Origin of the sequence: Marinobacter litoralis, assembly GCF_003336705.1 — a bacterium.
In the GTDB taxonomy this organism is placed as follows: domain Bacteria; phylum Pseudomonadota; class Gammaproteobacteria; order Pseudomonadales; family Oleiphilaceae; genus Marinobacter; species Marinobacter litoralis.
The window spans coordinates 57,672-115,342 of sequence record NZ_QMDL01000002.1 but is presented as its reverse complement, the minus strand read 5'-3'; the positions used below and the strand labels follow the sequence as shown (position 1 = coordinate 115,342).

The following is a 57,671-nucleotide window of genomic DNA, read 5'->3' as shown; positions in this document are numbered from 1 at the left end:
CATGTTGCGAATGACGCGCATGGTGTGCGCATCAACGGTGTAAATGTGGAACAGGTCGTGCTGCATCTGGCCAATGATCTCGCCAAATTCGGGCAAGTATCGGCCCAGCACGTTGTACTTCTTCATTGCAGAGAGCGTTTTATGCAAGGGGTGAGGCGTGCGCAGAAGCTCCATGAACAGGCTGGTCACCGCCAGATCAGACCGGAACACATCATCGATCAGGTGCCGGTGTGCCCGAAGAGACCGGATGGTGGTTGCACGAATGCCCTTGATTTCCGGGTGCTGCGCCATCAACACGAAGATCTCCATGATCGCATAAGGCGCGTAGGCAAAGACCTGATTGTTGATGGCTTCGATGTAGAAATTGCGCATTTGGAAGCGCTTGTTCAGTGGCCGAATTTCGTCTTCGCTGCCACTGCCGAGGATCGCTTCGTCGTAATATTGGAGAATAACGTCGGTGAGCTCCGCCAATGCCAGTACAGTGCGGTAGTAAGACTGCATCATCAGTTCGACGCCGAGGCGTTTGCCTTCATCCTTATAACCCAGCATCGAAGCGAGGGCGCGCTGGTGATCAAATAGCAATCGGTTCTCATTTCGGCCCGCGATGAGCTGAAGGCCGAAGCGTAAGCGCCAAAGGAAGGTTTCGCCCTCCAGCAGCACCCGGTGTTCTTCTTCGGTAATAATGCTGAACCGGGCGAGATCCGCTGTGCTTTCCAGCAAAAAGTGGCGTTTGGTGATCCATCCGATCGTTTGTATATCTCGCAGCGCACCGGGGGAACCTTTGACGTTGGGTTCCAGGTTGTACTCGGTATCGCCGTATTTTTTGTGGCGTTTTTGCTGCTCTTCCCATTTGGCGACAAAGTAGTCTTTGTCTGACATCACGTCGTCAAGGTAAACCTGTTCCGTGAGCTCTTCCCTCAAGCTGTCCGGGCCAGCGATGGTTCGGGTTTCCAGTAGGTTAGTGAGGATGGTTATGTCTTGTTTTGCGGCCGCAATGCATTCGTTAACATTGCGAACGCTGTGACCGATATCCAGTTTCAGGTCCCAGAGCAGGGTGATGAATGCGCTGAGGTCGTCTTGCCACGCGCTTTCCGTGTCGGCTCGGGTGAGAATGAGTAGGTCAATGTCCGAGTGGGGGTGAAGCTCGCCCCGGCCGTAACCGCCAACGGCGACCAGAGCGATGTCGGGCGAGCTGGACAGGGGGTAACGATTCCAGATTAATCGAAGCACCGTATCAACGGTCGCGGCTCTGGCGTGAACCAGAGCCCTGACGTCGGCTCCTTGCCGGAAAGCTTCGGCATCGGCGTTGTAGTGGTGTTGTAAAAACTCCCTTGCCGCAACAACCGGTGACGGGTCGTTACTGATACGGTGTTCCAGCTCGCTTTGGTCCACTTAGAAAGACTCTTCTGATCGCTTGGTCAGCACTTCGTAACCATCCGCGGTAACCAGAATGGTGTGTTCCCACTGTGCGGACAATTTGTGGTCTTTGGTGACCGCCGTCCAGCCATCGGCCAACAGTTTGGTGTGGTATTTGCCTTGGTTTAGCATCGGCTCGATGGTGAAGGTCATGCCTTCTTTGAGCTCAAGGCCGGTGCCCGGAGTGCCGTAATGCATAACCTGAGGCTCTTCATGGAACACGGCTCCGATGCCGTGGCCGCAATAATCCCGAACCACGGAGTAGCGGTGCTTCTCGGCGTGCTTTTGGATTACGTGGCCAATGTCGCCAAGGCGTGCGCCGGGCTTGACCAGTTCAATGCCTTTATACAGGCATTCCTGAGTAATCTGGATCAGGCGTTCCGAGCCGGGCTTGGGCTTGCCGACGATCCACATTTTGCTGGTGTCGCCATGGTAGCCATCTTTGATCACGGTGACGTCGATGTTGATGACATCACCATCCTTCAGGACTTTTTTGTCTGTCGGGATGCCGTGGCATACCACGTGGTTTACCGAGGTGCAGATGGACTTCGGGAATCCTTTGTAGTTCAGCGGGGCTGGAATGGCCTGCTGTTTATTAACAATGTGGTCGTGGCAGATGCGGTCAAGCTCTTCGGTAGTAACACCGGGCTTGACGTACTCGCCAATCATTTCGAGAACTTCGGCTGCCAGGCGGCCGGCTACCCGCATCTTTTCGATTTCTTCGGGGGTCTTAATAGATACTTGCATCGGACTTCCTGTTTATATGCATCAAGCCCGCATTTTAAGGGGCCGGAGCAATAGGTACAAGGAAGGTATTTGCCAAAAGTAATGGCGTTGCGGAAGCGGAATATGGTATAAACGCGCCCGCCGAAACAAAACTCGGCAAATTCACACACGTGTCAGCACGTTGTCCCAGGGTGCCGGCTCCTGCTTTAAGGAGACAGGTTGGGGCAATTGGACGCGTGGAGGCCTAACCCGAAGCTAAAAGGTAAATATCATGGCTCAGGTAAATATGCGTGACCTGCTGAAAGCAGGTGCTCACTTTGGACACCAAACCCGTTACTGGAACCCGAAGATGGGTAAATACATCTTTGGTGCTCGTAACAAGATTCACATCATCAACCTTGAGCAGACTGTTCCTGCGATGAACCAGGCGCTGGATTTCATTCAGCAGCTGACTGAAAGCAAGAACAAGATCCTGTTTGTTGGTACCAAGCGTGCCGCAGCCAAGATTATCAAGGAAGAAGCACTGCGTTCCGGCCAGCCTTACGTTAACCACCGCTGGTTGGGTGGCATGCTCACCAACTACAAGACCATTCGTCAGTCTATCCGTCGCTACCGTGATCTGGAAGCCCAGAGCAAAGACGGTACTTTCGACAAGCTGACCAAGAAAGAAGCTCTTGAGCGTACCCGCGAGATGGATAAGCTTGAGCGTTCTATCGGTGGTATCAAAGACATGGGCGGCCTGCCAGACGCGCTGTTCGTTGTTGACGTAGACCACGAGCGTATCGCTATTAAAGAAGCGAACAAGCTGGGCATCCCTGTTATTGGTGTTGTTGATACCAACAGCGATCCTGACGGCGTTGACTACGTAATCCCGGGTAACGACGACGCTATCCGCGCTATCCAGATCTACGTGAAAGCGGTTGCTGATACTTGCCTGGAGTCTTCCCAGACTGCCGGCGGCGCTGACGAGTTCGTAGAAGTTAGCGAAGATGCCCAAGGCGCTGCTCCAGCTGCCGAGTAATACTTAACCGTCTGGTTTAAGTTATAAGGCATGCCCCTTTTTATCGGGCATGCCTTCCCACCGAATTTGTAACTGATTGAGAGGACTGAACATGGCTGCAATTACCGCTGCAATGGTCAAAGAGCTGCGTGAGCGCACTGGTCTTGGCATGATGGAGTGCAAAAAAGCACTGGTTGAAGCTGGCGGCAGTGTTGACGCTGCAATTGAAGAGCTTCGTAAGTCGTCTGGCCTGAAGGCTGCCAAGAAAGCCGGTCGTACCGCTGCTGAAGGTGTGTCTCTGGTTAAGGTTTCTGACGACAAGACTGTTGCTTTCATCCTGGAAGTTAACTCTGAAACTGACTTCGTTGCCCGTGACGACAACTTCATGAACTTCGCTAACGACGTTCTGAACGTTGCGTTTGAAAAAGGCGAAACTGACGTTGCGAAGCTGATGGAAGGCGATCTGGAAGGCAAGCGTGAAGCGCTGGTTCAGAAGATCGGCGAAAACATCACTGTTCGTCGTCTGGTTAAGGTTGAAGGTCCGGTTGTTGGTGGATACGTTCACAGCAACAGCAAAATTGCTGCCGTTGTTGCGCTGACTGCTGGCACTGAAGAGCTGGCCCGCGACATCGCTATGCACGTAGCTGCGGTTAACCCGCGCGTTGGCAAGCCGGAAGAAATGCCTGCTGAAGAGCTCGAGAAAGAGAAAGAAATCATCAAGTCTCAGCCGGATATGGAAGGCAAGCCTGCCGAAATCGTTGAAAAGATGATGGGCGGCCGTATCAAGAAGTTCCTGGCTGAAAACAGCCTGGTTGAGCAGCCTTTCGTTAAGAACCCAGAGCAGAAAGTGGGTGAGTTGATCAAAGCCGCCGGTGGCGAGCTGGTTGGCTTTACTCGTCTGGAAGTGGGTGAAGGCATCGAAAAAGAAGAAGTGGATTTTGCTGCTGAAGTGGCTGCTGCCGCTGGCACAGGCAAGGCCTGATCCATTTTTTGAGCGCTTTTGTCAAAGACAGAAGCGCTACCTAAGTCTGCCACGTCAGCCGGGTTTGCCCGGCTTTCGTGGCGGGCTTGTATCTGAGATACCCCTTTTTTGCGCTAGGATGAGAGGGATATGTCAGATACAAGCCTGCCAAGGGTTTGAAGCCGCACAGCCAAAAGACGAAAAGGGGATCACCATGCCGACACCGACAACTTCAACCAATCAGCCCAGATACAAGCGTGTTCTGCTGAAGCTTAGTGGCGAAGCCCTGATGGGGGAGCACGAGTTCGGTATTGATCCTAAAGTACTTGACCGCATGGCATTAGAGATCGGAGCGCTTGTTGGTATTGGCGTTCAGGTCGCGCTGGTTATTGGTGGTGGCAACCTATTCCGCGGCGCGGCATTGAGCGAGGCTGGGCTGGATCGGGTAACAGGCGATCACATGGGTATGCTGGCAACCGTTATGAACGGCTTGGGCATGCGCGATGCCTTAGAGCGCTCGAACATACGTACCCGCGTTATGTCTGCGATCCCCATGAGCGGTATTGTTGAACATTATGATCGCCGCCGCGCTGTTCGCGATCTGAAAGAAGGCGACGTGGTGATTTTTAGTGCGGGTACCGGCAATCCTTTCTTTACGACCGACTCAGCCGCATGTCTTCGCGGTATCGAGATTGAGGCGGATGCTGTTCTCAAGGCGACAAAAGTGGATGGTGTGTATAACGCGGATCCCAATCTGGACCCCACCGCAGTAAAATACGATCGCCTGACCTACGATGAAGTTTTGGATCGCAAGCTTGGCGTGATGGACCTTACCGCTATTTGTCTGGCTCGTGATCATGGCATGCCGTTGCGGGTGTTTGATATGAACCAGCCAGGCGTTCTCACCCGCATTGTGACCGGTGAGAAAGAAGGCACATTGATTGAGTAACGAATTGAGGGTTTCGACGTGATTGACGATATTAAGACTGAAGCTGAATCAAAAATGCAGAAGAGCCTTGAGGCGCTTACCTCGGCTTTCAACAAAATCCGTACCGGTCGCGCTCACCCTGCGATTCTTGATAGCGTAATGGTGAACTACTACGGGCAGGACACCCCGCTGAAGCAGGTGGCCAGCGTGAACGTGGAAGACAACCGTACGTTGCTGGTTGCCCCTTGGGAAAAGAGCATCATTTCAGCGATTGAGAAAGCCATCATGATGTCGGACCTCGGCTTGAACCCGTCCAGCAACGGTGATGCCATCCGTGTTCCAATGCCGATGTTGACCGAGCAGACCCGTAAGGAAATGGTCAAGCAGGCTCGTGGCGATGCGGAGCAAGGCCGTGTGTCTGTGCGTAATGCGCGCCGTGACGCGAACGGCATGCTGAAAGACCTGCTGAAAGAGAAGGAAATCAGTGAGGACGATCTGCGCCGTGGCGAAGACGAAATTCAGAAGCTGACCGACAAGTACATCGCCGAAATCGAAAAGATGCTCAAGGCGAAGGAAGAGGATCTGATGGCGGTTTAACCGTCAGATTGTTCAGAAACAGAGTCAGCAGTGGTTGAAAGTGCCACTGCGCAGAGGGTTTCATGACGGATCAAATAACCGCAGAAATTCCGGTGACGGCAAGCAGCCGTCCCCGGCATGTGGCCATTATCATGGATGGCAATAATCGGTGGGCGAAAGCGCGGCGATTGAAAGGAGTCGCGGGCCATAAGGCAGGAGTGGATGCGGTTAAAGCCGTTGTAGAAACCTGTGCGCGGCAAGGCGTTGAGGTGCTTACTCTGTTTGCATTCTCCAGTGAAAACTGGCGCCGCCCAAAAGACGAAGTATCGGCTTTGATGCGGCTGTTTGTGATCGCGCTTGAGCGGGAAGTTCGAAAGCTTCATCGCAATAATATCCGGTTGAGGATTATTGGCGATCGCACCGCATTTAACCCGTTGCTCCAGGAACACATGGAAAAAGCCGAGGCGCTGACTCGCGATAATACAGCGATGACGCTGGTGATCGCCGCCAACTATGGTGGGCACTGGGACATCACCCAAGCCACTCAGGCGGTTGCGGAAAAAGTTCGCGCCGGAGAGTTGGCTCCTTCCGATATTACCGACGATTTGATTCAGCAGAACATGAGTATCGGGGATTTGCCGATGCCTGACTTGATGATTCGTACTGCCGGTGAACAGCGCATCAGCAACTTTTTGTTGTGGCACTTGGCCTATACGGAGTTTTACTTCTCCGACGTTTTCTGGCCCGATTTCAAAGCTGAAGAAATGCTGAAAGCGTTGGAGGCATACGGCCAACGCAAGCGTCGCTTTGGTCAAACCGACGATCAGCTTGAATCCCAAGCCTCAAAACAATAACGACATAGCGATTATTACCGTGCTTAAAACTCGAATTATTACCGCTCTCATTCTGGCCCCGATTGCGATCGTTGGCATTTTCTTCTTACCCGCGTTTGGCTTCTCGCTCTTCACCGGTGCAATTATTGCGCTCGGAGCTTGGGAGTGGGCGAATATGTCGGGTATTGAAGGGCAGGGCGGTCGCGTTGCCTATGCAGTCGGCGTTGCCGTTTTGATGGCACTGATATCACAACTGAATGTGTCCGCGGTGGTCGTTTTATCGTTGGCGTTTGCTTGGTGGTTGGTGTGCTTTGGTCTGGTTAGTCGTTACCCGAGAGGGTCTGATGCCTGGGGTTCCACGGCGGTCAGGGCGTTAATGGGGTTACTGGTACTCCTGCCTGCGTGGGTTGGTTTGAATCACCTGCGTACCGGCGCTTTTGAGTTTGGCGCTTTGACGAACAGCTTGTTGGTGATTCTCTATGTCTTCCTGATGGTTTGGGTAGCCGACATAGGCGCGTATTTCGCAGGCCGAGCGTTTGGTAAGGCTAAGTTGGCCCCTCGGGTGAGCCCTGGAAAGTCTTGGGCAGGTGTCTGGGGCGGTTTGGTCGCGGTTGGTGTGTTGGCCTTGGTGGCCAGTTACATCGCCAGTGCCAGTCTTCAAGAAACACTGTTGTTGCTGGTTGCCAGCTTGTTTACCGGCTTCGTGTCAGTTTTGGGCGACCTGCTCGAGAGCATGCTCAAGCGTTTCCGCGGCATCAAAGACAGCAGTCAGTTGTTGCCGGGGCACGGCGGCATTATGGACCGGATTGACAGCCTCACCGCTGCGATCCCGGTTTTTGCTTTGATCATTACGTTGCTCGGTTGGCTGAGCGCAACCAGCGTGTCTTTATGACCCAGCGCAGCGTTACCGTTTTAGGGGCGACCGGCTCCATAGGGCTTAGTACACTCGACGTTGTTCGCCGGCATCCGGAACGCTTTTCGGTGTGGGCGCTGACGGCAGGCACGAAAGCGCAGGAATTAGCGGCCTTGTGTCGGGAATTCAAACCGGCTTATGCAGTCATGGCCGATATCGATGCTGCCCGTGAGCTTGAAAGCCTGCTTGAAGATTTGCCGGAAACGACCGTGCTCAGTGGCGAGCCGGGGTTGTGTCAGGTAGCCGCGGCCGAAGAAGCTGATACCGTGATGGCCGCGATCGTTGGTGCGGCCGGTCTTGCGCCAACACTGGCGGCGGTTCGTGCTGGTAAGCGGGTACTGTTAGCGAATAAAGAAGCGCTGGTGATGTCCGGTAAGCTGTTTATGGACGCAGTGGCCGCATCGGGCGCGGAACTTTTGCCGATTGACTCAGAGCACAACGCCATTTTCCAGTGCATGCCCGCCGACAAAATACGTAACCCCGTTGCTGCCGGCATCACTCGCATCTTGCTGACTGCCTCTGGGGGACCCTTCCGTACCTTTTCAAAAGAGTCCTTGGATTCGGTAACGCCGGCTCAGGCCTGTGCGCACCCGAACTGGTCCATGGGCCAAAAAATCTCGGTTGATTCTGCCACCCTGATGAACAAAGGTTTGGAGCTTATTGAAGCCTGCTGGCTGTTCAATACCACACCAGACCATGTTGAAGTGCATGTGCATCCGGAGAGCATTATTCACTCGATGGTGGAGTATGCAGACGGCTCGGTACTGGCCCAGATGGGAAGCCCTGATATGCGCACGCCCATTGCGAATGGTATGGCATGGCCGGAGCGCATAGCGGCGGGTGTGGCGCCGCTCGATTTGTTTGCTATCGGTAAGTTCCATTTCGAACGCCCGGATGTCCAGCGCTTCCCGTGTTTGCGTTTGGCGGCCGATGCGTTTGCGACTGGCGGCACGGCGCCCGCCGTTCTCAATGCTGCAAATGAAATTGCGGTTGCTGCATTTCTTGAAGGTAAGCTGTCCTTTACCGATATCCCCGTTATCATAGAGCGAACGCTGGCAGCCACTGAAGTGGTGGATGCCGATAGCTTTGAAACCATTTTTGCTAAAGATGCTGAAGCACGGGTGCAAGCCAGTGAGCAGATTGGTTTATTGTCGGCCTGATATCGGTCGGCGTTTCGTTAAGCTGTAGCCCAGACCAACACCGGAAGACCTATGCAGATTATTCAAAGCGTACTGGCATTAGCGCTGACTCTGGGAATCCTGGTTACCCTGCACGAGTACGGGCACTTCTGGGTAGCTCGGCGTTTCGGCGTGAAAGTCCTTAGATTCTCGGTTGGTTTCGGTAAACCGCTGTTCTCCTGGTATGACCGGCAGGGCACTGAGTACGCCATCGCGGCCATCCCGCTGGGTGGCTACGTAAAAATGCTGGACGAGCGTGAAGGTCCGGTTCCCGACGAGTTGCGGGACCAAGCCTTCACGTCGAAACCACCGTCTCAGCGCATCGCCATCGCCGCAGCCGGCCCTATAGCCAACTTTATTTTTGCAATTCTGGCTTATTGGTTGATCAGCGTCGTCGGTGTCACGACGGTCGCTCCGATTGTTGGTGACGTGGCAGAAGGCAGTACCGCTGAACGAGTCGGTTTGCAGGAAGGCATGGAAATACATTCGGTGGACGGCCATCGGGTAACATCCTGGCGGGATGTGAATATGCGTCTGCTGGAGCGTGCGGGAGAGCACGGCCAAGTGTCTTTGGAAGTTTCCGAGCAGGGTTCTCGGGGGGTAGTGTCAGGACCGCTGAACGGTTGGGCGCTGAGTGACGATGCACCCAACCCCTTGGCCGAGTTTGGTGTGACTCCTTGGCGTCCTGAAGTTCCGGCAGTATTGGGGCAGATCGTCGAAGGTGGTCGCGCCCAAGCTGCCGGGCTGCAGGCGGGTGACCGTGTCTTGGCTGTAGATGGCGAGCCCGTAGCCAATTGGTTTGCCTTGGTTGAGTACATTCGTAATGCACCTGAACAGGCGTTAGTGCTGACGGTAGATCGAAACGGTTCTCAGCTTGACGTGGCCGTTACGCCGGGATCTCGTGCTCAGGACGACGGGCAGGTGATAGGCTTTGTGGGTGCGGGAGTTGAGGCTATTTCATGGCCTGACGAAGTGCTTCGGGAGGTGCAGTTCGGGCCTTTGGCTGCGATACCGAATGCCCTTCACGAGACCTGGGCCGACACCCGTTTGACTCTGGTTGCCATCAAGAAGATGGTGACGGGACTTCTGTCACCGACGAATCTGAGTGGGCCGATTACGATTGCCCGGGTTGCCGAAGCCAGTGTCAGTTCGGGGTTTGAGGATTTTGTTCGTTTTCTGGCTTACCTCAGTGTAAGTCTGGGTGTACTGAATTTGTTGCCAGTACCGGTGCTGGACGGTGGCCACATCGTGTATTACACGATTGAGGCTATTCGCCGGAAACCCTTATCGGAAAGGGCTCAAGAGCTAGGGTTACGAATTGGTATGGCTTTGATCCTGACTTTAATGGTGTTTGCTCTTTACAACGACCTGATGCGGTTGTGAGAATTGCGGGCTCCTTACCGCACATTAACCAGGCGATATAACTGAATGAGACGTTCTCTTCTAGCTGTAGCTGTTGGCCTCGCGATTACCGCAACCGGTATGAAGCCAGCGTTGGCGGACGAATTCACGGTTGCGGACATTGAGGTGGAAGGCCTGCAGCGGGTATCTGCGGGTTCGGTGTTTTCCGCGTTTCCAATTAATATGGGCGAGCAAATTGATGAAGCTCGCCTGGCGGCGGCCATCAAAGATTTGTTTCGCACGGGACTGTTTACCGATATCGAAGTCAGCAGAGACGCTGGCGTATTGATTTTGACGGTCCGTGAACGCCCCTCGATTTCGTCGATCGAAATCGAGGGTAATAAAAACATTGAAACCGATATGCTGAAAGATGCCTTGGCCGGTGCGGGCCTTGATGAAGGGCAGGTCTTTCGCCGGGCGACCCTTGAGCGTCTGGAGCTTGAAATTCTGCGATCCTACATCGCACAGGGGCGCTACAACGCCCGGGTGAAGGCCTCCGCTGAAGAGCTTCCGCGTAACCGTGTGGCCATACGGCTGGATATCAACGAAGGCTCGGTTGCCGCTATTCAGAACATCAACATTGTCGGTAACCGAGAGTTCGACGATGAGACGTTGACGGATCTTTTTGAGCTTCGCAGCAGCAGTTGGTGGAACTCTCTGACCAACAGCGACAAATACGCTCGTGAAAAGCTTAGCGGTGATCTGGAGACCTTGCGTTCGTTCTATTTGGACCGTGGGTACCTGGATTTCAATGTCGAATCCAGTCAGGTGTCTATCTCGCCGGACAAGCAGCAAGTCTTCATCGCGATGGCTCTTAACGAGGGGCCACAGTACACCATCTCCGATATTCAGTTGCGCGGTAATCTGATTCTTGAAGAGGAAGAACTGCGCAAATTTATTCCGGTGAAAGAAGGCGACGTGTTCTCGCGCGCTCAGATGACGGCGATTTCCGAAGCCTTGTCCTTCCGCCTTGGCCGTGAAGGCTATGCGTTTGCGAGTGTGAACGCAGTGCCCGAGCCTAATGAAGACCATACGGCGAAGGTAACCTTTTACATCGAGCCCGGTAAGCGTGCCTACGTGCGCCGCGTTAATTTCAACGGCAACGTGTCTACCAAAGACGAAGTGCTGCGTCAGGAAATGACGCAGATGGAAGGCGGGGTCGCCTCTTCCGACCGGATTGAATTCTCCAAAACGCGTCTTGAGCGCATGGGTTTCTTCAAAACGGTTGATGTGGAAACCGTGCCGGTTCCAGGGTCAGACGATCTGGTAGACGTTAATTACAGCGTACAAGAGCAACCGACAGGAAGCTTGTCTGCGTCGGTGGGCTTCTCGCAGAACTCCGGTGTGATTCTTGGGGCATCGGTGTCCGAGAATAACTTCTTCGGTAGCGGTAAGCGGGTATCGTTTGGTGTGAATTTCAGCGATTCCGTGAAAAGTGCCAACGTTTCCTACATGAACCCGTATTACACTGTTGACGGAGTAAGTCGTGGCTTCAGTCTGTTCGCACGCGAAACAGATTATCAGGAAGAGGATATTTCATCCTACCTGCTGGACGAATACGGTGCCCGGATGACGTTTGGTTACCCGACGGATTCCATCACCCGCCTGAACTTTGGTGTGGGCGTTACCCAGTCAGACATCAAAAAAGGCATTTTTTCATCGGAAGAAGTCAGAACGTTTATTGAAGACGAAGGGGACTCCTTCACCAACTACTTCCTGTTTGGTAGCTGGCGCCGGAGTACCTTGAACCGCGGCGTGCTTCCAACCAAAGGCTATAGTCATTCCCTGTCGTTGGATGTGGCGGTACCGGTTAGTGATCTGACTTTCTACAAGGCGAGTCACCGAACGGACTTTTATTTCCCATTGGTAGAGAGCCATCGCTGGATTGTCCGAGCGCGAACCGAAGTTGGCTTTGGTGATGGCTACGGCGACCGTTCGCAGATGCCGTTCTTCGAACACTTCTATTCGGGTGGTTACGGATCGGTGCGGGGTTATCGAGCCAATTCTTTGGGTAACAAAGCGACAAACCAGCCAAACGATTTTTCCGATCCGGATCCGTTTGGCGGCAACCTGTTGACGGAAGCAGGCCTTGAGCTAATTTTCCCGACACCGTTTGCGGGCGATTCCCGGAGCATGCGCACGTCGTTTTTCCTGGATGCCGGTCAGGTCTTTGATACAGACCGTGATTACGATCCGGAGCTAACAGAAGTGCGTACATCGGCGGGTGTGAGTTTCCAATGGATTACCGCTGTCGGCCCGCTGGCGTTCAGTCTCGCGAAGCCGCTGAATGACAAGAGCGGTGACGATACTCAGGTGTTCCAGTTCTCGCTGGGACAAACGTTCTGACACGTAATATAAAAACGAAAAGATGAAACAAAGGAGAGTTTTGATGAAACGTATTTCAGTAGTACTAGGTTCGCTATTACTGGCCTTCTCTTTTCACGCTGCGGCAGAGACTCGCGTGGGCGTGGTAGATCTGCGACAGGCATTGTTTTCGTCAAACGACGCTCAGGCGTTCAGTGAAAAGCTGCAGAAAGATTTCGCCGCTGATGAAAACAAAGTGCGCGAGGCTCAGGAAGCCGCTCGTAAATTGAAGGATCGCCTGGAGAAAGACGGGGCGATGATGAACGACAGCGAGCGCACCAAACTGGCGACTGAATTTCAGGAGAAGGTTCAGGAATTCAACTTCCTTAAGCAGCGTCTCGACTCAACCGTGGCACAGCGCAAACAACAGTTCCTGGAAGGAGCGCGCCCCGAGGTGGATGAGGCAGTTAAAGAGCTGTTGGAGGAGCACGACCTGGATTTGATTTTGCCGAGCGAAGCGGTTGTTTACGTGAAGCCGGAGATGAATCTGACCCCGCAATTGCTTGAAAAGCTAAACCGTTAAAAAACAGGGCCTCCCCGGTCCGGATATGTGGAGATAACAATGGCAGAAACATCCTATCGTCTTCAGGAAATTGCTGATGCGTTGGGGGCCAGCCTCCGGGGAGATCCGGACGCCCGGGTATCTGGTATGGCAACCCTGCAAGCAGCGGGCCCCAGCCAGATCAGTTTTCTGGCGAATCCGTCATACGGTAAGTACCTGAAAGACTCTCGCGCGGGAGCGGTCATTGTTTCTCCTGCCACGGCTGACCAGGCTCAGACCAATGTCCTGATATTGGACAACCCTTACATGGGCTATGCTCGTCTCAGCCATTGGTTTGACCGTACCCCCGTTGCTTCGGCGGGCATCCATCCGAGCGCAGTTGTTGACCCCAGCGCGACCATTTCCTCTACTGCCAGTATCGGGCCTCATGTTGTGATTGAGACTGAGGTGGTTATTGGCGAACAAGTGGTTGTCGGTGCAGGTTCCGTTGTTGGTGCCCGCTCGCGTGTCGGCGATTGCACGGTGCTGAGTCCGCGCGTGACGTTGGCTCACGATGTTCAGCTGGGCCAGCGTTGCAGCATTCTGAGCGGTGCGGTTATTGGCGGAGCCGGTTTCGGGTTTGCCAATGAGAAAGGTGAGTGGCATCGCATTGCCCAGTTGGGAGGTGTGATTCTGGGTGATGACGTTGAAGTGGGTGCCAATACGACGATTGACCGAGGAGCCTTGGGCCCGACAGTTATTGGTAACGGCGTAAAACTCGACAACCTTATCCAGATTGCCCACAACGTCCAGATAGGGGACCACACTGCGATGGCAGCGTTGTCGGCCATCGCAGGCAGTACGAGTATTGGTAAATACTGCGTGTTTGGTGGTGCTTCTGCAGTAGCGGGGCATTTGAACATAGCGGACCAGGTACATCTGACAGGGATGAGCATGGTCACCAACGATATTTCGGAACCGGGTGTGTATTCGTCCGGTCTGCCAGCAGACAAAAACCGGCAGTGGCGGAAAAATGCAGTTCGTTTCAGGCAGCTAGACGGCTTGGCGCGACGAATCAAAGAACTTGAGAAGAAATTTAAGGGCTGAGTCCGGTCATGAGCATGAATATCGAAGAAATTTTAGAATACTTGCCCCATAGATACCCGTTTATGCTGGTCGATCGGGTAACCGAGGTCGAAAAAAGCGTATCCATCAAAGGCTATAAGAACGTGTCGTTTAACGAGCCGTTCTTCACCGGTCATTTTCCTGATAACCCCATTATGCCGGGTGTGCTAATCATTGAAGCCATGGCGCAGCTTTCCGGTATTCTGGGATTTGTGACGGTTGGGCGGAAACCATCAGACGGCGTGATACAATATTTGGCTGGTTCTGATAAGGCCCGTTTTAAGCGTCCTGTGCGCCCGGGAGACCGTCTGGAACTGGAGTCCGAGCTTGTTTCTGCCAAGCGCGGTCTGTGGAAATTTAATTGCCGCGCGTTGGTCGATGGCGACGTTGTGTGTGTGGCAGAAATATTAACCGCTGAGAGAGAAGTTTGATGGCGACAAATGACTGGTCGGGTGTCCATCCTCAAGCGATTGTTGACCCATCAGCCAAGCTGGGGGCTAACGTAACTGTTGGGCCTTGGAGCTATATTGGCCCTGGGGTCGAAATCGGTGACAACACCGAGATTCTTTCCCACGTTGTTGTGAAAGGTCCAACGGTTATTGGTAAAAATAACCGAATATTCCAGTTCTCCAGTGTCGGAGAAGAGTGTCAGGACAAGAAGTACGCAGGTGAGCCTACAACACTCATTATTGGTGACAACAATACCATTCGCGAGAACTGCACTATTCATCGTGGCACCACTCAAGATCGCGGCGAAACACGCATTGGTAGCGATAACCTGTTGATGGCTTATGTGCACGTTGCGCACGACTGTGTGGTTGGCAATGGCACCATTCTGGCGAACTGTGCGACCTTGGCAGGCCATGTCACGGTCGGTGATTTCGCAATTCTGGGTGGTGGCACCATGGTGCATCAGTTCTGTCACATTGGCGCACACAGTATGGCGGCCGGTGGCAGCATCGTTCTGAAAGATATTCCCGCGTATGTTATGGCCAGCGGTCAATCCGCTCAGCCGCACGGTATGAATGTCGAGGGCTTAAAGCGCCGTGGGTTCAGCAAAGAAGATTTGTTGGCGTTACGACGTGCCTACAAGGTGATCTACCGACAAGGTTTAACCAGCGAGCAAGCGTTGGCCGAACTTGAGAAAAGTTACGCTGATAACCCTGTGATGAAGCCTCTGATTGCCTCGCTCCGGGGATCGGATCGCGGCATCATACGCTAGGTCGGCAGGAGACTGCCGGTGGCAGATGTTCAGGTAGAGCCAGTCAGCTTTCGCAAGGTGACCATAGCGATTATCGCGGGAGAGGCATCGGGGGATATTCTCGGTGCCGGGCTCGTGCGGTCGCTTCGCTTGAGGTACCCCAACGCTCGCTTTGTTGGTATTGGTGGCGACGAGATGATCGCCGAGGGCTTCCATTCTTTGGTTCCCATGGAACGGCTTTCCGTGATGGGGCTTGTGGAGGTTCTGGGACGTATCCGGGAGCTGTTCAGCATCCGTGCCCGTCTTCTTGATTACTTCTTTACAACCCCTCCTGATGTTGTCATCGGCATCGATTCGCCCGATTTCACCATTACCATCGAGCGACGGTGTCGGGAGGCGGGCATTCCTTCCGTGCATTATGTCAGTCCTTCGGTATGGGCTTGGCGCCAGAAACGCATTTTCAAAATTGCCAAATCGATCGACTTAATGCTTACGCTGCTTCCTTTCGAGGCCCGGTTTTACGAAGAGCATAACGTACCCGTAGCTTTTGTGGGCCACCCGCTTGCCGACCGGGTGCCGATGGAACCAGACACCTTGGCCGCCCGTGAGGCGCTTGGCCTTGATGCGGATAAGCCGGTTTTGGCGGTGCTGCCCGGTAGTCGCGGTGGTGAGGTCGAGCGTCTTGGAACCCTGTTTTTAGAAGCTTCGAGGTGGTTGCAAAGCCGTAGGCCGGATATCCAGTTGGTCATTCCGTGCGTAAACCGTGATCGCGAGCGCCAGATTCAGGAGTTGGTGGAATCCCTTGAGGTCAAACTGTCGGTGACCTTGGTGCGCGGTCGCTCTCGTGAGGTTATGGCAGCGAGTGACGTAGTGATGCTCGCATCAGGAACGGCCACATTGGAAGCCATGCTGCTGAAAAAGCCTATGGTGGTGGGTTATCGGCTCAGTAACTTCAGTTTTGCTTTGCTTTCGCGTTTAGTGAAGGTGCCTTGGGTCGCTTTACCGAATCTGCTTGCCAAGAAAGAGCTCGTGCCTGAGCTGTTGCAGGACGATGCGACACCTGAAGCTCTGGGTGCCGCGGTATTGGAACGTCTTGAAGATACGTCGGGGCGTGCGGCCTTGAAAGAAGCTTTTACCGAATTGCACATTGCTCTAAAACAAAATGCCGATGAGCGGGCAGCGACAGCCGTGTCCAAGCTCATTGAGAGTAAGCGTTAATGGCTGGCAAAGATCTGCCACCGTTTGAGTGTGCCTATCAGGGAGTGCTTTTGGCGGGCGTTGATGAAGTAGGGCGGGGACCGTTGGTGGGCGCCGTGGTTACCGCCGCGGTTATTCTCGACCCGGAGCGGCCAATCGCGGGATTGGCGGACTCCAAAAAGCTGACTGAGAAGAAGCGGTCAAGGCTGTATGACGAAATTCTCGAAAAGGCAGCAGCCTGGAGTCTCGGCCGCTGCGAACCGGAAGAAATTGATCGGCTCAACATTTATCAGGCAACCATGCTTGCGATGCAGCGAGCGGTAGATGGTCTGGCGATCGCTCCGGAATACGTTTTGGTGGATGGCAATCGTTGCCCCAAATGGCAGTGGCCATCGGAGCCAGTCGTTAAAGGGGACGGCCGGGTTGAGGCCATCAGCGCTGCATCCATTGTCGCCAAAGTTACCCGTGATCGGGAAATGGACGAGCTGGAAGAAAAATACCCCGGTTTCGGCTTCGCCAAGCACAAAGGGTACCCGACACCGGTTCATCAGGAAGCTTTGATGCGTCTGGGGGCAACTCCCGAGCACCGGCGGTCTTTCAAGCCGGTTCAGGTGGCCATTGAAACGGTAGGTTTGTATCAGCAGCCGGGCAGTGCGGATGACGATCTGAATTACCCAACCGATTTGTTTGAAGATATTGGTTGACGCGTCAGATAGTTATCTGTACTATTTGCGCCACGTTGATCGGGGTTGGCCCCGAAATAAGACGAACAGTTTGATGCGGGGTGGAGCAGTCTGGTAGCTCGTCGGGCTCATAACCCGAAGGTCGTTGGTTCGAATCCAGCCCCCGCTACCATATAAAAGAAAGGCAGATCAGTAACTTACTGGTCTGCCTTTTTTGCTTTCTGTACCTCGGAATTCCTCTGTGCCTGCCTCCGAATTTCTCAAAGAGCACAAACTGTCGCGCCGGGTTTGTGTAATTCATAGCTAGGTTTGTCACATAATCGTAGGAATGCTGACACCTGAATTTCATCTGGTTTCGTTATCTTTGACGAAATTGCCAGAGGTAGGCCTGATGATGTCAGCAATTACGCCGTTCGCCGGATGCAGACGCGCACCGAATGACGTGAGATAGGCCCATGACGGAGCTTAGCGACCTCACTCACATCAAGGTGGTGCCGGAACAACAGGGATTGCGTGATGGAAAGCAGCGGCGGCAGTTGCGCAGGCGCTTACCTGAGCTGATCGAGTTGGAGCGTACCCTCGCCGAATCACCAAAGCAGTTTTCAGTGCAGGTGAGTGCAAGCATTCCTGTGGGCTCTCATAAGTTGCCAATTTACCGTGTCGATGTTGGTGGTGCGCCAGCTGACCGTCCTGCGTTGCTATTGCTGGGCGGAGTGCACGGGCTGGAGCGCATCGGCACTCAAGTGGTTACGGCATGGTTGCAAAGCCTAGCCAACAGGCTTCGCTGGGATGAGCATCTGGCTGAATTTCTGCAGCAGGTACGGTTGGTGGTTGTGCCCCTGCTTAATCCCGGCGGGATGTATCTGGGCCGGCGCAGTAATCCTGCCGGTGTGGACCTTATGCGCAATGCGCCCATTTCAGCCCAGAGCCCAAGTACCTTTCTGGTGGGCGGGCAACGACTATCACCGTCACTGCCTTGGTACAGAGGCAAGCTTGATCAAGGGATGGAGCCTGAGAACCTCGCGTTGCAGAGTATCATCGAAGAGGTGTTGCCCGGCCGGCCATTCAGCGTATCGCTCGACTGCCACTCAGGTTTCGGCTGGCGTGATCAGATATGGTTTCCCTACGCTTACCGGCGCCGGCCCATGCGTAACATCTCGTCCGTTATGGCCCTGAAGCTGCTTTGGGAACAAGCCTACCCCCACCACGACTATCAGTTTGAGCCGCAATCGGAGCATTACGTTACCCATGGAGATCTGTGGGACTATTTTTATAAACGCCATAATCGTGCGGCCAGTGCCCCTTGGCTTCCGCTGACTCTTGAGATGGGCTCGTGGCGCTGGTTGCGCAAGCGTCCCCGCCAGTTGTTCAGCCGGGAAGGGCTGTTCAACCCTCTGGTGACTCACCGCCATCATCGGGTTCTTCGCAGCCATATGCTTTTGTTTGATTTCCTGCTCAACGCAAGCGCGAATTACGACAGCTGGCTGCCCACCCCATCTGAAGGCGAGTGGCTGCGGGCCGCTGCCAGGACGCATTGGTACAGTAAGGGCGAGAACCTATAATGGATTGGTTGTTAATCCGAGGGCTGGCAAGGGAAAGTGCTCATTGGGGCGACTGGCCAGAGCAGCTTCGGCGGGCGCGCCCCGTGGATAAATTTCATACAGTTGACCTGCCTGGCACCGGGCTAGCTCGGGATTTTCGCTCGCCCACCTCCATTGTGGAGGCTCGCCAGTTCGCTGATCGGGTGACTCGTAATCTGCCACGCCCGCTTGGGCTGATCGGACTGTCTCTCGGAGGTATGGTGGCGCTAGACTGGGCACTCAATCGGCCTGAAGATTGTGCAAGTCTGGTGCTGATTTCTTCCAGTTCCCGATTGAGTTCGCCTTGGCGGCGAATGCGCCCTGTTCAATGGACGCCTGTTATGCGCATGCTGACACAAGCCGACAGTGATAAGCGGGAGCGCGCCATTTTGGCTCTTACGAGTAACCGCCCCATTAGTGATGAGGTTGCTCGGCAATGGCAGACGATTCAGCGTGAGCGCCCGGTTCGGCGGGGCGATGTAATTCGTCAGCTCTATGCGGCCTCCTGCTATAAACCACCACGTAAGGTTCCCAAGATGCCAACCCTTGTGTTGGCCAGTTACCGCGACCGTATAACAGACTGGCGTTGCAGCCGCGATTTGGCCAAGTCGCTTGAGTGCCCTTTGGAACTGCACCCTGACGCTGGTCATGACTTGCCATTGGACGATTCACCCTGGTTGATCGAGCAATTGAAAGCCTACTTTCCATTCGATGAATGCGTTCAGGCACGCACCAACTGAATTGTCATCGCTTCATCGTAAATTCTTCATCTGGTTGTAAAGCTCCATCTTTAATCTCGGCTTAAATCGGTCTGCTGTTGGTTAGCGGGCAGCGAGTCAGCCATTGGAAGGGGTTAACGAATGCAGAGTCAGTCCAGAGCATCCAGCAGCGGCCGAAAGCTTACCTCCTGTGTAGCAAAGGAGCCGGCCCAAATTATTGCGGCCCAACAGCTAAGGTATGAGGTATTCTCCAGCGAATATGGCGCTGATCTGAAGACGGATACCGGTATTGACGAAGATCGTTTTGACCCTTGGTGCGAACACTTCGTGGTAATGAACCAAAACGGCGAGGTGGTGGCAACCACGCGGCTTCTGCACGGTGAAGTGGCTGAAAAAATTGGTGGCTTCTATTCAGAAGAAGAATTCAATCTTGATCGTCTGAAACGGAATCGCGGCGCATTTGCAGAGCTAGGCCGAACCTGTATTCGTAGCGATTTCCGCTCGGGAGCGGCACTAAGCATGCTGTGGACCGAGGTGGCGCGGTATTTGGTTCAGGAAGGCATAGATTATCTGCTGGGCTGCGCCAGCATCAGTATGCTTGATGGCGGATACAGGGCTTGGCGAGTAACCCAGCAGGTTCAACAGAAGTACCTTGCAGCAGAGGACTTCCGAGTTACGCCTAAGCGTACATTGCCGCATCTTGCCAGCCAGAACACACAAACAGACAAAGTCGTGATTCCGCCGCTGATCCGAAGCTATATGCGTTTGGGTGCCGAGGTGTGTGGTGATCCCTGCTGGGACCCGGCTTTCCGTTGTGCGGATCTACTGGTGCTGTTGAAAGTGGATAACCTGGCCGCCCGTTATGCGCGGCGCTACAACCTAGAGGCCAAGATCGCTTGAGCAAACTACAGCGGATTGTCGAGAGTGTTCGGTTCTTCACCCGCCTGAGTGCGTTTGTAGTCTTTTTGTCGCTCAGTATGGCAACGCTCGGTTTGGTTCGAATTATCGAAATTTGTAGCCGGCAACGAATCGACCGAACCGGTCTGGTGAATAGGTATTCTGCTGGTTTATGCCGGTTATTGGGCATGCGCATTCAGACTCACGGTTTGGCGATGGAAGGCCCGGCCTTGCGTGTGTGCAATCATGTTTCTTGGACCGACATTCCCATTCTGGCGGCGGGCCTTCCTTTACGATTTTTAGCCAAGCGAGAGGTGGCCTCCTGGCCCCTAATTGGCTGGATTGCGCGTGAAATCGGTACGATTTTTGTGCAAAGGGGGGCAGGGGATTCCGCTCAGGTACGACAAACACTGGTGTCGGCACTGGAGGACGGGAGTTCAGTGGTGGTATTTCCTGAAGGCACAACAACCACCGGTGAAAGCGTGAAACGATTTCACCCGCACATGCTCGGGGTGGCAATCGAAGCTAAGTGCCGAGTGCAGGCGATAACGATTTCTTACCACCGAAATGGGCAGCCCGACTGGTTGGTGCCTTTCACGGGTGACGATGATTTTGTTTCGCACCTATGCCGCCTGCTAAAAAAGCCTGCGGTGCGAATGGATGTTTTGTACCACCCACCGGTAGCAGTTTCCGCCAATGACAATCCGGCCGACTTAGCCCAAATGCTCCACCGGCAAGTTAGCCAAGGTTTGGTGACTTTGCGTGAAGAACATGAGCGCACGGGGTCTCATCGTACCCCTCTGAATAACAACGAAAGTGCTACTGAACCCGGTTAGATTCAGGCGCTTTGTAGCAAAACTGTCATCAATGCTCTCTAGGCTCGTCATGAACATTTCGAAAGGCAGTTCACGCTATGAGTCTTACGGTCCGTCAACGATTGGTGGTGTTTTCCGGGTTTTGTTTGATTGCGCTTTCTGGTCTGGCATGGCTTTCTGTGTCAGTGGTGGGGGAGGCTCAAAAGTCAACGGACCGCCTCGTGCGGGAGCAAATGTCGGATGTGTGGTTGCTGACGGATCTTGATCGTAGCCATCGTCAACTCAAAGACCTAGCCTACAAAATAAAAGCTCAGCTTTTATTGTGGAATGAGATCAACGAAAAGTTCGAGGAAACTTCCGGCGCCGTAAGATCGCAATGGCAGTCTGCGCTTGATAACCCTCGCTTGCAGAGCTGGGCAGAGGAGAACACGGCGGCACATCAGGTGGTTTTGGATCTTCTGGAGGCGCTGAAACAACCTATTGATGAACGGAGTTACTATTCCGCCGGGAAAGTTGTCGATTTTCAACTGCACCAAGCGATTGATCCTATGCTGGCAGAAATAAATGGCCAACGATCGGTGGGTCGTCGGCAGGCTCATGCAGGTGCAGTAACCTTGATCGAGTTTCTCGAACAGAGACAGTATTTGCTACTCGCCGGTTCGCTCTTTGTTTTGCTCGGCGCCTTGCTTCTAACCTATTGGCTCCGTCGGACGGTAACGACGAGGCTTCAGTTGATCGTGGAGCGCCTCAGGATCATGGAGGCAACGTCAGACCTTTCCAAGCCACTTCCAATTTCGGGTCGCGACGAGGTAGCGGCAGTTGCGCTGGCTATCAATGGGTTGATAGCCAAGTTTTCCGTGTTTGTAGAGGACGTCACCGACGCAGCTGCCGCCTTGCAACAGCGGTCTGGCAATTTGGATGCGCAGGCTGATTCCGTTCAGGCTGCTTCAGAACATAACAACCGGCAAATCCATGATGTGGTGTCATCGATGGGCGCTATCACGGAGAGTGCTGGTCAGATTGAGCGCTCCGCCGAGTTTTCCCGGGCTCAGGTTTCGGATGCCGTCAAGGGCAATCTGGATGTTCAGGCCCTGCTGCGGGAGAGCGAGCAGGCCGCTGAACATGCAGTTGAGGTGATTAACCGAGTGGTAGGTGCCATCGAAGCGCTTCGTGGATCCAGCGAAAAAATCGAGAACGTTATTGGTGTGATTGCTGACATCGCCGAGCAGACAAATTTGCTGGCTTTGAACGCTGCCATTGAGGCTGCTCGTGCCGGGGAGCACGGAAGGGGCTTCGCTGTTGTTGCAGATGAAGTTCGTAATCTGTCCCGCCGAACGGGCGAATCCACGACTCAGGTGCGGCAATGGGTTACCGAGTTGATTGGTCAGGTTGATGGCGCTCATGGATTGCTGGGCGCTACCCGTGAGGCGGGAAACTCCAACCGGGAAACGTTGGGAATACTAAAAAATCACCTTCTGGTACTCAAAAAGACCTTTGACGAGCTGAATCATTTTACAAGTGAGGTTGACGAAGCGATTGTCGTTCAGCGTGATGAGATAGGTCGTGTGGGACGGCGAGCGACTGCGCTGGGTGAAAGTTCCGAGTCACTTCAGCAACATATTGGGAGCACTAAGGCGGTTAGTGAGCAGCTACGCGAACAGTCCGAATCATTAAGAACCTTGATTGCTCGTTTTCATGTCCGAGAAGCCTGAGCGCAAATACCGGTTGCCTTCTGAGTTGCTCGACGTCTTGCCGGTGTCTATTTATAATGCCGCGCTCCGCAGGAGAGTAGGCTTGTAAGCCCCGCCGAAGGCGCAACCTCCCATAAACGCTCAGGCACATGTACTGCGGGCACCATTCAAAGCCGTCTGGAGAGAGGCTGCCAAGGCAGTCCACCGAAGGGGCAAGCAGAACCGGGTTCTGTAAACTCTCAGGTATCAGGGACAGGGGGAGAGGCGACAGAAATGCAGGAGCCCTGTATGTTGACCTCTATCTATCTGATTGCCATTACCGCTGAAGCTATGTCCGGCGCCCTTGCCGCGGGCCGGAGGAATATGGACTTGTTCGGAGTGGCTGTGATTGCTTTTTTTACTGCCTTGGGCGGTGGCACAGTTCGAGACATTCTTCTGGGTAACTTTCCGGTGACCTGGACCCAGCATCCCCGCTATATCTACACAACCATTACCGCTGGCCTCGTGACGGTTTTACTCGCGCGTTTCATGCGGCACCTCAACCAGCTTTTTCTCGTTCTGGATGCCATTGGTCTCGTGGCCTTCACTGTGATCGGCTGTAATGTTGCACTGAGGTTGGGGTATGACACCGTTGTTGTCGTGATGGCTGGAATTACCACGGGAATTTTCGGCGGTATTATTCGTGACATCATGTGCAATCGTACGCCTCAGGTTTTGTGCCATGAACTCTATGCCAGTGTCTCCTTGGTTGTCGCGATACTCTATTTGCTGTTAGTTCATGAAGGTGTGAGCGAGAACATTACATTGCTTGCCGCTTTCAGCGTTGGTCTTTTGATGCGCATGGTCGCTATTCGTTGGCGTGTATCGCTGCCGGTGTTCAGTTATTCGCAGGCGAGCTGGGAGTAGCTTCATCAGTTGTGACTGTTCGACGCAATTGGCCTAATCGGCTTCTGTCTTCGTCTCCATTACCATTTCTAAAAACGTGACATAAGTTCACATTACCCGCGCTCGAGTCATAAAGCTGACACATAATCGGGTCATGCTTGCGACCCATCGAAATCATCGAGGAGTATTTGATGAAGCGCAGGGATTTTTTGGTGAAAGGCGGGGCTGCTGGCGTATCGTTGGTGGCTTTGTCTGCTTGTAACGGGGCGGGGTCTGGCGGAACTGGTATTGTTGCAGCGCCTCCTAACGGTAATAACGGTGCCTCTGACGGCGCTGGAGGGCAAGGTTTCGTAAAGCCGACGATGCCGGAGTGGGGTGGTCCTTCACCGTTTCGGCACGGCGTCGCAAGCGGCGATCCCTTGGCCCGACAGGTGATTTTGTGGACCCGGATTACGGCTGACGGGCTGGATGAAGTACCGGTTATTGTCCGTGTCTCCCGGGATCCTGAACTTAATGATGTCGTATACGAAGGCGTTGGTTATGCGCGCTCACAAGCCGACTACACCGTCAAAATCGACGCTATGCTTCCTGAAGCAGATACTACTTGGTTCTATCAGTTTGAGTCGTTGGGCTATTTCTCACCGATAGGGCGAACCAAAACAACGGCACACGCTCATGAGTCTGTTGAGCATGTGCGTCTGGCTGTCATGGCCTGCGCAAATTATGCGTACGGATTCTTTAACGCGTATCGCAAAGTGGCATTTCGCCGTGACCTGGACGCCGTTCTGTTCCTGGGCGACTACATCTACGAATACGCCCCAGGTGAATACGGCGACCCCGAGGTTGAAAAACTTCGCCCGCTAGATCCTCCTCACGAAATCATCACCCTGTCTGATTATCGGCGCCGATATGCGTTAAACCGCACCGATGAGGATCTTCAGGAGTGCCATCGCCAGCACCCGTTTATTTGCGTGTGGGATGATCATGAAATCACGAACGACGCATGGTCTGGAGGAGCCGAGAACCATAATGAGGGCGAGGGCAGCTATGCAGATCGTAAGCGGGCTGCGGTGCAGGCCTACTACGAATGGATGCCGATAAGGCCGGTGCTTCCGGACCGGCAGGTTCGTATCTACCGGTCGTTTGAGTTTGGCCAGCTTGCTTCGCTGATGATGCTGGATACCCGTCTGATCGGCCGCGATCAGCAAACCGATTCCCCGGTCACGGCCCGTGACCGAAACCGCTCTCTGCTGGGCGATGACCAGCAGACGTGGTTGTTCGAACAGTTGGAGCATTCTCAAACCCGGGGTGCCCAGTGGCATTTGCTGGGCCAGCAAGTGATGTTGTCTCCGCTAACGTTGGGCGCTTTGCCCGATATGCCCAATCTGGATTTGGGCGGTGGTGCGCAAGTGAATTACGACCAATGGGATGGCTATGAAGCCAGTCGCCGTGCTTTGTTAGGGCGTATTGAAGCGATGAGCCTGGATAATACGGTGGTGTTGACGGGAGATATTCATTCGTCGTGGGCGATGGATGTAAGCCTCGATCCCGGCAATGTGTTCGCCTATAACCGGTTCACCGGTGAAGGTTCCTTGGCGGTTGAGTTTGTTACGCCGGCTGTAAGCTCACCGGGCGCGCCCACTAAAGAAATCTCGGATTTGGCGAAGGCTTATCTGATTCCGGCAAACCCGCACATCAAGTGGCTCGATTTTTACCACCGTGGCTACATGGTGCTTGATGTCACGCCAGAGCGGTGTCAAGCCGATTGGTTCCATCTGGAAACCGTGTCTGAGCCCAGTAACCAAGAGCATTTTGCGATGGGTTGGTATACCGCCAGTGGTGAAAATCACGTTCAGTCTAGCAGGGTGCCCTGCGCGCCGAAGCGCAATGCGCCGCCGTTAGCACCAGAAAGTAACGTACAAGAGGAGGCTACGGCATGAGTAATGATCGCCGCACTTTTTTGCGCCAGCTGCTGATTGGTGGAGCCAGTGTTACCGCTTTGGCCGCATGTGGAGGGCAAGGCGGTTCCGATGGTGGAGATGATTTGCCTAATGATCCGCCAAAGGGGAGCCCCGGAACGGACGCACCACCTGTTGCCTCCGAAGGGGTAACGAAAACGGAGTCGCTGAGTTTTATTGCTATCGGGGATATGGGTACCGGCAATATCGGCCAGTATCACGTGGCCGAGGCTATGCGGCAAATTATCGAAGCCCAAGGTTGTGATTTCGTACTCGGTGCCGGAGACAACATCTACGAAGATGGCGTCACATCAGTCGATGACAACGGATTCTTGGAGAGCTTTGAGTACCCGTATCAGAATCTGGATGTGCCTTTCTACATGTGTCTGGGCAATCACGATTGTGCCAGCACCATATTCGGTGGTGGTTCCGATAACCAGCGTGGTGATTATCAGGTGGATTATCACTACAGCGATAAAAAATATTCCACAAAGTGGCGCATGCCGGCACGTTTTTATAAGGAGTCGTTCGGGCAGCTTGCGCAGGAAAAACCGTTTCTCGACCTGTTTGTGGTGGATTCCAACCCGTTGACCAGCTTTTATACCGATCATGACGAACGCTTCAATTGGCAAAACTATGGCTATCCTCAGCAGTTATGGATGAAGGAGTCGGTTAAGGAAAGCCGGGCCCATTGGAAGATTGCGATGAGTCATGTGCCTTACCTTTCGAACGGAAAGCATGGTAACGCCGGTAATCTCGATGAAGGAATGCGGCAGATCTTTACTAACCCGGATGCTGATGGTCAGCGCTATAAGTTATTCCTCGAAGAGGCGTTTAGCGACAAGGTGGATATGTTGGTCACCGGTCACGATCACTCGATGCAGTGGATAAAGCCGGTAGACAGCATGGGGCCTGCGCACATTCTTGTTTCGGGCGCTGGTGGTAAAACCGATAAATTCCAAGACCCGGAGCGCAATCCAACCTATTACCAGGCTGAGAATGAGCTGGGCTTTGTGTGGGTTCACCTGACCGAAGAGCGCATGCTGTTGGAGTTTTACCTCGTTAATGAGGAGACTGGCGAGTTTCGTTTGGGCTACTCTCGTGAAGAGAATAAGCCTGTTTCGATACAGGAGTTTGAGCCAGCGTGAGGTTCCGTTAGGTGGCGGGGTGTTTGTCCGGTCACCTAACGGAAAATTTTGGCAATTTTGCTATAATTTTGTTGACTATAAAAATTCCTAAAGAGTATAATCCGGTCAGGGCATAGCTGGTGGTTCGTGAAAGTCTTTTTTAGGCCTTTGAGTTCCTCAAGTCGGCATACACACCCAGAGACGTTCGTCTCCGCCCTGATTCTGTAAGCCAAGTAATCTGCATCAGTTTTGCACTTTTCAAATCAAGCAGTACCCGCAAGCTGATTACCAACGGCGGCTGACAAGCCGGTTCCGTCAATCTGACCGTACCCGTGCGCGTGGACGTTCGAGATCTTTCTGCTATCTTCAGCATATAGCCCTGTCTGCCAGGAAAGTCTGCTGTGGAATCCGCGGAAGATCCTGCGCTGGGCTATTACAAAGGTACACGATCGCATGACGACTCTACCCTTTATGCCTGTTCAACAACGGGCAGCCTCGGATTCCGGGCATCGTTTTGATGCAAATCGCCATTGGGCAGCCTCTCTGACTTTGGGCTTTGGTGCCTACTCGGACGGTGATCGCAGTATCACCAGAATGAATAAATCTCACCATTACGGCCCCCTTCGTGTTCAGCGGCCGTTTTACCCTGAAGGTCGCGATGGATGCTGCCATGTTTACCTCTTGCATCCGCCCGGCGGACTGGTCAGCGGCGATGCTCTCAACATTGACGTTACGGTAGCCTCAGGTGCACATGCCCTGCTGACGACGCCAGCCGCCAACAAACTTTACCGGGCCGACAGCAATGGTGTTGCCTGGACTCAGACCACTCACCTGAAAGTTGCAAGCCAAGCCATCCTGGAGTGGTTGCCCCAGGAAACCCTTGCCTTTGACGGATCTCGCGGTGAGCAAACCTTTTTGATCGAGCTGGAAGACAACGCCAAGTGCCTGGGGTGGGAAATTCTTGGCCTGGGCCGGCCTGCGAGCGACTTACCTTTCGCAACCGGGCATCTCGAACAGCGTTTTCACGTATCCCAGGGCGGGCGGCCTTTGTGGATCGAGCGCCAATCGTTAGATCCAAGCCACCGCCGGTTCGCCGGTAAATGGGGGCAGGGCGGAGCCACCGTACACGCGACCTTCTGGGCGATAGGATTGGCCGATCCCGCTGAGGCAGTGTCTGCTTTGCGCGAATACCTGCCGGCAAACGAACGCTGGGCAGTTACCTTCCGTCGCGGTGTATTGCTGCTTCGTTACCTTGGCATGGATCGAAACGAAGCCTGGGACCTCTTCCTGCAAGCGCGAGCTGTTCTGCGCCCACGCCTGACCGGACACGAGGCCACAATTCCGCGAATTTGGCTTACCTGACACGTTTGCGCCAGAGCGCTGACTTTGGCGACGACCCACCGCCTGTGTTGATTACACGCACAGGTTTCATAACAAAACATCGATGACGATGGAGTTAGCGATGGAATTAACACCCAGAGATAAAGATAAGTTACTGCTGTTTACCGCCGGGTTGCTGGCTGAACGCCGAAAGGCGAAAGGGCTCAAATTGAATTATCCCGAATCGGTCGCGTTGATTAGCTGCGCGATTATGGAGGGAGCCCGAGAGGGCCGGACCGTGGCGGATATGATGAGTGCCGGCCGGGAAATTCTAACCCGTGACGATGTCATGGATGGTGTGCCCGAGATGATTCAAGACGTGCAAGTCGAGGCAACCTTTCCGGACGGAACCAAGCTGGTCACCGTTCACAATCCGATTGTTTAAGGAGGCTCGTCATGATTCCAGGGGAATATCAACTCCAAAGCGGCGATATCGAACTGTGCGTGGACCGCGCCGATTCAATAATCAGTGTCGAGGTTGCCAATACGGGCGACCGGCCTGTGCAGGTAGGCTCTCACTATCATTTCGCCGAGACGAATCCGGCGCTTCGTTTTGATCGAGAGCAGGCTTACGGCCATCGCCTTGCGATTGCCGCAGGTACGGCGATTCGGTTTGAACCGGGCCAAACCCGAAAAGTGCCTTTGATCCCGTATTCCGGTCTGCGCCGCATATACGGTTTCCGGGGAGAGGTGATGGGGGTATTGGATCAGAACGATAAAGGGGGAGCGCGCCCATGAAGATTTCCCGACAAGCCTATTCAGATATGTACGGCCCGACAACCGGTGACCGCATTCGATTGGGCGATACAGAATTGTGGATCGAAATCGAACACGACCACACCCACTACGGTGAAGAGGTCATGTTTGGTGGCGGCAAGGTCATTCGGGATGGCATGGGCCAGAGCCAGCGTTGCGACGATGCTGTAATGGATACTGTGATCACCAACGTCATCATTTTGGACTGGTGGGGCATCGTAAAAGCCGATGTTGGCCTTAAAAGTGGTCGCATTGCCGCGATAGGCAAGGCTGGTAATCCGGATACCCAGCCAGATGTAGATATTGTGATTGGAGCCGGTACCGAAATTATCGCCGGAGAAAACCGAATTTTGACTGCTGGCGGCGTCGACACGCACGTGCACTACATCTGCCCTCAGCAAGTCGACGAGGCGCTGATGAGTGGTCTGACTACTATGATTGGCGGCGGCACAGGTCCGGCGACCGGCTCCACCGCGACCACGCATACTCCAGGACCTTGGCATATTGGCAAGATGATGCAGGCCGTGGACGATTTGCCGATCAACATTGGTTTTCTCGGCAAAGGCAGTTGCAGTCAGCCGGAAGCGCTGGAACAGCAGGTCAAGGCTGGCGCCATGAGTCTGAAAATTCACGAAGACTGGGGCGCCGCGCCGGCGTCCATCAGCAACGCGCTGGATGTGGCCGACCGTTATGACATCCAGATCGCCATTCATGCCGACAGCCTGAATGAATCCGGCTTTGTGGAAGATACTTTGGCGGCCTTTAAGGATCGGTGTATTCACACTTATCACACCGAAGGCGCCGGTGGCGGCCACGCACCCGATATCATCACCGCTTGTGCGTTGCCCAATGTGTTGCCGTCGTCCACCAATCCGACGCGGCCCTACACCATCAACACGGTTGATGAGCATCTGGACATGTTGATGGTGTGCCACCACTTGGATCCCAACATTCCGGAAGATGTGGCCTTTGCAGACTCTCGCATTCGCCGCGAAACCATCGCCGCCGAAGACATCTTGCACGACATGGGGGTGATTTCGATGATCTCCTCGGACTCCCAGGCCATGGGTCGAATTGGAGAAGTGGTGTGCCGTACCTGGCAGACCGCTCATAAGATGCGTGTGCAGCGAGGGTTGCTGCCTGAAGATCAAGAGCGGGGCGCGGATAACTTCCGGGCGAAGCGCTATGTCGCCAAGTACACCATCAACCCTGCGATTACCCACGGTGTCGGCCACGAAGTCGGCTCGATCGAGATCGGTAAGCTGGCTGATCTGGTGCTGTGGCGGCCCGCGTTCTTTGGGGTCAAACCGGAGCTCGTAGTTAAGGGCGGAATGATCGCGGGAGCGGCCATGGGCGATCCTAACGGCTCCATTTCCACGCCACAGCCGGTGCATTATCGCCGTATGTTTGGCGCCTATGGTCGAGCCGCCGCAGCGACGAGAATGACGTTTGTCAGCCAAGCGGCCATAAATACCGGTCTGGAAGAGAAGTTGGGCCTGAAGAGCCCTCTGGTCGCAGTGAAAAACGTCCGACAGGTGCGGAAGAACGACATGAAACTGAACGAGGCCTGCCCGAAACTGACGGTAGACCCCCAAACCTACGAAGTACACGCCGATGGTGTGTTGCTGACCTGTGCACCGCTTTCGGAAGTACCGTTGGCGCAGCGCTATCACTTGTTCTGAGAGGCTTGGAAGGAAAAGTACATGCTTGAATTGATTAAGAGAATGGACAGCAGCCCTGACGTAAGCGCAATGGACACGCTGACGTTACCTTACGAGCTGCGAATTCGTGGTCGCCTGAAAGCGGTGACCGATAACGGTCAGGATGTTGGCCTGTTTCTGGATCGGGGGCCGGTTTTGCGCCACGGCGACCTGCTACAGGCCCGAACTGGCGAGGTGATCCGGGTATGCGCTGCGGCGGAGCCGGTGACCACCGCCTATATCAGCAACGGCCTGCCCTTGGCCCGATTGTGTTACCACCTGGGAAACCGCCATGTGTCGCTAGCCATTGGCGCTGACGACGATGGCCGGCATTGGGTGCGCTTCCCGCCGGATCATGTGTTGGAAGAGCTGGCTGAATTATTGGGTGCCAGCCTTAGCCACCACGAGGCACCGTTTGACCCAGAGTCGGGCGCCTATGCGCACGCCGGGCGGGAACATGCGCACAGTCATGCTCATTCCCATGACCATGACCATGGGCACAGTCACTCAGATGGCCATAGCCATGCGCACTGACCGCCAACACGCCGAGGCCAGTGACTTGGCGTTGTTGGGATTGATGCAGTTGATCAGCCCGGCGCTGCCCATTGGTGCTTTTGCTTGGTCACAGGGCCTCGAAAGTGCCTTTGAGCTGGGCTGGGTTCGCAATGAAAAAGAATTGGGTGAATGGCTGGAAGGTGTTCTCGACGATGGTTTGAGTCGCTGCGAGTTGCCAGTGTTAGCGCGCTTGCAGCAGTGCTGGGCCAGCGCCGATAGCGAAGGTTTGGCTTTCTGGAACGATTGGCTTCACGCCAATCGTGAAACCGCCGAGCTCAGCGATGAGGACATTCGGCTTGGGTTGGCGTTGAAACGCCTGCTCACAAGTCTGGCGCTGCAGCCAAGTCCCGAAGAAGGGGATGCCCAGCTACCGGCTGAGCCGGGTTACGTCACCGTGTTTGCCTGGGCGGCACATCAGCGACAGGTGCCGGTGCGTCAAGCCTTGCTCGGCTTTGCCTGGGGTTGGCTGGAAAACCAGTTGGCAGTGGCCTGTAAGGCCATGCCGCTGGGGCACACTGCCGCGCAGCGCCTGAATGAGCAGCTGCGCCCCAAACTGGTGGCGGCAGTTGAAACCGCACTGGCGCGAAGCGACCAGGAATTGGGGCCGATTTTGCCCGGGTTGGCGCTGGGAAGTGCTCAGCACGAAACCCAATATTCAAGATTGTTCCGAAGCTAAGAGGCTTCGAATTAACAGAAGGAACTTTGCAATGACTCATTGTTTACGTGTAGGGGTTGGTGGTCCTGTGGGTTCAGGAAAAACCGCCTTGTTGCGCCAGCTATGCAAGGCGCTGAAAGACCATTACAACATCGCTGTGGTCACCAACGACATATACACTCGCGAAGATGCGGACTTCCTGTTGAAGCACGAAGCGCTGCCGGCAGATCGCATTCTTGGTGTGGAAACCGGGGGTTGCCCGCACACGGCCATCCGCGAAGACGCGTCCATGAACCTGGCGGCGATTGATGACCTACAAGCCCGTCACCCTGGCCTAGAGCTGGTGTTGGTGGAATCTGGTGGTGACAACCTCTCGGCCACCTTTAGCCCGGAGCTTTCGGATCTGACCCTGTACGTTATTGACGTTTCAGCGGGCGACAAAATTCCCCGTAAGGGCGGGCCCGGTATCACTAAGTCGGACCTGCTGATCATTAACAAGATCGACATTGCCGAATATGTGCATGCTTCGCTGGATGTGATGGAGCGCGACTCCAAGAAAATGCGTGGCGAGCGGCCGTTCGTGTTCGCAAATCTATACGACGGTGTTGGCCTGGAGGAGATCATCAGCTTCATTTTGAAGCAGGGGATGCTGCCCGAGCGTCGGCCTGAAAAACTGAGTGCCAGTGCCTAAGCAAACGCCAAGAGTTAAGAAAACCGCATTAATTCAAACCGAGATAAATACTAAGAAAAGATGGAGAACACCATGAACAGAATGACTAAGTTGCTGATGACCGTTGGCCTGATGTTGACCGCTACAGTAGCTGCAGCACACCCCGGCCACGGTGTGCACACCCACAGTGATTTCCTCAGTGGATTGCTGCACCCTATGTTAGGCATTGATCACTTGCTGGCTATGGCCGCTATTGGCTTCTGGAGCATTCGTCAGAACACGGCGATGAAAAACGGCGCGCCCCTGTTTGTTGTCGGTGGCATGGTCCTCGGCGCAGCTCTGGCTTGGGGCGGGTTGAGCCTGGCCGGTGTGGAAACTGGTATCGCGATGTCGGTTCTGCTGGCGGGCGTGCTGATTGCAACCATGGCGAAACTGCCTACCGTTGTTGGTGGCACGCTGGTGACTCTGTTTATGATCACTCACGGATATGCTCACGGTGCTGAAATGACTGCCGGTGCCAGTTTGTTCTCTTACATGGCCGGTTTCGTGGTTGCCACTTTGGCGATCACCTTCGTTGGTCGCCGTCTGGGTGAGTTGATGCTCCGCGCCGATAACCGGGTAACCCGGGCCTTGGGTGGGGTGGTCGCAGTGGTTGGTGGCGTGTTAGCCGCTGGCTGACCTTTACACCGAACCCGCAAACGAACTGAAAAGCCGCATGAACTCCGTGCGGCTTTTTTGCTATAGGGCAACAGGCCTTTAGAGTGCGTTGTTAATGATTTGATCAGCCAATTCAGTTAGGTCTGATGCCATAAAGTCAGGATGCGGAACGCCGGGCGCGGGTAAAAATGCATTGTGAGGACGAGTGAGAAAAGCGCCTTGGCAGCCAGCCGCCTGTGCACCTATGGTGTCCCAAAGGTGGCAGGCGACCAGGCACAGATCTGACGTCTGAACCGAGAGTTCTTGTGCTACGTGTTGATAGGTTTCCGGGGCGGGCTTGAACTTGCTCGTTGCTTCAACGCTGAAAGTACGTTCAAAGAACTGGCTTAATCCGGCTTCATCCAGCGGGGTTGGTGCAGCAGAGCCGGGGGAGTTGGTCAGCGTGACCAGCCGGAACCCGGCATCTTTCAAGCGGGTGAGAGCAGGGACGACATCCGGGTGGGCTGGCATGTTGCGCATTCGTGCCCCTAATTCTTCAACATCATTACTGCTGCACGTTTTTTGGTGAATCGAGGCGGTCATTTGCAGAGCCGCTGCGCCCAGTTTGTTGAAGGGTGTATAAATGCCGGACAACGTCATCGTTTGGGAGTAGAGCACCAGCTGTGCGAACCACTCCCGGAGAATGCCTGAGTCCCCAAACATGCGCTCAAACAAGGGTTCGAGGGTGGTAATGTCGAGAAGGGTTTCATTAACATCGAATACGATGATCGGTGCGGACTTCTTGCTGGTCATGCGGCATCCTCGTTCTGGCAAAGCGAATGTGGGGGCGCTCAGTCCTCGATAACTTCACGTTCAAAACGGCCCAAAACAACCACCGTAACCAGAGCAAAGCCTGTCAGCAAGGCTGCCAGTACTATGGTGCCTAGCCCGCATGCCACCCCAATGGCCCCTGCAATCCAGATGGAGGCGCCTGTGGTGATGCCCTGAACATTGCCGCGGCTTTGTATGATGCAGCCAGCCCCCAAAAAGCCAATGCCGCCCACCACCCCTTCTACGATGCGAGTGGGGTCTATCCGGGCGGAAGGGTCGCCTTCCGCGGTTGCTAGCAGAATGTGCATTCCCATCATGATGAAAGCAGAAGCCCCTAAAGACACCAGCATGTGAGATCGCAGCCCTGCAGGCTTGCCTCGCAGTTCTCGTTCAAGGCCAAGTAAGAATGCAAGCCCTGCGGCCGAAAGCAGGCGAATGGTCATATCCAGCAGAGAAATTTCGCTCTCGTCCATAGTCGTCTCCGGAAACGAAAAGATGGGTACATCTTGGAAAGAATAGCAGTTCCGGTTTGAAACGTTTGGGGTGTGCTTTCAAGGCCTTGGAGTGCGTCTAAATGCCGTTCGTTGGCCGAATTGACGTTTCTGCCGGTGGCCGCGTCATTTCTGCCATAGGCGAAAATGTGACGACGTACTCATAATGCAATGCGACGGACTATCACGTTTTCTGTCGTGTCGGCATAAAACAACAAAAGATAAAAAACACGGAGCCCTTACAATGCGCTTAACTGCCCCTCTAACACCGCTTTTCATGGCACTGATACTCGCCGGCTGCATGGGTGAAAACGACAGTGCGGGTGAAAGTAATGGCTCCGCAGAGCCCCAGAGTTCCACGGTACAAACCGAGCCCGAGAGTGAACCTTCAGTGACTGTTCCCGTCGAGGATGGCGCCAACCCTGTGGTATTCGTTGGCAGCAACTGGGACGGAGTTATCGATGTCATTGACGGCGAAAGCTACGTAAAGATCGGCCGCATCAACGGCATTCCGGACAAAGACGAGCGGATGCGGGAAATTTGGCTTAACCCGATCAAGCTGGCTGCTTTTCATGGCATCGCACTGTTGATCGGGGAGGGGCATAACCAATACGTCGATGACATGTACAGCACCCGCAACGGGGAGTTGTTGATTGTTTCCAGGCCGAGCTTTGCGGATGTGGTCGCCATTGATATTGCCTCAAACGACATCGTCTGGCGGTTTGAGGTTGACGGTATTCGCTCTGACCACATGGCGTTGTCTCCGGATGGCACAGAGGTGGCTGTCTCTGCTTCAACGGGCAAGGTTGTGCACATTCTGGATGTGTGGACCGGCGAAGAAAAAGCCCGTTTTCCAACCGGTAACTCCCCTCATGAAAACGTGTACTCGAAGGACGGCAAGAAGATTTACCACGCCAGTATCGGGCATGTGTTCACCGCGGCCGACCGCGGGGCACTTAAGAACATAAAAGGCGAGCGCATCTTTAAAGTAGTGGATACGGAGACTTGGGAAGATATTAAAAGCTTCGATATCAGTGAGAAACTGGCGGATGCGGGCTACCCCGACATGAGTCCGGCCATTCGCCCCATGGCGCACACCGAGGATGAAAAGTTCTTCTATTTCCAGCTTTCGTTCTTTCATGGATTTGTCGAATACGATATGGAAAACGACAAAATTACCCGAGTCGCGCACCTTCCCAACCGGGTTCCCAACTTACCGGTCGAGCTTTACGTAAATGACTCCGCACATCACGGCATCTCCATGGGCGGTGGCGACGAAAAACTGTGCGTTGCCGGCACCATGAGTGACTACGTGGCCATCGTTGATCGCGAAACCTTTGAATATGAATTGTTGGAAGGCCTGGGTGAGAAGCCTTACTGGATCACCCGCGACGCGTCGGGCGAGAACTGCTTTGTGTCCTGGAGTGGCACCGATCAGATGTCGGTGATCAACATTGAGCGAGCCGAGGAAGTGGTTCGAGTCGATGTTGGTGACCATCCGCAGCGTATCCGTGAAGGTAGTGTGCCTGATGGCTGGACCACACCGTTCTGAACCTCGAAGCACTGGTAACAATTTACAGGAAGTTCCATGAACAACTATAAAGTCCGTTACGCATCTCGTTACTTGGGTGTGGCCCTTGTCAGTGTGGCTTTAATGGCTTGCGGGGGCGATCAAAGCAGCTCCGAAGACGCCTCTCCAGCGACGACTCCGACTGAGCCAGAATCATCGGTTGATGTTGGGCCAAGCGAGGCATTTTTCGCAAAACCTGAACTGGCACAGTGTGTGATCGACAGCCCGTTGCGAGACATCGGCAAGGGCATGGATGCGCCTTCGGTGACGAATTCTGAAGCCACGGCCGCGCAGGTTATGGCCCAAGACGCCATCGGGGCGTGCGCCACCAATCAGGAATTCCGGTTTGGCAGTGGGTTGTCAGACATTACCGGCCCCGTTGCTCTGAAAAGCGGCGCGGGCTGGGAAGATACCGGGCAGGTGATGCATGGTTTGCATCAGCGCCAATATGCCCGGGCGTTCGCCATAGAGTCGCCCTGTAATGGCAAACGAGTGATGTTTGTGTCGGCCGACATCGGCTTAATGTGGGGCTCTATTCGTAATGGTGTACTTGAAGCTTTGACAAAAGATTCTGAGCTGGCCGCCAAATACACGGCTGAGAACCTCATGCTGTCCGCCACGCATACCCACAACGGCCCCGCCGGGTATGCGCACCACGAAGCCGGTAACGCGTTGCACTTAGGGTTCGATTCTCTGGTCTATAAAACCATTGTCAATGGCATTGTGGATGCCATCGATCGAGCGCATCGAAATATCGAAGCCAATGACCAGACGGCACCGATCGAAATGGCCGTAGGCGAGTTGTTGAACACCAACATCAACCGTTCGCGCCCGGCTTACGCGATGAACCCGGAGCAGGAACGCCAGCAGTACGTGAATGTCCGTGGCGAGGAAGTGGATGTTGCCAAAACCATGGTGCAACTCAATCTGCGCCGTAAGAGTGGCAGCCCGGTTGGTGTGATTAACTGGTTTGGTGTGCATCCGACGGTGATGGGGCCGGAAGTTCCTTACGTCAGCTCCGATGTCAAAGGTTTTGCCTCGCTGGGTTTCGAGGAAATCATGGCAACGGAATATCGGGCAGACCCGGGTAAAGACAGCTTCGTAGCGGCGTTTGCTCAAGCGGATGAGGGTGATGCTTCCCCGAATATTTTCATCAATGAGTTTCCGCATCCGGACCCTCGCCGAGGTGGCGGCGAAACGCCGATGGATTCCAATGCTATCTCCGGCACTAAGCAACTGGCTCGGGCGCTGGAGCTTTGGCAAGAGGGCCAGCCATTAACCGGTGGTGTGGATTATCGGCTGCTGCACGTGCAGATGAACAAAGTCTCCGTCACAGACCCGAAGATCCTTTCCCGGCTAGAGCATCCGCCGGAACTGGATGTGGCCAGTAAACAAACCTGTAATGCAGCGCTTGGGGTTTCCTTTCCGGCCGGCGCGGAAGATGGGCCCGGGCCGATCAGTCAGGAAGGTCTTACCTGCACTACTTCGCCGGATCTGCTTAAAAGCGCCGCCGCCGACTTTGCGGGTTTGACCGACATGGCTATGCCGTTACAGGTGGTCAGTGACCTTCTGTTGTGCAACGTGCAGCATCTGCCGTTGTTAGGGCTGGGCTGTCATGCTGAAAAGCCTATCTTGCTTCCAACGAATCTGGGCGAAATTGCCGGAGGGTTACCGAACAAGGTAACGGGGTTGCTAGGTTTGACGTCAAATTTTGAACCAGCGGTGCATCCCTTGCAGATATTTCAGCTTGGTAACTTGGCATTGGTGGGTTTGCCTTGGGAAGTCACCACTATGGCTGCCCGGCGTTTACGGGATATGGTGCTGGAAGAGCTGGCGCCGGTGGGTGTTGATACGGTGGTCATTGCGGGTCTTGTGAATGGCTATATCCATTACCTGACCACACGAGAAGAGTACGCCAGTCAGCAGTATGAGGGCGCGTCAACGGCGTTTGGCCCATGGAGCCTGGCGGCCGTTAGCCAAGAACTCAGAAAACTTGCGGAGTCCATAGTCCAGGGCACCGTTTTGCCTGTTAGGCCAGATCTGCCGCAGGTGAAACCTGTATTGCGTAGGCTTCCCTATATTCCGAGTGATAGCCCCGGCGAACAGGCTTTCGGAACGGTGCTTGAGGATGTGCCGGCCGTGGCGGCGCCTGGCGATGAAATCTACGCCCGGTTTCAGGCCAGTCATCCACGTAACGATCTGATGCTGAACGACAGTTATGCCTATGCCGAACGACTCAATGAGGATGGCAATTGGCAAGTCGTAGCGACAGATCGTTCGCCAAACCTGTTGTATACCTGGCACCCGCGGTTCTTGCCTGCGTTCACTATGGAACTGCCTTATACCGGCGCATCGGAAGCGTCGGTGCACTGGCACTTGCCACGTAATCTGGAACCCGGTACTTATCGTTTGAGAACCAAAGGGGTGGCGAAGCCAGGTGGTGCCTGGGAAGGTGTCAGTGGGGTGGTTGAAGTGGCGGGTAAAAGTGGAGCTTGCCCATAGCTTATTTAAATATTGATGAGGGTTAGCCGGTAAAGTCGGTGGACTGCAGAGCGTTTTGCGTAACTGTACGGTTACGTCCTGCGGCTTTGCCCACATACAGAACGTTATCGGCTCTCCTCATCAACGAATCGTATGAGGTGTCGGTCGGCAGAAACGTTGCTACTCCCATAGTAGCGGTGGCCCGGAAACTAACCTCATCGAGTTTGAATTCTTTTTGTTCTATCAATTTGCGTATGCGCTCAGCCAGCGTTTCAGCATCTTCCAGATTCGCGTTTGGCAGAATTATTGCAAACTCTTCTCCACCAATGCGGCAGCCTACATCGAGAGGCCGGAGCTCCTGCCGAACCATTTTCGCGATGGTGGTGAGCACTAAATCGCCCGCTGCATGGCCATATTGATCGTTAATTTTTTTGAAGTGGTCAAAATCGAACATGATGACCGATGTGGGCAGCCCCCAGCGAACGTAGCCCGAAAGCTGAGCGTTCAGCTGGGTTTTGAAGTGTTTTCGATTATAGAAACCGGTCATTTCGTCGGTTAAAGACTCTAACGTCAGCCGCGCTTCCAGCTCCCGCTGGTAGGTGACGTCTCTGACCAGTGCCATCGCAACTTTTGCCCCGTCCAGAACAATGATGTTGATCATGATATCAACTGGAACTTCTTGACCGTTGGACCGAACGCCGGAAAAACGTTTTTCTTCGCCCATAGGGCGTAGAACCGGTTTTTCGAAGTAACCGTTAACATGCTTGCGGTGGGCATTCCGAAGGGGCATCGGAATGATCGTGCTTAAATCAGACCCTTTAAGGTCATCAACAGCAAAGCCAAACATGCGGCCTGCGAGTGCATTCGCAAGCATGATTTTATGGTTCTGATCAACAATAACCACTGCATCTGGCAACGATTCGATAAAAGGCAATAAGTGATCGGATGTTGTGGTGAGCGGCGCGTTATCGTTGGCTGTCATGAGCAGCTGGACCCGTTCGCGGAATCTTACATATGTGTATTGTTGAAGTATATATTGTGAATGACTGAAATCCTATTCATTTCTATGAAAGCGATGAGTACGTTGAAGCTGAAAGCGATATTTTCAATGCAGAGCATCGGGAGTTGAACCAAAAAGAGGCCTCTAAGGCTCTGGTTTATTGAGTTTTTATGTGGGGGAATATGCTAGATTTTATGACTATGGGACGTTTTAGTCGTTTATTAAAACCATAACTTGGTGACTGTTAACCAATGACCTCTTATTTCATTCAGGCGTTTATCTATCTCTTGGCGGCAGTGATTGCCGTGCCCTTCGCAAAGCGGCTAGGACTGGGTTCAGTGCTTGGTTACCTGGTGGCCGGTGTGGTGATCGGTCCCGTGTTGGGGCTTGTAGGGCAGGAAACGACCACCATTCAGCATTTCGCTGAGTTCGGCGTGGTGATGATGCTGTTTCTGATCGGGATGGAAATTGACCCTAAAGCACTCTGGGCAATGAAAGTGCGTTTGCTGGGGCTGGGTGGTTTGCAGGTATTGTTAACGGCTATGGCCGGCATGGCAATAGCTTGGTGGTTGGGGGTTGTCTGGCAAACGGCCTTAACCATTGGCCTCATTTTCGCGCTGTCATCGACTGCAATTGTGCTGCAAACCCTGGATGAAAAAGGGTTGTCGAAAACAGAGGGCGGTCGCAACACGTTTTCGGTTCTGCTGTTTCAGGATATAGCCGTTATTCCGATGCTGGCATTGATTCCCCTGCTAGCGTTACCGAGCCTCATGGGTGGGGGGGATTCTTCATCCCATGCAGAATCGGGCCTGAGCCTGGTTGAGCATCTGCCGGGTTGGGCACACGCCTTGGTTGTGGTGGGGGCCGTCGGCGCTGTTATCGTAGGGGGCTATTACCTGAGCAGACCACTGTTTCGATACGTGGTTCAGTCCGGGCTGCGCGAAGTATTCACGGCAACCGCATTGATGTTGGTTATTGGCATTGCCGCTTTAATGAGCTTGGTGAACTTGTCGCCTGCCTTAGGGGCTTTTCTTGCCGGTGTGGTGTTGGCGAACAGCGAGTTCCGGCATGAGCTGGAGGCAAACATTGAGCCGTTCAAAGGGCTGTTACTGGGGTTGTTCTTCATCACCGTTGGCGCCGGCATCAATTTCGACGTATTGGCCGCTGAATGGGGTACGGTGTTGTCGCTTGGATTAGCGGTGATCGTCGGCAAGGCGTTAGTGCTATTGGCGCTTGCGCAGTTGTTCGGCATCCGCAGCAGTAACGGCTGGCTGTTCACTCTGGGTTTGGCCCAAGCAGGTGAATTTGGTTTCGTACTGCTTACCTACAGCGTGCAAAACAGCGTGATCCCTCAGGATATTTCCCAGATTTTGTCTCTCGTCGTTGCGCTGTCCATGTTCCTTACTCCGCTATTATTTATCGCATACGACTACATGGTATTGCCTCGTTACCGGCGCTCTCAAAGCGATGAGCCCGAAGCCGATACGATTGATGAAGAAGCTCCGGTTATCGTGGCCGGAGTGGGGCGTTTTGGCCAGATCGTGTGCCGGTTGCTGCGGGCCAACAATGTGCCCATCGTAGTGCTTGATCACGAGCTGGAACAGATTGAAAACGTTCGTCAGATCAATATCAAGAGCTTCTTTGGAGATGCCAGCCGCCCCGATTTGTTGGAAAAATCCGGCATCGCGAAAGCGCGCTTGCTGGTGGTAGCGATTGATGATCGTGAGCGTACCGTCACGATGGTGGAGCATGTGAAGAAGTTCTTCCCCAGTGTCTGGGTGTTGGCCCGGGCATTCGATCGCGGCCATGGCTATCAGCTGCGGGCGGCCGGTGCAGATGATGTTGTTAGCGAAACCTATTATTCGGCGCTCGAGCTCGGTAGCCATGCGCTTACCGCCATGGGCGTGCATCCTCTGCGGGCAAGGCAGATGACATGGACCTTCGTGGATAACGAACGCGCCCATGAAGACGAATTGTTCGAGGCCTGGAAAGAGATTGAAGAGGGCATTCACTTCAGTCCACGGTATGGCGAGTTGTTTATGAAGCTGGAAGGGGCATTGAACAATGCGATGGATCGCGAATGGGAAGAGCCTAAACCGGAAGATGTCCCAGTTTGGACGCCCCCAAAAGCACAATAAGTGCTATGGTCAATTGCGATAAAGACGTAAGTCGGTGCTTATCGGAAAACCATATTAAAACAATGATAAAAGGGCCTTGCGTGGTGCGAGCGGGGTAGAAGATATATGGACATATTCAGTTTGTGGGGCGAGTTTTATAACGACCCCTGGTTCTGGCAGTTTCCCATGGCAACGCTGGCGATCAGCATGGTGGCGTTCTTGACCGTTGCATTGCCATGGACAATCGTCGCGTGGATAGATCCAGCATCTCTGCGCAAATATAAAATTCAGCAAAAGCCCTTCGAAGTTAAGAAATATTTCCTGCCTTCCATCGGGCGCATTCTGATCAACAACCTCATTGTTGCTGCATTTTTGGTGCTGACCTGGCCGTTACTGAAACTCACCGGTGTTCATAACAATGAATTACCTGCGTGGTACGTTATTGTCGCGCAGTTAGTGTTCTTCGTGCTGTTGGATGACTTTTTGTATTACTGGATGCACCGCTACATGCATGAGAACAAGTGGTTGCTCCGTCACGTTCATAGCGTCCATCACCGGGTTCGGAATACCTGCGGTATCAATGGCAATTACATGCATTGGCTGGAATTTTCGCTGACGGCGATGGTGACGCTTATTGGCCCGATTCTGGTGGGCGCACATATTTATGTGATCTGGCTGTGGGTGATTATTCGGCAAATTGAAGGCGCGGATGGCCATATTGGTTACGATATTCCGTGGAATCCGGTGCATTTTCTGCCTGTCTACGAAGGCCCGGTGTACCACGATTTTCATCACGCCAAATTTAAAGGCAATTACGCCGGATTTTTGCCCTATCTCGACAAGTACATGGGTAAAACCTATATACCCGCTTACCTGAGATACTTGAAGGCCAAGAGAGACGGATTAATTGCTGAAGAAATTGCCCAGCGAGAGACCTTTGAAAAACAGTCGAGTAAGGTAGTCCGCTAACGTTTGTGCAAACAAGGGTCGTTGCCTCTGGCGGTCAGGTCTGGAATAATTCGCGCATTATATGGATATACAGAAAAGTTTCGCCGCGAGGCGGAGCAGACGTGGGTACGCGTTCTTACTCTAAAAGAAGCGATACGCCCGCGATCACATAAAAGGGCAGATCAGTAACAGGCTGATCTGCCTTTTTGTTTTCTGGGTGACAGTTGTTCCGGTGGCGCATGAGTGCCGGGGAGTGCGCCCGTATTCGAACACTCAACAGGAGCTTGTTATGTCCGCTCAGCTTTCCAGTATGTTTCGCCCGCTTCTCCAGCTGGGTCTGATTACTCAGATCGCCATCGGCATTGTTGCTGGTGTTATTCTCGCGATTTTCCTGCCAGAAATGGCCCAGTCTTTCTCATTGCTAGGCCAGTTATTCATTAAAGCTTTGAAGGCAGTTGCACCGATTTTGGTGTTCGTGCTGGTGATGACCGCAATTTCAGGTCACCAGAAAGGTCAGCCCACGAACATTCGGGATGTGATCGTGTTATACGGAGTAGGCACTTTGGTCGCAGCGCTGGTGGCTGTAGCGGCCAGTTTTGCTTTCCCGACGGAACTGGTTCTGGATATTCCGGAAGTCAGCGGTAATCCGCCAGGTAGTATTATCGAGATTCTACATAATCTGGTTTTGAGTGCCGTTACCAACCCGGTAACCGCTCTGATGGATGCTAATTTTATTGCCATTCTCGCTTGGGCCATTGCTCTGGGGTTAATGTTACGCCACTCCAGTGAGGCGACCCGGAATGTCCTTACGGATATGTCCGACGCCGTCTCCGGTGTTGTACGCATGATTATTAGCCTGGCGCCGCTGGGTATTTTTGGTCTTGTGGCGAATACTTTGGCCACCGCCGGCATTGGTGCGTTGTTGGGTTTTGGTCAGCTGCTTTCGGTCATCGTTGGCTGCATGTTGTTTGTGGCGCTGGTGACCAACCCGTTGATCGTATTTTTCAAATTGCGGCAGAACCCGTATCCGTTGGTTTTCGCTTGCCTGCGCGGCAGCGCCATCACCGCGTTCTTCACCCGTAGCTCTGCTGCGAATATTCCGGTTAACCTTGAACTTAGTGAGCGCCTGAAGCTGGACGCAGACACCTACGCGATTTCAATACCGCTGGGTGCAACCATCAACATGGCGGGTGCTGCGATTACAATCTCGGTGATCACCTTGGCGGTGGTAAACACTCTGGGCATTCCGGTGGATTTCCCGACAGCGTTGCTGCTGTGTGTGGTCTCTGCGCTGGCTGCTTGTGGCGTATCGGGTGTGGCCGGTGGTTCGTTGCTGTTGATCCCACTGGCGACCAGCCTGTTCGGAATTCCAACCGAAGTGGCCATGCAAGCAGTGGCGATTGGCTTTGTGATCAGCGTGGTGCAAGACTCCACGGAAACCGCATTGAACTCATCAACAGACGTATTGTTTACCGCAACTGCCAGCCGTGCCGCTGAAGCAAAAGGTAAGTGATGGTGGCGGATACTCGAAATCTTGTGTTTATCGGAATGCCCGGCAGCGGCAAGAGCACGGTGGGCGTATTAGTTGCCAAGCGCCTTGGGCTCGGGTTTGTGGATACCGATCTGCTGATTCAGCAAGAAGCGGAGCGTACACTGCAGGACATTGTCGATCAGGATGGCTACGTGGCACTGCGCCAGATTGAGGAGCAAGTGCTGCTCGGGCTCGACGTGCAGGGGCAGGTCATCAGCACCGGCGGCAGCGCGGTTTATAGTGCAGAAGCCATGAAACACCTTAAAACCAATGGTACGGTGGTGTTTCTGGATATCCCTCTCCAATGCGTTATCGAGCGCATTGGAGACTACAGCCTTCGGGGGATTTCCCGGCGCCCTGATCAATCGTTGTCGGACCTGTTCGATGAGCGTTTTGCGCTGTACACACAGTATGCCGATTTGACGATTCAGGGCGAAGGTATGAATCAGGATCAGGTTTGCGAGGCTGTGATCACAGGGCTTGGAGCCTGAAACGCATAGATTGTCGGATTTCTCTAAGGAAGGTGGTATGCCGAGATTTTTGCACACAGCGGACTGGCAAATGGGGCGTTCCTACAGCCGGTTTGACATCGAAGACGGCGCAGCGTTGGTAGAAGCCCGCTTCGCGGGCATTGAAAAGCTGGCCGAGTTGGCCAACGAGCATCAGTGCGATGCAGTGTTGGTCGCCGGAGATGTGTTCGATGCCCAAACCGTTTCGGACCGCACCATTCGCCGTGTGTTTAACGCCACCAAAGGCTTTGAAGGCCCTTGGGTGATGCTACCCGGTAACCACGATGCCGCACTGGCGGAAAGTGTGTGGACCCGGGCGCTGCGATTGGGTGCCGTGCCAGATAACGTGCATCTGGCGCTGCAACCCGGTGTTGTTCCCCTCGAGGCTCAGGGGCTGGCAGTACTTTGCGCGCCCTTGACGCAACGCCATACCTACGGCGACCTGACTGAACCCTTCTCGCATTACGAAACCCCGGATGACCTGCTTCGAATCGGGCTGGCCCATGGCAGTGTTCAAGGGCTGTTGTCCGATGATATTGATGCTACGAATCCGATTGCACTTGATCGTGCGGAAGTCAGCCGCTTGGACTATCTCGCGCTAGGGGACTGGCACGGCACCAAACAAGTCAACGAGCGTACTTGGTACAGTGGTACTCATGAAGCCGAACGGTTTCGTAATAACGATGCGGGCAATGCGCTCATCGTCGAGATTACAGGCCCCGGCGCCACTCCTTCCGTAACCCAGGTCGTTACCGGCCGTTACCAATGGCATCAATGGCGGGAAACGTTGGCGGTGAAGTCTGACCTTGAAGAACTTCTTGACCGGCTGGAAGCCTTGCCGGATGCCTCGGTAGTGGACCTTCGTCTTGAAGGTGCAGTCACCTTAGCCGGTGAAGAACGGCTATTAGAAGCCCTGTCAGTTGCAGAGGCTCGATTCCGCAGCATTCAATGCGACCGCAGTAAGCTTCAGCTTGAGCCCACAGAAGATGATCTCTCCGAATTGCATGCGGATGGTTACGTCGGTGAAGTGATCGGTGAGCTTCGCCAGCGCCAACAGGAGCAACAGAGTGAGGAAGCACGGGATGCCTTGGCGATTCTCGCGAGCTTGCTCAAAGGACGAGCGCAGGAGGGTGGCCAATGATACTTCAGAGCCTGCGCATCGAGCAGCTGCGCCAGTTCCGGAACCCTTTTGTTCTAGGCAACCTGCAGCCGGGTTTAAACCTGATACACGGCCCGAATGAGTCTGGCAAAAGTACCCTAGTCAGGGCAATCCGTGCCGCTTTTTTTGAACGTTATCGCTCAACCGCGGTGGATGATCTGCGCCCGTGGGGAGATTCTGCCGCCGCGCCGACCGTGGCGCTGGAGTTTGAAAACCAAGGCGAGCTCTGGCGGCTGACCAAAAGCTTCCTGCAGCGCAAACGGTGTGACCTCACCATCGGTACTAGCAGCTTCAGTGAAGACGAGGCGGAAGAAAAGCTGGCTGAATTGCTGGGTTATCAATATCCCAAGCGTGGTGCCAGTAAAGCCGAGCACTGGGGTATTCCGGGTTTGCTCTGGGTTGAACAGGGAACAGGGCAGGATCTGGAACAATCCGTCGAACATGCCGGGGATCACCTGAAATCAGCCCTGAACTCGCTCGTGGGCGAGGTGGCCAGCTCGGGAGGTGATGAGGTTATCGAAGCCGTTCGTGCCCAGCGAAATCACATTCTGACCGGTACTGGAAAGCCGCGCGGTGAATACTTGCAACTGGACAAGGACCGTCTGGCCTTTGAGCAAACGATTGGTGAACTGAAGGAGCGCATCCTGAGGTATCAGGAGCAGGTAGACCGTTTAGGCAAGCTGACACGGGAGTATGAACGCACAGAAGTCGAGCGCCCCTGGGAAGACGCGCAGCGGCTGCTGGACGAAGCCCAAGCGCGATTTCAGCAAGTCCTGCAGTTAGAGCAGGTGCAGGCCCAAGAGAAAGCGACGCTCGATCAGCTGCAACAGAGTCGGCGCTTGCTTGAGCAAAACAAAGAATATCAGGAAAACCTTAGTCGGCAACTGGCGGCCCGAAAACTGGATCTGGACAAAGCAGAGGCTGATCTCCAGCGGTTGGAATTGCAATCGCCAGCTACGACGGAACGCTTACGAGCGGCCAGAGAGGCTTACGAATCGGCTGAGCAGCGGATGAAACAAGCGAGGTTGCGGGAGGCCCGATCTCGATTGGAGCAGGACGTAAAGCGTTTGGAACAGCGTGCCCAACAGCTGAGTCAGAACCTTGCCAAGGCCGGGGAATATCAGCAGCAGGTTGAGAACGCGCGTCAGCAGGCTCGTGAGAACCGGATCGATGCGGCAGAGGTGAAACGCCTGAAAGTCGCGGAGCATCAATTGAATGAAGCGACGATCCGCTCAAGCGCCATAGCCACACGATTTAGTTGGAACTTGGAGCCAGAACGCTCTATCACTCTTAACGACGACGCCCTACAAAATCGAGGTGAGCAGCAGTTGTTGGACGAGTCCAGGGTGGTGATCCCGGGAGTCGGTACACTTGGCATTACTCCGGGCGGTGAATCGTTGGCCAGTACCCGACGTAAACTCGCGACCTTACAGCAAACGGTGTCCGAGCTAAGAGCCTCGCTGGGTGTGGATTCTGTGACATCAGCCGAGAATCGGTTATCTGATTTTGAAAAGGCCGAGCGAGCGCAGCAGCACGCACAAGAGTTATTAAAATCGGTTGCTCCTGCGGGTATTGACCCTTTGGTTGTAGAGCAGCGTGAAGCAAAGCGGGAGCTGGAAAACGCTACGGAAAAGCTGGCCACGACCCCGAATTCGGACACATCTATTGACGTGCCTGATCTGGCCACAGCCGAAGCCGCGTTTGAGCAAACTGCGTCGGCATTAACGGCTGCAGAATCGGACGATCAAAAGCATCGGACTGCACTGATGGCCGTTCAGCAGACCAGAGACACAGCCAAAGCAGAGTGGCAGCGGCTGGTCGATCAAGAGCAAAGTCCTGAGCGCCAGCAGCAGCTTAAACAAATTGCGGAAGAACTGGTTGCGATAGAGCAGAAAACCAAGGCGCTGGAAGAAAGACTGGAAGCCCGTTCCCGGGAAATCCTTGAAGCGCGTCCGGATCTCTTAAAGCAGGACATCGAACGTTATCAAAGTACCATCAGAAACCTTCGTCAAACCCAAGAGGATCGTGGGCGAGAGCTTAGGGATATCAAAGTCCGGTTAGAAGCTTGGGGAGCGGAAGGTCTGGACGAGCAGCTCAATGAGCAGGAGGCAGAACTGGAGCGCTGCAACCGCCGCTATCAAGAGCTGCACCGCCGTGCACAAGCGCTGGAGCTTCTTTTGACTCTGCTGACTGAAAAGCGGCAAGCCTTGACGCGGAGGCTGCAAGCGCCGCTTCAAAGGCATCTGGATCATTATTTGTCGGTCTTGTTCCCCCACGCTACTCTGGAGGTGGATGAGCATCTTCGTCCCGGAACGTTTACACGAGGCGCTGAGCTTGGCCAAGTCACAGAGTTAAGCTTTGGGGCGCGCGAGCAGATGGGTTTAATTAGCCGTTTGGCTTACGCCGATTTGCTGCGAGAAGCGGGCCGCCCGACTTTGGTTATACTGGATGACACATTGGTCCACAGTGATGAAGAACGGTTGGACGACATGAAGCGCATTCTGTTTGATGCAGCGACACGGCACCAGATACTCCTGTTCACTTGCCACCCTGAGAAGTGGCAAGATCTCGGTGTGCCGCCGGTGGATATTCAGGCGCTAAAGGCCTGATTCACCGGCACCCCCTTCTATTTGCTCAAGGCTTTAGAGCCTATGGCCTGCTACGCTTACTTTATGCGCAGCACGGCCTGCTATCCCTTTCCCTTATAATAGCAAGGAGTTTCAAATGACGCTTCCGGTAATGATTGACGGCGAATGGTTTCAAGGTCAGGGAGAGGTGTTTTCGTCGCTGAACCCAGCGACCGGTGAGCTGTTTTGGCAGGGAAATGCGGCCGATGACGCCCAGGTTTCGGCGGCTGTGGCGGCCGCAAGAAAAGCCAGTGCCGAATGGGTGAAGCTGGGGTTTGACCAGAGAGTGAACATTGCCCGTAGATTTGCCGAATTGCTGGGTGGCCAGAAAGAGGCGTTTGCCACCTGCATCGCCACGGAAACGGGTAAACCGCTTTGGGAGGCTCGAACGGAAGTCGGGGCAATGATCGGAAAAATTGACATTTCCGTAAAGGCCTATGGCGAACGCACGGGCCAGCGCAGCAGTGAGGTAGCGGGCGCGCGGGCGGTGTTGCGCCACAAACCCCATGGCGTGGTGGCCGTGTTTGGGCCCTACAATTTCCCGGGCCATTTACCGAATGGACACATAGTGCCTGCGCTGATTGCCGGCAATACCGTTGTGTTCAAACCTAGTGAGTTAACTCCCGCCGTAGCCGGGAAAATGGTGGAGCTGTGGTTGGAAGCCGGCTTGCCATCAGGGGTGTTAAACCTCGTACAAGGTGCTAAAGAAACCGGTATCGCGCTGGCGAACCATCGCGATATTGACGGTTTGTTTTTCACGGGCAGTTCCGCCACCGGAGAGATACTGCACAAGCAATTTGCCGGCAACCCCGGGAAGATTCTGGCGCTGGAAATGGGGGGCAACAATCCGCTTATTGTGGATGAGCCGGCCGATGTGCAGGCTGCCGTCTATGAAACCATTCAGTCTGCTTACATTACTTCTGGGCAGCGCTGCACTTGTGCGAGGCGCCTGCTTGTACCGGAAGGTGCTTGGGGTGATGGCTTTTTGGATGCGCTGACGAAAGCGGTGGAAGCGATCCAGGTAGGGGGTGCCTTTGATGACCCTGCTCCATTCATGGGAAGCGTGATTTCTGAGGCGGCTGCGGAGGGTGTTTTGGCCGCTCAGGAGCAGTTACTGAAACGTGGGGCCTTGGCCTTGGTTCAAGGTCGAAAGCTTCAAGCTGGAACCGGCTTGATGTCGCCAGCGCTCATTGATGTCACCCCGGTCGCAGACATTGAAGACGAAGAAGTCTTCGGGCCGTTACTGCAAGTCATCCGTTACGGTGATTTCGATGAGGCTATACAGAGAGCAAACGACACCCGTTTCGGGTTGTCGGCCGGCTTGTTCAGCGACAGCGAAGAGCGCTTTGAGTATTTCTATCAGCGAATCCGTGCCGGTATTGTGAACTGGAATAAGCAGCTCACCGGTGCTTCAAGTGCGGCTCCTTTTGGAGGCGTGGGGGCCAGCGGAAATCATAGGGCAAGCGCTTGGTACGCAGCTGACTATTGTTCATACCCCGTCGCCGGTATGGAGGCCGCTAATCTGTTACTGCCAGATACATTAGCACCGGGTTTGAAACTGAACTGAACGAATTGCCGGTTTGTGTAACCGATAGGGCGAAAAGTTGACGAATTAATAACAAAAAGACCGACGTTTCCATGTATTAGCTGTTCTGTCGATTTTATAGAATTTTACAAAATCGACGGAAAGCTGGTGCAAAACAATGGTGAAACGCGTCATTAATGTGTCAAAGGTATGGATTGCCGCGTTTGCTTTGGGATTGTTGTTAACGGGTTGTGGTGGCGGTGGTTCAGGTGAGTCCGATAAGTCAGCCTCAGCGTCCAATAGCGAATCGGCCACCGAAACGGGTAAAGGCTCGTCTTCGAGCTCGGATGAATCGGCAAATGCAGAGACGGAAACAGGGGCAGAGCCAGATTCTGCAGAAGTGTCAGTGTCGGGCTCGGCGGTGTTGAGTTGGTCGGCACCGTCTACCCGGGTGAATGGCGAAGGTATTGCCATGGGTGAGCTGGATAAATACGTGATCCGCTACGGCCAGAGTATTGACGATCTCACTGAAGAGGTCGTTCTGGAAGAGGCCGAATCATACCCGGAGATGTCTCATACCGTAGAGAATCTTGATACCGGCACTTGGTATTTCACGATTCAGGTTCAGGACAAGCAAGGCCTGATCAGCGAGCCTTCAGAACCTGTCAGTAAAACGATCCAGTCGTAAGGCTCGGGTTGCCCCGTTACCCCATCGGGTCGGCAATCGGAAGCTTAAGGGTGAAGGTGGTGCCTTCACCCAGCCTTGAATCCACGTAAATCTTTCCTTTATGTTTTTCTACGACGGTTTTCACGAACGCTAAGCCCAGCCCTGTGCCATGGTTGCCTGCAATTTCGTTGTGGCGCAGGCGGTGGTAGCGGTCGAATAGATAGGGCAGTTCGCTTTCATCAATCCCTGAGCCTTCGTCTGCAATGGCAAGCCCGGCAATGTGGCCCGCCTGGTACACCTGGATGGTAATCGTCGTATCCGGTGCACTGTATTGAATGGCATTGGTCAGCAGGTTAATCACGGCCCGCTCCAGCAACTCTGCATTTCCCTGTAACCAAAGATCTTCGGTGTCATTCAATTCCAAGCGAATGCGTTTCTCGTAGGCTTGTTCGCTGACGCTGTCCCGCGCATTTTCGACAATCGCCAACAGGTCACAATCGTAAAACCGGGTTTCGGACAGTTGTTCTGCGCGGGCGAGGTTTACAAACTCTTCCGCCAGTGAATAGCTACGCCGTGCCAGTTTGCCCAGCTGTTCAATCTGGTATTCATTGATGTTCGACGGTTCCCGCTTTAACTGTTCAATCAACGCGAGTTGAGACACTAACGGCGAACGCACATCGTGGGATATGAAATCGATTACTTGTCTATGCTGACGTTGTTGTTCCCGGAGTTCGGAAATATCAGAGAGATTGGCAATGATGCCCGATTGCCCGTCTCCCGGCAGAGTTACGGGCGCCAAATGCAGGATGAAGTCTTTGCCGTGCACCTTTAGATTTACCGTCCGGCTTTCGCTCAGTGTCAGGGTTTCCGAGACGATTTCGTGCCAAGGCGGATTTTCCTGCGGGTCGTGGCCCTGAAGCAATTTGATCAAAGGCATGCCGCTGAGGCTTGGCATCGGTTCACGAAACCAATTTTCAATATGGCGGTTGGCAAACCGGATCACGGCCAGTTCATCGGTCACGATGATACCGTCTGGCATATGCTCGAAACTGTGTTGAATAAAAGACTGCATCTGGCCAAGCCGTTTGTTTGCCAGTTGCACTTTCTCCAAACGAGGCGAGAACGCCTGAGCGGAATACTGGACGGTAGCGGCGGTTGTATCTGTTTCCAGCTCGAGGCGGCGTAAATATTGTTGGGTCACCTCACGGCTCAGATCGTTTTTCAAGGTCAGTCCTAGCACATAAGTCGAGCTACCCCGTTCGAGCTTTAGCCAGCTTTGATTCAGCTGATGAACCCACTGGCCAGCTTCGGGTAAATGGGGGGCTTGCGCCATGGTCATGCCATGAATCTGAAGCAGTTCACCGTTTTCGCACAGCAACCAACCTTCGGGCTCAAGAAACGCTTGGAAATGTTCCAGTAATTGAGCGGGTTGCCGTTTTGCCGGTTGCGGCAGTGACAGGTGAGGCGTGCTCGCCATATCGTCCAATTGTTGGTTCAAAAAGCGATTGGTCATGGCAAGCCGGTATCCGGTCGCGATGGGGACCGCAACGAGTATCAACAGCAAGGTGTTGATAATGGGTAGCTGAATACGCAGATAAAACAGCAGCAGGAGATAGCCTGCGACCATGAAGCTACACATCGCCACACAGGCAATCAACGTATAAGTGGGCGTGAGCCGCGGGAGCAGAATAGCCAGAACGACCAGCACCAGAACGCTGAGGGTGATGCTGGCCCACTCCCCAATAGCGAGCACTGCAACCTGATCGTTTACCAGTGCTGGCCATGTGCTGATTGTGAGATCGTAAAGCCATTGCTCGAGACGATCGGGTAACCCGCTGCCCTGAGATAGAAACAAACTCAGGAACAACAGAAGGCCCAAAGCCCACGGCGCGTTTTTTATGGTAAGCCAGTCCTTGGTCATGGGTCTCGTGCTATTGCATGTTCATTCGGTGATTAGTCGAGATACAGCTCGCGGCCGGGGCCCCAGCGGCTGGCTATCGGCCCCTGTGAGACCGCTTTCACGCGTACAAAATACCGGCGTCCGGGAATCAGGCGCAAAGAGGCTGCGGTGTCTGGTACGTCGGCTTCTTTGATAATGTTCTGGAAGCTTGGCTCTTCAGAAAGCTGCAATCGATATTTTTGGGCAGAATCTGCCTGCTCCCAAAATACCCGGACCTGACTGTCCAGATAGTTGATGTTGATAATCCGAACCGGTGGCAGGCTGCCGTTCACGGTGAGTTTTCGGGCCTCGGAGGCTGCGAATGATGTTCCGCCCGCTTCGGTTGTTACCCGCCAGAAATAGGTGCCGGGGCTTAGAGCCCGCGAGGGAAGCGCTCGACTTTCCGGAGCCCATTCACTGGTGCTAACCAGGTTCTCGAACGTTTCGTCTTGTGAAATCTCGACACGAGCCACTTCGTTTGAGCCGTTCAGCTGCCAACGAAACTCCGGCATGTCATCATCGACACTGGTATCGTGCGCAGGACTGAGCAGGTTAGGCGTCTTGGCCTGCAGCTCCACTTCGATAGGAATAACCGAAGGTAATCCGGCAATGCCCCGACGATCAAGAGCGGCGACATGGATTTCATATTGGCCGTTGTCGAGTTGGTCGATCGGGAATTGACTGCTGCTGACACTACGGCTTTGTACCCATCCACCTGATGACGTTTCAAAGATGTCTATTCGATGAGCGGACGCGGGCGTTGTTTTCCATGACAGCTCCAGCGGTAACTGGCTGACCACCTGTTCAACCGGGTTGATCTCGGGGGCAGGTGGTAGCTGCCGGATACGGAGACGTTCTGAGCCGGTCGTGGCAACACTTGCGCCATAACCTGCGGGAATTCGTTGTGATTTGCCGGGGCGACCAAAATCAACAGCTCCCTGCTGCACTTGGATGCTGCTGCCGTTGGCATTGGCCTGCAGAGTAAACGAGGTGCCACGCACGGCTGCTATTGCAGATGGCGTTGTGATCTCGAACCGGGAGCCGCTTTCACGAAGGGGTTTCACACGGGAATGCACTTCACCTTTGTGAAGCCGAAGCCGGGTGTCAACCATGCCGGTTTTGCCGTACTGGGTCAGACGGTTGAACATTAGCCGAGAGTTAGGCGAAACCCGTAATTCAGAGCCGTCGGCCAGAGTGAGGGTGGCAGAACCTGCACCCAACAAAAGCTCGTCACCGACTCGAATCAAAGACTGTTTGGTCAACGCGGTCTTACGACCATCAGCCCCCGAGATGTGCTGAACGTTGCCGCTGACGGACGATACCCGGGCACGCTCGGGTTGACGTTTTAGCCAGGCAATCGGAATACGGAGTGATTGCCCCGCCTTGAGGCTCGTGTTGCTGGGCAATCCGTTGTGGGCAAGCAGCCGGTGGCCGTCGTTGGCGTTTTGCAGCAACGACTCGGAAATGCTGGCCAACGAGTCATTCTTTTGGAGTGTATAGATCCATTCCGGCGTTGATTCGGCAGAATAGGAAGACGCAGGCGCTGAACCCTGAGCAACTGACCATCCGGCCGCGGCGAGGCCAGGCACGAGGGTCATCACAAGTGCGATCAAATAGATCGGGATGTTGCGCACAGTAGGTCTGATCTGCTCAGGCATGGGATGTAAGGTCACTTGCAGGCGCCGTTGTTACGGTTGGTTGAACGGCTTCCAGGCGATAACCCCGCTGATAGATGGTTTTAATCCGAAAGCCATTGTCCGGATTAAGCCCCAGCCGGCGGCGGAGTCGGCTAATGTGGGTGTCGACGGTGCGAGTGTTGATGTCTCGTGCCACGCCCCAGACACGTTCCAGAAGAACGTCTCGCGTGAGCAGGCGGCCCTGATTTTGGAAAAGGAACAGTGTCAGGTCGAAATCTTTGTCGGTCAGGCTCAGGAGTTCGCCGTGCAGTCGAATGCTGCGCTGATTCATATCGACTTCAAAAGGGCCGAAAACCAGCAACTCTTTCTCGCTTTCGGGGTTGCTGCGGCGAGCCAGAGCGTTCAGTCGAGCGATCAGTTCTGCGGCGCGTGCTGGCTTTGCCAAGAAATCGTCTGCACCGGCATCGAGCGCACAAACAATATCGCTTTCGCTATCGTGCTGGGTCAGGAAAATCGCCGGAATGGCCCAGTCGAGGTGGGTGCGCACACTTTTCAACACGTCGATGCCCGTCATGTCCGGTATCTGCCAATCCAAAATGATCAGGTCGTAGCTGCGGTGTAATACGGCGCTTAGGAAGGATTGACCGGTAGCAAAGCTATCGCATTCGTGCCCTTTGTCAGACAGTATTGCTTGAATGTTTTGCGCTTGTTCAAATTCATCTTCAAGCAGAGCAATGCGCATTGAGCTTGGCCTCTGTGGTGATACTTGGTGCGGGTCACTTTTTGCAGAATGAAGAAATGGTGAACTCTGCAGCAACGACAATTATCCCAGAAAAAATGCAGTGTTTCAGTGACGATATGTACTATTCCGTAACACTAAAGCGGGCTTTCCATTGTCGTCATTAACTGTTTGTCGGCAGGCAGGGAAATTACTGCAGCCCCAGAACCAGCCTTTTTTGCTTTGGCGGCGTACCAATGGCGAAAAACAGTGCGGGCAAGGCACCGGTTTCTGGCTGGTGCCGTCCTGAGGTTGGCTGTCTTCCATAGGGCGCGTACCCGTGCATTTGGGGTAACGGGTGCAGGCGTAGAATGGCCCGAATTTACCCTCACGTTGCACCATCGGCGTTCGGCATTTCGGGCAATGAATGCTGGCTTCGCCGTGGGGCAGGCCTTTGGGAGTGTCCAGTTGTTCAATGAAACCCCGTATTTCGTTTTTCAGGGACTCAAGGAAAGCTCTGGGGTCGTCTTCACCGCGGCGAATGCCTTCCAGCGTGGCTTCCCACACTGCGGTTCGGTCCGGCGTGCGTGCTGAATCCGGTAGGGCGGCAATTAATGCTTTGCCTTTGTCGGTGGCCCGAATAAACCGCTTTTCCCGCAGCAGATAATCACGCCTGAATAGGGTATCGATGATTGCCGCTCGGGTTGCTTCGGTGCCGAGTCCGTCGGTTTCTCTCAATGTTTTACGAAGTTCTGCATCGGCCACAAAACGCGCAATGTTGGTCATTGCGGAGAGCAGCGTGGCGTCTGTGAAGTGCTGAGGTGGTTGGGTTTTCCGTTCCTTCACCTCGGCCTGGCTGCAGATGGTCGGATCGTCATGCTCGAGTCGGGGCAATGGAGCCTTCTGAGGTTCACCGTTCTTCTCTTTGAGCTTCAGCTCGAGCGTTTTCCAGCCGGGGCTGAGCACTGCGGTTTCCGTGGCGCGGAATTTGTGTTCTTGCACTTGAACGGTGAGCCGGCCTTCCCGATGCACTGCGTCTTGGCAGAATTGCATCAGGTAGTAGCGGCTGATCAGGCCATAGATTTTCTGCTCTGCCGCGTTAAGCTTGCCGCTCGCGGAGGGCCGTACAGTGGGAATGATCGCGTGGTGAGCATCGACTTTCTTATCATTCCAGGCGGCCGATCGTCGGCTGCTGTCCAGTTGTTCGGTATGGGGCGCCAGATCGGGCGCAGCCCGCCCAATAGCTCGGATGACTTGCTCGCGTTGATTGAAATGCTCTTCCGGCAAGTAGCGTGAATCCGATCGCGGATACGTAATGAGTTGATGGCGTTCGTAAAGGTTCTGGGCGGTATCCAGCACGTCTTTTGCGCCCATCCGGAACAGTCGGCCGGCTTCAATTTGCAGTGCCGAGAGCGACAGCGGCAGGGGCGGTGGCTCTGGCCGGTCACGGAAGCGGGATTCAATTATTCGCCCGGGCCGGCCGTGCACCGTATTTGCAACCTCGTTCGCGATGTCGCGGTTGAGCAGGCGGCCTTCTTCATCCAAGTGATCCTGGAATTGATCACCGGGGAGCCAGCGGGCGGTAAACGGGCGCTGGTCCGCTTCTTCCTCCGCCGCCTGGAACACGCCTTCGATGCGAAACCAGGGTTTGGGTTCGAAGTGTTCGATGGCATTGTCCCGTTCGACCACCAAGCCCAGAACCGGTGTTTGTACACGGCCAACCGAATAGACACCTTGCTCACCTTGTTGTTGGTACGTGAGCGTATAAAACCGGGTGAGGTTGATACCGTATAGCCAATCCGCTCTCTGACGGGCTAGGGCCGAGTGGGACAAGCTTCGGAATTCGCTGTTCTCTTTCGGGCTCGAAATCGCCCGGGCAACCGCATTGGGGGTGAGGTCGTTAATCAAAACCCGTTTGACGGGGGCTTTAGAGCCGACAAAGCGAATGACTTCATCCACCAGCAACTGACCTTCCCGGTCCGGATCGCCAGCATGGGTAATCAGCTCGGCCTTTCTAATGAGCGATTCAAGAACCTTGAACTGTTGTTTAACGCTGTCTTTCGGGATCAATTGCCATTGATCCGGAAACATCGGTAAATCTTCGAGGCGCCACCGCTTCCAGGCCGGGTTGTAACTGGCGGGTTCCGCAGGTTCCAGTAAATGCCCAATGCACCAACTGACGGTGACCGCGCTATGCCCTTCGCCACAACGAATCCAACCCTGGCCTTTTTGGTAGGGACCGGGCAGGGCGGCGGCAATGGCGCGTGCCAAACTGGGTTTTTCAGCTATATACAGGTGCATGGTATTCGGGTTCTATAAATGGCACCGGAATGTGGCCCTTTCGCTCCTTGGTGTCAAGGCTCTGAGCTACCACGCTTTGTGTAGTAGACTGGGGTTATATAGATTGGAGGGTAAGTGACTATGCAAGTTCAGAATACCATTGAAGCCAAGCTTGCTAACGCATTCGAAGCGCAGCACCTGATGGTGGAAAACGAGAGCCATATGCATTCGGTGCCGCCGAATTCCGAAACGCACTTTAAGGTAACCCTGGTTTCCGGCGCGTTTAACGGGGTTATGAAAGTGAAGCGTCACCAGTTGATTTATAAAGTGCTGGCCGAAGAGCTTGCCGGGTCGGTACATGCCTTGGCGCTGCACTTGTATACGCCAGAGGAGTGGGCGAAAAACGGGCAGGCAGCACCCGATTCGCCAAATTGCATGGGCGGTTCCAAGGGGGATGCCTCAATGGCCGCTAAGTTGAAACAGGGAGTTAATTCATGAGCCAGTTTTTTCAGATTCATCCTGAGAACCCACAAAAGCGTTTGATCAAGCAGGCAGTGGATATCATCCGTAGCGGTGGCGTGATTGCGTACCCGACCGACTCTGGCTATGCGCTGGGGTGCCATCTGGGCGACAA

The 57,671-nt window shown here is 54.3% G+C and carries 52 protein-coding genes, 1 tRNA gene and 2 riboswitches (2 of these 55 cut by a window edge); of the genes, 44 read left to right on the top strand and 9 right to left on the bottom strand.

Going from position 1 to position 57,671, the window contains the following annotated elements:
- Together DOQ08_RS05985 and map are read right to left on the bottom strand one after the other, a co-directional pair.
- Positions 1-1,392, bottom strand: the 5' portion of a protein-coding gene (locus tag DOQ08_RS05985) for a [protein-PII] uridylyltransferase (protein ID WP_114334008.1). Its footprint begins 1,254 nt before the window's first position; 1,392 of the gene's 2,646 nt are visible here — the first part of the coding sequence; it begins with the start codon at positions 1,390-1,392; its stop codon lies beyond the left edge, outside the window.
- Positions 1,393-2,163: a type I methionyl aminopeptidase gene (map, locus tag DOQ08_RS05980; RefSeq protein ID WP_114334007.1), complete on the bottom strand. Its 771-nt coding sequence runs from the start codon at positions 2,161-2,163 to the stop codon at positions 1,393-1,395.
- Positions 2,164-2,413: 250 nt separating this feature from the next.
- On the opposite strand from map, the gene rpsB reads away from it, so the two are divergent.
- The 32 genes from rpsB (at position 2,414) to DOQ08_RS05820 (ending at position 33,049) form a co-directional block, all read left to right on the top strand.
- Positions 2,414-3,163 carry a 30S ribosomal protein S2 gene (rpsB, locus tag DOQ08_RS05975; protein WP_114334006.1) on the top strand — a complete coding sequence of 250 codons (750 nt, stop codon included), beginning with the start codon at positions 2,414-2,416 and terminating at the stop codon, positions 3,161-3,163.
- Between the two features lie 91 nt (positions 3,164-3,254).
- A complete protein-coding gene (gene tsf, locus DOQ08_RS05970) occupies positions 3,255-4,124 on the top strand; it encodes a translation elongation factor Ts (protein WP_114334005.1) in 870 nt (289 codons plus the stop codon).
- A gap of 193 nt (positions 4,125-4,317) precedes the next feature.
- Positions 4,318-5,052 (top strand): UMP kinase, encoded by a 735-nt coding sequence (gene pyrH / locus DOQ08_RS05965; protein ID WP_114334004.1) that lies wholly within the window; start codon positions 4,318-4,320, stop codon positions 5,050-5,052.
- Positions 5,053-5,070: 18 nt separating this feature from the next.
- On the top strand, positions 5,071-5,628 hold the full coding sequence (frr, locus tag DOQ08_RS05960; RefSeq protein ID WP_114334003.1) for a ribosome recycling factor: 558 nt from the start codon (positions 5,071-5,073) through the stop codon (positions 5,626-5,628).
- Between the two features lie 62 nt (positions 5,629-5,690).
- Positions 5,691-6,461, top strand: a complete 771-nt coding sequence (gene uppS, locus DOQ08_RS05955) for a polyprenyl diphosphate synthase (RefSeq protein WP_114334002.1) — start codon at positions 5,691-5,693, stop codon at positions 6,459-6,461.
- Positions 6,462-6,480: 19 nt separating this feature from the next.
- Positions 6,481-7,332, top strand: a complete 852-nt coding sequence (locus DOQ08_RS05950; RefSeq protein WP_114334701.1) for a phosphatidate cytidylyltransferase — start codon at positions 6,481-6,483, stop codon at positions 7,330-7,332.
- Positions 7,329-8,513, top strand: a complete 1,185-nt coding sequence (ispC, locus tag DOQ08_RS05945) for a 1-deoxy-D-xylulose-5-phosphate reductoisomerase (protein WP_114334001.1) — start codon at positions 7,329-7,331, stop codon at positions 8,511-8,513. Before DOQ08_RS05950 ends, ispC begins: the two co-directional genes overlap by 4 nt.
- Positions 8,514-8,564: 51 nt before the next feature.
- Entirely contained in the window at positions 8,565-9,914 is a 1,350-nt protein-coding gene (gene rseP, locus DOQ08_RS05940) for an RIP metalloprotease RseP (protein ID WP_114334000.1), read from the top strand.
- A 45-nt stretch (positions 9,915-9,959) separates the two neighbouring features.
- On the top strand, positions 9,960-12,278 hold the full coding sequence (gene bamA / locus DOQ08_RS05935; protein ID WP_114333999.1) for an outer membrane protein assembly factor BamA: 2,319 nt from the start codon (positions 9,960-9,962) through the stop codon (positions 12,276-12,278).
- Between the two features lie 43 nt (positions 12,279-12,321).
- Positions 12,322-12,819, top strand: a complete 498-nt coding sequence (locus DOQ08_RS05930; RefSeq protein WP_114333998.1) for an OmpH family outer membrane protein — start codon at positions 12,322-12,324, stop codon at positions 12,817-12,819.
- Between the two features lie 39 nt (positions 12,820-12,858).
- Positions 12,859-13,884 carry a UDP-3-O-(3-hydroxymyristoyl)glucosamine N-acyltransferase gene (lpxD, locus tag DOQ08_RS05925; RefSeq protein ID WP_114333997.1) on the top strand — a complete coding sequence of 342 codons (1,026 nt, stop codon included), beginning with the start codon at positions 12,859-12,861 and terminating at the stop codon, positions 13,882-13,884.
- Positions 13,885-13,898: 14 nt separating this feature from the next.
- Positions 13,899-14,333 (top strand): 3-hydroxyacyl-ACP dehydratase FabZ, encoded by a 435-nt coding sequence (fabZ, locus tag DOQ08_RS05920; RefSeq protein ID WP_206074830.1) that lies wholly within the window; start codon positions 13,899-13,901, stop codon positions 14,331-14,333.
- Positions 14,333-15,124 carry an acyl-ACP--UDP-N-acetylglucosamine O-acyltransferase gene (gene lpxA / locus DOQ08_RS05915; RefSeq protein ID WP_114333995.1) on the top strand — a complete coding sequence of 264 codons (792 nt, stop codon included), beginning with the start codon at positions 14,333-14,335 and terminating at the stop codon, positions 15,122-15,124. Before fabZ ends, lpxA begins: the two co-directional genes overlap by 1 nt.
- Positions 15,125-15,142: 18 nt before the next feature.
- Positions 15,143-16,321 (top strand): lipid-A-disaccharide synthase, encoded by a 1,179-nt coding sequence (gene lpxB, locus DOQ08_RS05910; RefSeq protein ID WP_114333994.1) that lies wholly within the window; start codon positions 15,143-15,145, stop codon positions 16,319-16,321.
- Positions 16,321-17,004: a ribonuclease HII gene (rnhB, locus tag DOQ08_RS05905; RefSeq protein WP_114333993.1), complete on the top strand. Its 684-nt coding sequence runs from the start codon at positions 16,321-16,323 to the stop codon at positions 17,002-17,004. The genes lpxB and rnhB overlap by 1 nt, the downstream gene beginning before the upstream one ends.
- Before the next feature lie 74 nt (positions 17,005-17,078).
- Positions 17,079-17,155: transfer RNA gene (locus DOQ08_RS05900), tRNA-Met, on the top strand.
- A gap of 283 nt (positions 17,156-17,438) precedes the next feature.
- Positions 17,439-18,545, top strand: a complete 1,107-nt coding sequence (locus DOQ08_RS05895; RefSeq protein WP_114333992.1) for a M14 family zinc carboxypeptidase — start codon at positions 17,439-17,441, stop codon at positions 18,543-18,545.
- On the top strand, positions 18,545-19,303 hold the full coding sequence (locus tag DOQ08_RS05890) for an alpha/beta fold hydrolase (RefSeq protein WP_114333991.1): 759 nt from the start codon (positions 18,545-18,547) through the stop codon (positions 19,301-19,303). The genes DOQ08_RS05895 and DOQ08_RS05890 overlap by 1 nt, the downstream gene beginning before the upstream one ends.
- Before the next feature lie 120 nt (positions 19,304-19,423).
- On the top strand, positions 19,424-20,182 hold the full coding sequence (locus DOQ08_RS05885) for a GNAT family N-acetyltransferase (protein ID WP_114333990.1): 759 nt from the start codon (positions 19,424-19,426) through the stop codon (positions 20,180-20,182).
- The gene (locus tag DOQ08_RS05880) at positions 20,179-21,015 is read left to right on the top strand and encodes a lysophospholipid acyltransferase family protein (RefSeq protein ID WP_114333989.1); all 837 of its coding nucleotides are present in this window, start codon (positions 20,179-20,181) and stop codon (positions 21,013-21,015) included. The genes DOQ08_RS05885 and DOQ08_RS05880 overlap by 4 nt, the downstream gene beginning before the upstream one ends.
- 77 nt (positions 21,016-21,092) lie before the next feature.
- Entirely contained in the window at positions 21,093-22,706 is a 1,614-nt protein-coding gene (locus DOQ08_RS05875; RefSeq protein WP_114333988.1) for a methyl-accepting chemotaxis protein, read from the top strand.
- Between the two features lie 59 nt (positions 22,707-22,765).
- Positions 22,766-22,852, top strand: a riboswitch (glycine riboswitch).
- A riboswitch (glycine riboswitch) is annotated at positions 22,853-22,951 on the top strand.
- Between the two features lie 22 nt (positions 22,952-22,973).
- Positions 22,974-23,591 (top strand): trimeric intracellular cation channel family protein, encoded by a 618-nt coding sequence (locus DOQ08_RS05870; RefSeq protein ID WP_114333987.1) that lies wholly within the window; start codon positions 22,974-22,976, stop codon positions 23,589-23,591.
- Positions 23,592-23,761: 170 nt separating this feature from the next.
- Positions 23,762-25,510, top strand: coding sequence for an alkaline phosphatase D family protein (locus DOQ08_RS05865; protein ID WP_114333986.1), 1,749 nt, complete (start codon positions 23,762-23,764; stop codon positions 25,508-25,510).
- Complete coding sequence (locus tag DOQ08_RS05860) at positions 25,507-26,676, top strand: metallophosphoesterase (protein ID WP_114333985.1); 1,170 nt, start codon at positions 25,507-25,509, stop codon at positions 26,674-26,676. Before DOQ08_RS05865 ends, DOQ08_RS05860 begins: the two co-directional genes overlap by 4 nt.
- A 432-nt stretch (positions 26,677-27,108) precedes the next feature.
- Positions 27,109-28,017 carry an urease accessory protein UreD gene (locus DOQ08_RS05855; RefSeq protein WP_114333984.1) on the top strand — a complete coding sequence of 303 codons (909 nt, stop codon included), beginning with the start codon at positions 27,109-27,111 and terminating at the stop codon, positions 28,015-28,017.
- Between the two features lie 100 nt (positions 28,018-28,117).
- Positions 28,118-28,420, top strand: a complete 303-nt coding sequence (gene ureA, locus DOQ08_RS05850) for an urease subunit gamma (RefSeq protein ID WP_114333983.1) — start codon at positions 28,118-28,120, stop codon at positions 28,418-28,420.
- An 11-nt stretch (positions 28,421-28,431) separates the two neighbouring features.
- Positions 28,432-28,773 (top strand): urease subunit beta, encoded by a 342-nt coding sequence (locus DOQ08_RS05845; protein ID WP_114333982.1) that lies wholly within the window; start codon positions 28,432-28,434, stop codon positions 28,771-28,773.
- Positions 28,770-30,473: an urease subunit alpha gene (gene ureC, locus DOQ08_RS05840; RefSeq protein ID WP_114333981.1), complete on the top strand. Its 1,704-nt coding sequence runs from the start codon at positions 28,770-28,772 to the stop codon at positions 30,471-30,473. The genes DOQ08_RS05845 and ureC overlap by 4 nt, the downstream gene beginning before the upstream one ends.
- 21 nt (positions 30,474-30,494) lie before the next feature.
- Positions 30,495-31,025, top strand: coding sequence for an urease accessory protein UreE (gene ureE / locus DOQ08_RS05835; RefSeq protein ID WP_114333980.1), 531 nt, complete (start codon positions 30,495-30,497; stop codon positions 31,023-31,025).
- Positions 31,015-31,722 carry an urease accessory protein UreF gene (locus DOQ08_RS05830; RefSeq protein ID WP_114333979.1) on the top strand — a complete coding sequence of 236 codons (708 nt, stop codon included), beginning with the start codon at positions 31,015-31,017 and terminating at the stop codon, positions 31,720-31,722. The genes ureE and DOQ08_RS05830 overlap by 11 nt, the downstream gene beginning before the upstream one ends.
- Positions 31,723-31,753: 31 nt before the next feature.
- On the top strand, positions 31,754-32,392 hold the full coding sequence (gene ureG, locus DOQ08_RS05825; RefSeq protein ID WP_114333978.1) for an urease accessory protein UreG: 639 nt from the start codon (positions 31,754-31,756) through the stop codon (positions 32,390-32,392).
- A 72-nt stretch (positions 32,393-32,464) separates the two neighbouring features.
- Complete coding sequence (locus tag DOQ08_RS05820; RefSeq protein WP_114333977.1) at positions 32,465-33,049, top strand: HupE/UreJ family protein; 585 nt, start codon at positions 32,465-32,467, stop codon at positions 33,047-33,049.
- 78 nt (positions 33,050-33,127) lie between these two features.
- Here DOQ08_RS05820 and DOQ08_RS05815 read toward each other — a convergent pair whose 3' ends face one another.
- Complete coding sequence (locus DOQ08_RS05815) at positions 33,128-33,820, bottom strand: haloacid dehalogenase type II (RefSeq protein WP_114333976.1); 693 nt, start codon at positions 33,818-33,820, stop codon at positions 33,128-33,130.
- A gap of 38 nt (positions 33,821-33,858) precedes the next feature.
- On the bottom strand, positions 33,859-34,311 hold the full coding sequence (locus DOQ08_RS05810; RefSeq protein WP_114333975.1) for an MgtC/SapB family protein: 453 nt from the start codon (positions 34,309-34,311) through the stop codon (positions 33,859-33,861).
- A 262-nt stretch (positions 34,312-34,573) separates the two neighbouring features.
- Here DOQ08_RS05810 and DOQ08_RS05805 point away from each other — a divergent pair, with 262 nt between their 5' ends.
- A complete protein-coding gene (locus tag DOQ08_RS05805) occupies positions 34,574-35,881 on the top strand; it encodes a YncE family protein (RefSeq protein ID WP_206074799.1) in 1,308 nt (435 codons plus the stop codon).
- Positions 35,882-35,917: 36 nt separating this feature from the next.
- Complete coding sequence (locus DOQ08_RS05800) at positions 35,918-38,401, top strand: neutral/alkaline non-lysosomal ceramidase N-terminal domain-containing protein (protein ID WP_114333974.1); 2,484 nt, start codon at positions 35,918-35,920, stop codon at positions 38,399-38,401.
- A gap of 22 nt (positions 38,402-38,423) precedes the next feature.
- On the opposite strand, the gene DOQ08_RS05795 is transcribed toward DOQ08_RS05800, so the two are convergent.
- Positions 38,424-39,362, bottom strand: coding sequence for a sensor domain-containing diguanylate cyclase (locus tag DOQ08_RS05795; protein ID WP_114333973.1), 939 nt, complete (start codon positions 39,360-39,362; stop codon positions 38,424-38,426).
- 269 nt (positions 39,363-39,631) lie between these two features.
- Here DOQ08_RS05795 and DOQ08_RS05790 point away from each other — a divergent pair, with 269 nt between their 5' ends.
- From DOQ08_RS05790 to DOQ08_RS16045, 8 genes are all read left to right on the top strand, one after another.
- On the top strand, positions 39,632-41,518 hold the full coding sequence (locus DOQ08_RS05790) for a monovalent cation:proton antiporter-2 (CPA2) family protein (protein WP_114333972.1): 1,887 nt from the start codon (positions 39,632-39,634) through the stop codon (positions 41,516-41,518).
- A 105-nt stretch (positions 41,519-41,623) separates the two neighbouring features.
- The gene (locus DOQ08_RS05785; RefSeq protein WP_114333971.1) at positions 41,624-42,466 is read left to right on the top strand and encodes a sterol desaturase family protein; all 843 of its coding nucleotides are present in this window, start codon (positions 41,624-41,626) and stop codon (positions 42,464-42,466) included.
- Between the two features lie 268 nt (positions 42,467-42,734).
- A complete protein-coding gene (sstT, locus tag DOQ08_RS05780; RefSeq protein ID WP_114333970.1) occupies positions 42,735-43,958 on the top strand; it encodes a serine/threonine transporter SstT in 1,224 nt (407 codons plus the stop codon).
- Positions 43,958-44,467: a shikimate kinase gene (locus tag DOQ08_RS05775; protein ID WP_114333969.1), complete on the top strand. Its 510-nt coding sequence runs from the start codon at positions 43,958-43,960 to the stop codon at positions 44,465-44,467. Before sstT ends, DOQ08_RS05775 begins: the two co-directional genes overlap by 1 nt.
- A 37-nt stretch (positions 44,468-44,504) precedes the next feature.
- Positions 44,505-45,626 carry a metallophosphoesterase family protein gene (locus DOQ08_RS05770; protein WP_114333968.1) on the top strand — a complete coding sequence of 374 codons (1,122 nt, stop codon included), beginning with the start codon at positions 44,505-44,507 and terminating at the stop codon, positions 45,624-45,626.
- The gene (locus DOQ08_RS05765; protein ID WP_114333967.1) at positions 45,623-48,253 is read left to right on the top strand and encodes an AAA family ATPase; all 2,631 of its coding nucleotides are present in this window, start codon (positions 45,623-45,625) and stop codon (positions 48,251-48,253) included. Before DOQ08_RS05770 ends, DOQ08_RS05765 begins: the two co-directional genes overlap by 4 nt.
- A gap of 115 nt (positions 48,254-48,368) precedes the next feature.
- Positions 48,369-49,838: a succinylglutamate-semialdehyde dehydrogenase gene (gene astD / locus DOQ08_RS05760; RefSeq protein WP_114333966.1), complete on the top strand. Its 1,470-nt coding sequence runs from the start codon at positions 48,369-48,371 to the stop codon at positions 49,836-49,838.
- 136 nt (positions 49,839-49,974) lie between these two features.
- Positions 49,975-50,484 carry a fibronectin type III domain-containing protein gene (locus tag DOQ08_RS16045; RefSeq protein ID WP_227537525.1) on the top strand — a complete coding sequence of 170 codons (510 nt, stop codon included), beginning with the start codon at positions 49,975-49,977 and terminating at the stop codon, positions 50,482-50,484.
- Between the two features lie 16 nt (positions 50,485-50,500).
- Here the strand turns inward: DOQ08_RS16045 and DOQ08_RS05750 are convergent, their stop codons facing one another.
- From DOQ08_RS05750 to DOQ08_RS05735, 4 genes are all read right to left on the bottom strand, one after another.
- Entirely contained in the window at positions 50,501-52,384 is a 1,884-nt protein-coding gene (locus DOQ08_RS05750; RefSeq protein WP_114333965.1) for a PAS domain-containing sensor histidine kinase, read from the bottom strand.
- Positions 52,385-52,416: 32 nt separating this feature from the next.
- Entirely contained in the window at positions 52,417-54,060 is a 1,644-nt protein-coding gene (locus DOQ08_RS05745; protein ID WP_227537524.1) for a FecR domain-containing protein, read from the bottom strand.
- Positions 54,053-54,781, bottom strand: coding sequence for a response regulator transcription factor (locus DOQ08_RS05740; RefSeq protein ID WP_114333964.1), 729 nt, complete (start codon positions 54,779-54,781; stop codon positions 54,053-54,055). Before DOQ08_RS05740 ends, DOQ08_RS05745 begins: the two co-directional genes overlap by 8 nt.
- Before the next feature lie 105 nt (positions 54,782-54,886).
- Positions 54,887-57,058 carry a DNA topoisomerase III gene (locus tag DOQ08_RS05735; RefSeq protein ID WP_114333963.1) on the bottom strand — a complete coding sequence of 724 codons (2,172 nt, stop codon included), beginning with the start codon at positions 57,056-57,058 and terminating at the stop codon, positions 54,887-54,889.
- A 120-nt stretch (positions 57,059-57,178) separates the two neighbouring features.
- On the opposite strand from DOQ08_RS05735, the gene DOQ08_RS05730 reads away from it, so the two are divergent.
- A complete protein-coding gene (locus DOQ08_RS05730) occupies positions 57,179-57,535 on the top strand; it encodes a BolA family protein (RefSeq protein WP_114333962.1) in 357 nt (118 codons plus the stop codon).
- On the top strand, positions 57,532-57,671 hold the beginning of the coding sequence (locus DOQ08_RS05725) for an L-threonylcarbamoyladenylate synthase (RefSeq protein WP_114333961.1). 484 nt of this gene lie beyond the right edge of the window; the window shows 140 of its 624 coding nt (coding positions 1-140); its start codon is at positions 57,532-57,534; the stop codon falls past the right edge of the window. Before DOQ08_RS05730 ends, DOQ08_RS05725 begins: the two co-directional genes overlap by 4 nt.

Bases quoted from the DNA above. Each gene is read 5' to 3' on its own strand.
- bamA (WP_114333999.1), top strand. From the start codon at position 9,960: ATGAGACGTTCTCTTCTAGCTGTAGCTGTTGGCCTCGCGATTACCGCA.
- DOQ08_RS05930 (WP_114333998.1), top strand. From the start codon at position 12,322: ATGAAACGTATTTCAGTAGTACTAGGTTCGCTATTACTGGCCTTCTCT.
- fabZ (WP_206074830.1), top strand. From the start codon at position 13,899: ATGAATATCGAAGAAATTTTAGAATACTTGCCCCATAGATACCCGTTT.
- DOQ08_RS05805 (WP_206074799.1), top strand. From the start codon at position 34,574: ATGCGCTTAACTGCCCCTCTAACACCGCTTTTCATGGCACTGATACTC.
- rseP (WP_114334000.1), top strand. From the start codon at position 8,565: ATGCAGATTATTCAAAGCGTACTGGCATTAGCGCTGACTCTGGGAATC.
- DOQ08_RS05875 (WP_114333988.1), top strand. From the start codon at position 21,093: ATGAGTCTTACGGTCCGTCAACGATTGGTGGTGTTTTCCGGGTTTTGT.
- lpxD (WP_114333997.1), top strand. From the start codon at position 12,859: ATGGCAGAAACATCCTATCGTCTTCAGGAAATTGCTGATGCGTTGGGG.
- DOQ08_RS05730 (WP_114333962.1), top strand. From the start codon at position 57,179: ATGCAAGTTCAGAATACCATTGAAGCCAAGCTTGCTAACGCATTCGAA.
- DOQ08_RS05765 (WP_114333967.1), top strand. From the start codon at position 45,623: ATGATACTTCAGAGCCTGCGCATCGAGCAGCTGCGCCAGTTCCGGAAC.
- DOQ08_RS05785 (WP_114333971.1), top strand. From the start codon at position 41,624: ATGGACATATTCAGTTTGTGGGGCGAGTTTTATAACGACCCCTGGTTC.
- DOQ08_RS16045 (WP_227537525.1), top strand. From the start codon at position 49,975: ATGGTGAAACGCGTCATTAATGTGTCAAAGGTATGGATTGCCGCGTTT.
- DOQ08_RS05800 (WP_114333974.1), top strand. From the start codon at position 35,918: ATGAACAACTATAAAGTCCGTTACGCATCTCGTTACTTGGGTGTGGCC.
- tsf (WP_114334005.1), top strand. From the start codon at position 3,255: ATGGCTGCAATTACCGCTGCAATGGTCAAAGAGCTGCGTGAGCGCACT.
- uppS (WP_114334002.1), top strand. From the start codon at position 5,691: ATGACGGATCAAATAACCGCAGAAATTCCGGTGACGGCAAGCAGCCGT.
- lpxA (WP_114333995.1), top strand. From the start codon at position 14,333: ATGGCGACAAATGACTGGTCGGGTGTCCATCCTCAAGCGATTGTTGAC.
- rpsB (WP_114334006.1), top strand. From the start codon at position 2,414: ATGGCTCAGGTAAATATGCGTGACCTGCTGAAAGCAGGTGCTCACTTT.
- DOQ08_RS05820 (WP_114333977.1), top strand. From the start codon at position 32,465: ATGAACAGAATGACTAAGTTGCTGATGACCGTTGGCCTGATGTTGACC.
- pyrH (WP_114334004.1), top strand. From the start codon at position 4,318: ATGCCGACACCGACAACTTCAACCAATCAGCCCAGATACAAGCGTGTT.
- rnhB (WP_114333993.1), top strand. From the start codon at position 16,321: ATGGCTGGCAAAGATCTGCCACCGTTTGAGTGTGCCTATCAGGGAGTG.
- DOQ08_RS05740 (WP_114333964.1), bottom strand. From the start codon at position 54,781: ATGCGCATTGCTCTGCTTGAAGATGAATTTGAACAAGCGCAAAACATT.
- ispC (WP_114334001.1), top strand. From the start codon at position 7,329: ATGACCCAGCGCAGCGTTACCGTTTTAGGGGCGACCGGCTCCATAGGG.
- DOQ08_RS05795 (WP_114333973.1), bottom strand. From the start codon at position 39,362: ATGACAGCCAACGATAACGCGCCGCTCACCACAACATCCGATCACTTA.
- DOQ08_RS05855 (WP_114333984.1), top strand. From the start codon at position 27,109: ATGACGACTCTACCCTTTATGCCTGTTCAACAACGGGCAGCCTCGGAT.
- DOQ08_RS05790 (WP_114333972.1), top strand. From the start codon at position 39,632: ATGACCTCTTATTTCATTCAGGCGTTTATCTATCTCTTGGCGGCAGTG.
- DOQ08_RS05810 (WP_114333975.1), bottom strand. From the start codon at position 34,311: ATGGACGAGAGCGAAATTTCTCTGCTGGATATGACCATTCGCCTGCTT.
- DOQ08_RS05870 (WP_114333987.1), top strand. From the start codon at position 22,974: ATGTTGACCTCTATCTATCTGATTGCCATTACCGCTGAAGCTATGTCC.
- DOQ08_RS05860 (WP_114333985.1), top strand. From the start codon at position 25,507: ATGAGTAATGATCGCCGCACTTTTTTGCGCCAGCTGCTGATTGGTGGA.
- map (WP_114334007.1), bottom strand. From the start codon at position 2,163: ATGCAAGTATCTATTAAGACCCCCGAAGAAATCGAAAAGATGCGGGTA.
- sstT (WP_114333970.1), top strand. From the start codon at position 42,735: ATGTCCGCTCAGCTTTCCAGTATGTTTCGCCCGCTTCTCCAGCTGGGT.
- DOQ08_RS05865 (WP_114333986.1), top strand. From the start codon at position 23,762: ATGAAGCGCAGGGATTTTTTGGTGAAAGGCGGGGCTGCTGGCGTATCG.
- DOQ08_RS05845 (WP_114333982.1), top strand. From the start codon at position 28,432: ATGATTCCAGGGGAATATCAACTCCAAAGCGGCGATATCGAACTGTGC.
- DOQ08_RS05770 (WP_114333968.1), top strand. From the start codon at position 44,505: ATGCCGAGATTTTTGCACACAGCGGACTGGCAAATGGGGCGTTCCTAC.
- ureE (WP_114333980.1), top strand. From the start codon at position 30,495: ATGCTTGAATTGATTAAGAGAATGGACAGCAGCCCTGACGTAAGCGCA.
- DOQ08_RS05750 (WP_114333965.1), bottom strand. From the start codon at position 52,384: ATGACCAAGGACTGGCTTACCATAAAAAACGCGCCGTGGGCTTTGGGC.
- DOQ08_RS05815 (WP_114333976.1), bottom strand. From the start codon at position 33,820: ATGACCAGCAAGAAGTCCGCACCGATCATCGTATTCGATGTTAATGAA.
- DOQ08_RS05895 (WP_114333992.1), top strand. From the start codon at position 17,439: ATGACGGAGCTTAGCGACCTCACTCACATCAAGGTGGTGCCGGAACAA.
- ureA (WP_114333983.1), top strand. From the start codon at position 28,118: ATGGAATTAACACCCAGAGATAAAGATAAGTTACTGCTGTTTACCGCC.
- DOQ08_RS05885 (WP_114333990.1), top strand. From the start codon at position 19,424: ATGCAGAGTCAGTCCAGAGCATCCAGCAGCGGCCGAAAGCTTACCTCC.
- DOQ08_RS05745 (WP_227537524.1), bottom strand. From the start codon at position 54,060: ATGCCTGAGCAGATCAGACCTACTGTGCGCAACATCCCGATCTATTTG.
- ureC (WP_114333981.1), top strand. From the start codon at position 28,770: ATGAAGATTTCCCGACAAGCCTATTCAGATATGTACGGCCCGACAACC.
- ureG (WP_114333978.1), top strand. From the start codon at position 31,754: ATGACTCATTGTTTACGTGTAGGGGTTGGTGGTCCTGTGGGTTCAGGA.
- DOQ08_RS05890 (WP_114333991.1), top strand. From the start codon at position 18,545: ATGGATTGGTTGTTAATCCGAGGGCTGGCAAGGGAAAGTGCTCATTGG.
- DOQ08_RS05735 (WP_114333963.1), bottom strand. From the start codon at position 57,058: ATGCACCTGTATATAGCTGAAAAACCCAGTTTGGCACGCGCCATTGCC.
- DOQ08_RS05830 (WP_114333979.1), top strand. From the start codon at position 31,015: ATGCGCACTGACCGCCAACACGCCGAGGCCAGTGACTTGGCGTTGTTG.
- DOQ08_RS05775 (WP_114333969.1), top strand. From the start codon at position 43,958: ATGGTGGCGGATACTCGAAATCTTGTGTTTATCGGAATGCCCGGCAGC.
- astD (WP_114333966.1), top strand. From the start codon at position 48,369: ATGACGCTTCCGGTAATGATTGACGGCGAATGGTTTCAAGGTCAGGGA.